The organism is Legionella sp. D16C41 (genome assembly GCF_048541585.1).
In the GTDB taxonomy this organism is placed as follows: Bacteria; Pseudomonadota; Gammaproteobacteria; order Legionellales; family Legionellaceae; genus Legionella_C.
The window spans coordinates 1305070-1362740 of record NZ_CP183303.1 but is presented as its reverse complement, the minus strand read 5'-3'; the positions used below and the strand labels follow the sequence as shown (position 1 = coordinate 1362740).

Below are 57671 nucleotides of genomic sequence, written 5' to 3'. Positions count from 1 at the left end.
CAAGCCCAAAACCAAATAAAAATAATAGAAATCTTAAGACGCTCAGTGATAAAGTAGGACTATATAAAATCATTATAATAGCTACGCAAGACAAAATAGTACTAAAAAGCATTATATCTCGTCGATTATTTAATTTATCTGATAAGAGCCCCAAAAGTGGACTACCCACTCCTAACCCGATAAATATAAACGATATCATGGAAGCTGCTTGAGTTTTACTTAAATGATAAGCTTGCTCTAAGAAAGGATTGCCCCAAAGGCCACCAAATACCGCAATAGGTGAAAATGCTAAACCACTATAGAGTGTAAGTAGCCAATTTTGTTTATTTTTCAGCGCTTTTTTAAGTTCAGCAATTGAAATTTTATTACTTAAGGCAGAACAAGCTTGTTTATCTTGTATGACCAGAAAAAATATTATTGCAAATACAATACCTACTAAACCTACTATCAGTAAACAAAATCGCCAACCAAAATTATCGACTAACCAAGCTAATGGTGCCTGACCAAAAACCGCGCCAGCCATAGCAGCAGTAGCTAATAGACCACTGACAAATGCATATTGATGCGGTTTAAACCAAGTAGCAGCCAACTTCATGTAGGCAACTGTTGCAAAGGCCACTCCTAATCCCATCAGCGCCCGTGCAAAACTCGCTATAAATAAAGTTTCGGCTTGAGAAAATAATAAAATCCCTAAAGCCGCGATAGCAATAGCGCAAGCAGTAAAATAGCGCATACTGTATTTATCGAGCAAGATACCAACAAATAGTTGCATTATCATATACGAGTAATAAAAAGTGGCGGCTAGACCACCTAAGCTTGCTCCTGTTAAATTAAATTCGCGCATGAGATCAGTGGCAATAATACTAGGAAAAACTTGCAACACATATTTATAAAAAAGAAACCCAGCAGCTAAAGTAATTACAAAAACAGGGTATGAAAAATTTTTTGTAACATTGGATTCAAAAACTAGCCTTGTCATTATTTATACTCTCTAAGATTTATAGACATTTAGAATACGATTTACTGAGCGAATGTATTTCGTTAAGAGCCCTGTCTTAACGTTTATAATCGCTCATCGTTAAGACAGGCAAATAATGTTAATAATGCTAATAATTAAAAAAGGGATAGACTTAGCAGCATGACTTAGGAAGGAGGATAGTAAATTGCTAAGCAGATTCATTAATAACTCAACTACAATTTGTTAGAAATAAAGGCACTGAGCTTTATTCTTGCATAAAGGGTTTTTATATGCAACTTACTTTTTAGAGATTAATTACAGCAATGCATAAAATGCTTTAACTGCTGCCAGTATCTTATACTCTCTATCAATATCTTAAGTAAATGCTCTTAAGTTATAAAAACTTATTGTTTTTGAATTAATTGGTAAAATAAGCCTCGTGCTTGCATAAGTTCTTGATAATTACCAGATTCTACACATTTGCCACCATCAATAACATAAATGATATCTGCATCAATAATCGTACTGAGCCGATGAGCAATAACTAGACGTGTAATCTTAAGTGAATGTAAATAGAGCTTAATTTTTGCTTGTATCTTATTATCTAAAGCACTTGTTGCTTCATCTAATAATAATAGTTTAGGCTTAGCGCTTAAGGCGCGTGCTAAACAAATGCGCTGCACCTCACCACCAGATAACATTTGAATACCATCATTAATCAACGTATCAATACCCATAGGAAGATTGCGTAAAAAATCTTCTAAGCCAACTTCATTTGCTATTGCATAAGCTTCTTCGCGCGATAGAGTAGTATTATTACCACAAATATTTTCATAGATTGTCCCGGGAATTAATTGGGTGTTTTGCATGACAACACCTAGCTGACTTCTTAATGAAGACAAATTAATATTTTGTAAATCAATGCCATTATATTTAATGAAGCCTGACTCAGGATAATCAAGTCCTAATAAAAGGCGAAAAATAGTTGATTTTCCTGCTCCTGAAGGGCCAACAAAAGCTGTAAAAGAACCCGGTATAATTTCAATAGTTAACCCACTAAAGAGTGGCTTATCATTATCAGGATAACGAAAAACCACATCATTCATCGCGATAACCCCATCTTGTAAATCAACCTTACTTTTTCCTTTTTCTTGTTCAGGAATACAGTCAAATATTGGTTTTGCCTTTTGAAATAAAGGAATAATCTCGATACTTTCACTGATTACACTAGAGAGTTCTAAAAGCACATTAAAAAATTGCACAAAAGCCGCATTAAATATAATAAAATTGCCGAAACTTAAAGTATTATCGCGCCAAATAATCAAACTATAAATAAGCAATGTACTAACGCCGATAAAGCCAGTTATAAGGATAGTAATTTTATTGATTAATTTTTTAGCGCTAAAATGTAGATAAGTTTTAGAAGCATATTTTTGTTCCCATAGCTGAAAGGCATTCTTTTCCTTATTTGCTACCCGTATTTTACTAATTGATGCCAATAAACTTAATAAAATACCACTAATTTTTGTTTGTTTAGTAATAACTTGGCGTTCTTTTTTTAACAAACGTAAATTTAATATTACAGTAAAAATAATCATAATTAAAACTAGCAACATAGCTATTGAGGCCAGATAAATATCAATAAAAAACATGAGTACTAAATAAAATATTGATAAAATTCCAGCGATTATTGTCGAAACAACTCGCTCACCTAACTCTTCTTGAATAACACTAATTACATTGACTCTAAAACTTAAATCACCAACACTAAATTTTTTGAAAAATGAAACCGGTAGCTTTAACAATCTATCCCAAATAGCTGTTTGGATACGATGTTGAGCTCTAAAACGAATACGCAATAGCAACAAAGCTTGTAAGAAATTTATTAAACTTATAATAATGCCAATTACAATTAATAAAATTGCTAACTGTGTTAATAAAGAATAATTCGAAAAAGGAATCGCTTGTTCGAAAATTATTCCAGTCAGAAGAGGTATCGTTGTTAGAAAAAGAGAAGCAAGGATTTGAAAAAACACAACTTTTCGCATTTCTTTTTTTAAAAAAGAAAAAGTGAATTTTAACACAGTAATAATGGAAGCATGTTTTTCTGGTAAAGCTGGATATAAAATATAGGCATGATAATGAATGTTTTTTGCTAATTTTTTATCTACTTTTTTACGTTTTCCAGTTTTACAATCAATTAATTCATAACCGTCTTTTTTAGGTAATAATGCACAGCAATGATGATTAAAAAAAGCAATCAGAGGGCCGGAATCATATTGCCACCACGCACTTTTTAAGCAGATCCGGCGTAAGCGTAATAAATTATAATTAGCTATTGCTTGTAAGTAGTCCGTCGATTTTCCTTGATGAACGTCAATTATAGGTTTATTTAATTTAATACTTAAATAATTGGCTACTATTTTACAAGCTGCAAAGTGTATATCGAATGAGTCTGTTAGCGATGAAGAAGTACGCTTTTGTGAGAAAAAGTTTTCATTTAAATTCTTTAGATAAAGCAATGGAATTTTTTTATAATTCATATTGCTCTTTCTCCACTAATTCTTGATATAACCCTGGCTCTTTTATTAATTTTTCATGATTACCATGCTGAATAATTTGTCCTTCATTAACGACATAAATACGATTACAACTTCGGATAGCACTTAAGCGATGAGCAATAATAAGTAAGCTGCATTTTATTTTACGTAAATTTTCATAAATTGCTGTTTCAAGAATAGGATCCATAGCCGAAGTTGCTTCATCTAAAATAAGCAACTGTGGTTTTAACAATAATGCTCTTGCTAATTCTAGACGTTGGCGCTGGCCCCCACTTAAATTGGTGCCGCCTTCCACTAATTTAAGTTTTAAGCCCCCTCTTGCCAAAATATCTCTATCTAAATGTACTTGTTCTAAAACAGTCAATAATTCAGCATCAGTAAAGCTTTTATCCCAGTAGGCCAAGTTATCACGCACACTACCTGGAAAGAGAAAAATATTTTGATCAACATAAGCAATAAATTCACTCAATAAAGTGCGATTAAGCTCTGTATAAGGGATATTTTTAAATAATATTTCACCTGTTAAGGGCGGATTTAATCCACAAATTAATTTAGCGAGACTAGATTTACCACTACCACTAGGCCCAACTATAGCAACTTGCTCACCCGGATTTATGATAAAGGAAATATCATTAAGTACTGGAGGATCTAGCGGCGAATAACTAAAAGATAATTGCTTAACTTCTAAAATAGCTGTGGCTGCCTCTTTTAAAGCTTGCCTATTAAATTCACTATTTTTAAATAAGGGATCAAGTGGCGTGTTCGCTATATCATTTAAGCGAACCATATCTCCTTTCATTTGAAATAAACTACTAAAAAACTCTATTATATTATCTAAGGGGGTTAAAAAACTAATAGTTAAAGATTGAATAGCTATAATAGATCCAATGGTAAGTCTACCTTGCATAACCAAATAAGCACCAACAAAAATAATTGCTAAATTCATCATTAGATTAAAAAAGCTGGGCACTGCAGAAAACAATGTTCTAGCAAGTAATAATTGCTGCTCTGATGCTAAAAATTTAGTATAAAAAGAAGCCCAGCGATTAAAAAAATAAGGCTCAAGTGCTGATACTTTTAGGGTTTCTATAATTTGAATTCCATTGGCTTCGATTCCTTCTAATTTACCTCTATTACCCGCATATTTACGGCCCAGATCAGTTAGCTTGCGTCGGCCAATAGTTAATACCGCAATATTTAAAAAAACTAATAGCATTAAGAGCAGCCATATTTGCCAACTTAAAACAAAGATTACTGTGCCAAAGGCAATAACTCTTAGGATATTCACGCTAAAATTTGGTAAATCTTTTGCTATAACCGTAGCTATTTTTTCATTAATTAAACTCCTTTCAGCCACATCGCCATTAGAGCGTTGTTGAAAAAAACGTATAGGGATATGCAAGAGATGCCAAAGAAATTTTACTGAATTTTCAACATCTAATTTAATTTCTAAATGATTAAGAAATTTTAACTGCAGCCACATTAGTAACAGAGTCATTATGTTGGTAAAAGCCAAACCTAATAAAACAAAACTAATCAAACTTCTCTGATTATCAACCAACAAGTAATCAATAAACGCCTTAGTAAAAATAGGTATAGCAATATTGGGAATAATTAAAAGAGTTGTTACTAAAATTATAAAAAATAATGCTGCATAATTTTGCTTTAAGCGCGTTAACAAAAATTGTCTAATAGGAAATTCTGGCTTACCACCTTTTACAAAATCAGGCCCAGGCGTTAATATCAGTGCAACACCTGTATACTCTTTAGTAAATTCATTCCATCCTAGGCTACGTGGGCCTGTGGCAGGATCGTTTAAATATACTTTTCGCTTTGAGAAGCCTTCAATTACTAAAAAATGATTAAAGCTCCAATAAACGATAAAGGGCACTTTTTTTTCTTGCAATTCTTCTATTTCAAGATTAGCACCATAAGCTTCCATGCCATATTTTCTTGCTGCTTTAATTATATTAATTGCTTTAGTACCATCACGTGATACACCACAAGCATATCTTAATTCCTCTGCAGTCACATATTTTTTATAATAAGCAAGTATAATAGCTAGAGAAGCTGCACCACATTCTGTGGCTTCCATTTGCAAAACAGTTGGCGTTTTTACTCTTTTTTGAATAGGAAATTTAGCTTCCATATTGATAATTATTAATAATGTTATTATTAATTGTAGAAGTTAACTAAAAGATTAATAGGTTTTTTAGTTTCAATGTTAATCATCGCATCAACTAAAGTACCTTGTGTTAGTCGCATATTAGGCCCTAGACGACTTGTCCATTGGAATCCACTTGGTGTGCTGGAATCTTTATTCATCAGTATTTTAACTGACATAAGAGGGCCTTGATTTAAAAAAGAAGCGACAAGCTGCTGATTTTTTAATACAGCCATCATACTTTCTTCAGTAACAGGCAAAAGAGAAATACTTTGTACTTTTCCCTTGATAGTGCCATATTCCATTTTATTAATAATGGTAGGTGTAATTTGTGCCTCCATGCCCGGCTTTAAGAGCTTACCTCTTTTTGCAGGAACAAAGACTAAAGCATATAAATTTTGATCAGTCGGAATAATACTTAAAAGCACCTCACCTGGTTTAGTATAATCACCTATTCTTACTCTAACTTCAGCAACCATACCAGTAGCGGGGCTGGTAATGAGATGCGAACTTTGTAATTTCTCTTTTAAAAGCCCTACTTGCTGTTCTGCTTTAAGCACTTCTAATGATAGCTCCCGCTCACGTTCACGCCATTTATCTTTTAATTCGACTAAATTAGCTTTCATAGAAATTAAATCAGCTTCATGTGAATTAATTTCCTGCAATAAACGATAATATTCAACACGTGTTTCAGTGACATTAGGTAAATCGATAATTCCTTTTTTCAATGCTTTTTCCTTTAAATCCAACATAATAGCTAATTGTTTTAATTTCTCTCGCGCAGCATTTAAACTATCATTAATTTTAATGACTTGATCATTTTGGTTTTTTTCTAAACTAGCAATATTTTGTTCTGAGCTTCGTTGTAATGCTTTTTGCTCAGCTTTTAATTTAGCTAAATAATTTTGGCTTGTATTTAATTCCAAAGCCACTTGATTAGTATAGGAAACAAGCAAAGTATCTTTAGTAACTTGGTCACCTGGTTTAACAAAAATATTACTAATTGTTCCTTCTACTGCAGGCGCTTGAACAGTCATGACGTCACGGTTAATACTCATTAAGACGCCTTTGCCTTCAACCCTTATAAATAACGTTCCTTTTATCAGCCAAATAAAGAAAATCGTAATAGTTAAGAAAAAAACTAGAAATAACAGCCAATATTTTGGTGTGATAAGTCGAATCACATCCTCATTTAAGGTAGGGCGATTAATTTGCTCTAAGGCTTTTTTACGAAAAACAATACCTTTCTTCTTATCCATTCTTAACTTTAAATAATTGATTTTGAGTTTGCCTTAAGCGCTGTGCAATTAAAGGCAAAAGCTGTAAAGCAATTTCAGGATAGGCTTGAAGTTGGGCTTTAAAATCCCATTCGGAAATAACTAATGCTTCAGTAGGCTCAAGGGCGACTACACTTGCTGATCTTGGTAAATTATCAATAATTGCCAATTCACCCAATATTTCACCAGGCCCCGCTTCATTAAGTTTTATCTTTTTACCATTAAGCTCATAGAAAATTTCTACTTTTCCTTTACTAATAATAAAGCAGCCGTCGCCTATGTCATTTTGTTTTATTAAATACTCGTCTGGTGCAAAAAACTGTTTTGTCGTTAAGCCTGCGATTCGCCATAAAATACTTTTGCTTAGCTTAGAAAATAGTGAAGAAGATTGCAGAATTTTTAAAGATTCTATCTCTATTTCTGATGTATTCACAAAATCACTCAACTAGTGAACTTAATTACAGTATAGATAAAAAATAACGGGTTATCCTTAACCTATTATTTTCATTAAGATTAAATTAATTACTCGCGGCCAACTGTTGGTCTGTTGAATTTATCTGCAGAATTTTTAAGGTCCTTTTTTTGTTTATCGACTCTAGCCGGCGCTCTTTCTGCTCTACCACCAACAATCTCTTTAAGAGCATCGTCTTGCAATTGGTGTTTTTGATTAGGCTTACCATTAATAGCCATAATATAACCTCCAAAAATAGTACTTTAACCTCTCAATCTAGTCCGATCTGCTTTAGTAGCTTCGGGGCGCGCTACTGCTGCACGATTTTCCCCTGTAACAGGCCTTCTTGTTGTTACATCTGCTGAGGTTTTTACTACATCTGTTCTGGCCATACCACCTGATATATTCTCTAAATCAGCATCTTCTATTTTATCATCTTTAAGATTTTGATTTTCTAAATGTTTGTCATTTTGATCATAATTCATAATACACCTCACAACTTAAAATATGCTCTTAAATTATAGAACAAAATTTAGGCAATTATTAAACAGTCATCGTTAAATTCAATGGATAATTATAAATCAGGAGCTTTTATGGATAAAAAATGAAGAAATTACAACTTTAATTTATTTCTTATTTAAAAATTATCTTTGCTAGTTAACAGCTTACTTAAAGATAAAAAAACTGCTATTCTTAAATACGCTAAATTAGGCTTCCAAAATCAGGTAGAATCGAGGACTTTTTTGGCACGGATGAATATAATCCAGCACCCTGTAATCGTTATGACAATACAATTACTGTAAAACAAACTAACCTACTGGCTTTCCTATGGCTAAGAAAACATTCCTGTTTTTAATAGTATTATTAACTGTAAAAACAAACTTTGCAGCTCCACAATTTAATCTCATGGATCCTATAGCTGACAATCGTTATGAAATTAATACTCAAGCCCTATGCGCTACAGCTAAAGAAACGCTTGCTTATCTTAATAAAGGAAATGATTATGATCCAGATGTCATTCATGCAGGTAAAGCGATTCAAATTCCTTTAGATAGAGTTAAGGCAACCTTAAAATTTGTTTGTGAACATCAAAATGAACTAAATAATCCAGAGTTTGTCCAGGCTCATTTTGATTTTATTCGTTGGTATCCGGATCAAAAGCAAGCAAAACAATTAGCAGCGACTAAGTCCTTGCTTAAGCATTTACCTTCTGACCGTATTTTAATGACTAAATACTATATTCATCTTGCCAAAGCAGCAGAGAAACCCAACGACGCTAAACCATTTGCTTTGTATGCACTACCGCAAGATGAAAAAAATCTATCTTTAGAAGAAGCGAATAACAAAAAAGATTTAATTCGTCTGCAATTTGGTAAGCAAGCAATATTAAAAGGTGCTCTAAATAAACACAATGTTCCAACGCTTGCCTATTTAAGCCGCAATGATTTAGAGGCCGCCTTAATGCAAGGAACAATTGTTGCTGATTTTGGCCGCCATAAAAAGACATTTAACGTTCACCGCAGCAATAATATTGGCTATGATGCTCATAAAAACCCCTTGGAGCAAGAGCGTTTTTGGTATTTTAAACAGGTTCAGGGTATTCAAGGTTATGGTAAAGATGCTGATTACAAAATCATTGTTAACCCCGAAGTAACCTTTGCAGGCGATTTAAAACAACTTGGCTTAGGTAAATTAATGATGGTTCAATATGCTAACAAAACCGGCCAAATCATTTCTCGAGCTGGAATCTTAGCAGATACCGGTGGCGCTTTTGTAAATAACTTATACCAAGTCGACTTTTTAACAGGCAGCTATACCAGTAAAGAAGCTTACTATCAAGCTACACGAAACATACCTGATTATGTTGCAGCTTATTTCATGGTTTTAAAAGCTAATAGTTAAATCGTTATTCTAATCATTAAAACCTAAAATAACTAAGAGGCAAGGCCCGCCAGCAATGAGATTAATTCCTGCTAATTCACAACGTTCTATAGCATAACGGCTTTCAGCTCCTGGCTGCATCCAAATGTTATTAATACCCTTTTTTAATGCTTGTTCAACTATTTTATCTGTAACATTTGGTGGAGTAATAATTGAAATGCTTTCTACTTCTGCTGGTAAATCTTCAATAGATTGTACAGTAGATAAGTTTTGAATTTTATCAGTATGAGGGTTAACTGGATAAACGGTTAGATTATGCTGCATATAACAACGTAATACTTTGTTACCATACTTCTCTCGATTACTTGAAGCGCCTACTACTCCATACGCTTTTGATTTTAAAAAAAGCTCTATATCATTACTCATAACTACTCCTTTGCTTGATTATTTCTTATATAATTTACTTTAGACTGACCCTGCTATAATAGCGCCACCCACTTTATCTTTATAATATTAAGTTTAAACTCATTATTAGTTTTTAGAATGTTCTAAATTAAAGCTATATGTCTTGCAATAAAATATATATAATCCTTAAATTTAATTGAGATTATGAATTTAATGCGCAGTAAACATTGGTCAAAAGTAGAATATTTACATGAAGTTGTTAAAAACCCAAATATTCATATCAAAGGAAATCATAGTTACTATAGTGACGCATGGACAGGTAGTTTTGAAGAAAACGTCGTTCGCTATCTTTATGGCGATGAATTTAGTTTAAAAAGTTGGCAGCCACAATGGCCTATTGATCAATTATATATTGGTGATTATGTATGTGTTGCGGCGGAAGTTATTATTATGCTAGGTGGTAATCATACACACCGTACCGATTGGTTTAGCTTATACCCTTTTCCTGAGCTTAGTAAACAAGCCTATAAAGGCAAAGGTGATACTATCATTTGTGATGGCGTTTGGCTTGGCATGCGAGCAATGATTATGCCAGGCATTACAATTGGCGAAGGCGCTATTATTGGGGCAAATGCTGTAGTAACAAAGGATGTTGAGCCTTATTGTGTTGTTGCAGGTAATCCAGCCAAAGTTATTCGTAAGCGTTTTGATGATCATACAATTGAACGCTTACTTAATTTAGCTATTTATTCATGGAGTGAGGAAAAATTTAATACGCTCAAAAGCTACCTTTGTAACCATGACATTAATGCGCTAGAAAAAGCCAGTGCGACTTATGATACTGAAATTGTCAAAAGCAAATAATGCGTAAGCATTTGCCTAACATTAAAGCAATAATTACATCTCTAATTTGAGGCATTAAATTCGCTTACAATTAATAGCTCTAGACCTTTAAGTAAAATAAATCAGTAAATTTGGTATCGAGTCACGGAATATGCTTAGAGCTTGATTAATAGTTTTATTTAAGAGCAACGCACGAAAATTATGCATAATGCTCAACGTAGCTTTCTACATGAGCATTTATAAAGGATGACTTCATCTCTTGCGCTAAAAGCAGACTCTGGGTGCAGAGAGTATGAATGCTTACTAAATTTTACAGTTAAATGATGTAATTCTAACGACAATATTTTTCAAGCCAACATTCATCTGTTATATCATCACAAACTTCTACAGTTTCGCAAATAGGATAATATTCTCTTTGAACCGGGACATTAATTACAATATTTGGGCCAGGAAACCAACCACCAAACGTAAAACCAAAAAAACTAGCATAATTATTATAATATCTATTTCCAAAATGCCAATCACCATACCAAGCGTTAGCATTTGAGCATATTAAGCAATTTAAAAGAAAAAGACTTATTATTACTTTAACAAACTTGTTCATCTTTTTTATCTCCAGCGCACTACAAAAAGAATTAGCGAGCTATTTTATATTTACTTCGTTATAAAATGCTCTAATTTTTATCATTGTCACACCAAGAGTCAATAGATCTACAAAATTAAATTAAAATTCTTGATATAAGTTTGGTAGTAATGAAGTTTAGGAGAAGCTATTAAGCAGAAAAAATTCAGCACTAGCTGCTCTTTAAGAGCAGCTAAGTTAAATCATTTCACATAAACTGGGACAGGTTGATCGAAACTATAAATTAAACCAAATGCAACTTGAGCTGTATAAGGAGTAATTTTTGAATCTTTTGTTACCGAGCCAAAGGGATCAAATGTATGACTCTTAATATGTTCATAATGAGTTTGACTATAATCCATCATTGCAATCCATTGGGGAGCAAACGCATGTCTTAAACCTAAACCAAAGCGAATCCCATTAAGATCATTATTACTACTATGGATACTTGGATCAGCACCTTCGTGAATTTTTACACGACCATTGAGATAGCCAACTCTTCCATAAAAGAGTGTATTTTCTGATAAAAAATAACCTGGAAGCAGACTTGCACCATAGCTACGCTTAACAGTAAATGTCGTTTTAAGAAAATTTCCATGCAAATATTCATCATTAACTAACTTGTATTCAAGAGAGCTTATATTAGCATTAGCCTCTAGAGCCAAGTAAAAGCGGTTAAAGGCCCAGCCATAGCCACCAAAAAGAGAACCAAACACGCCAGTACCAGCAAAATGCTCTTTATCTATAACGTTAAAGCCGCCTGTACCAAAAAAATTAGGACGTGTTACATGTGAGCGTTGGTAAAACAATGCACCTTCAGGCCCTGTGCTCGCACCAATATAAAAGCCTGCAAAGCAAGGGGTAAGCCCTAATGAAAGCAATAAACTTGTACTTATTTTCCCTAACATAAATAATCCTAAAAAAACCAAGTTAAATTTTACGAGGTCAAATTTTAATAAAGAAAATAAGTTAAAGCAATGAGAAAATTTCCATATCGATAACTAAAGTTTATTTTTTTAATGACGATGATATTAAAAAATATTTAAAGCATTTAATTATTTTAGAGGCAAGCTATGAAAACTATTCTTAAAAAACTTTTCTTAAAAAATACTACTACAAAAGAAATATTAAAGAATAAAATGCTCTATATTATTAACACTGATCGCAATAATGATAAAAAATAATTCTATATTAATAGGTAATCTGCTTTAAAAACCAACATTATCTATTAGAGAAATGAAACTTAATTAACTTTATAGTAATTAATGTCTATTACTTTGAGTAAAATCTTGCTGAGTAAAATTTGAAAGTAATGCCTTAGCAGCCATTCGCGCCATTTCTTCTTGAGGCATGAAGTCAACTGAGGCAGCAAAACCTAAGTCTTCATCTAGGCCTGTTAATAAATTTTGATCTAAGATAGGTCTTATCCTTTCAATCATAGCTTGCATAGCCATATCGTCTATAGACAAAAAATTTTTTCTTTCATGCTTTAACATTTCTAACAGCGTGGTATGAAGAGCATACTTCAAAACATAAATAGCAAAATCACCAGCGTCAGTTAAGCTATGCAATTCAATCATACGTGATTCATCATATAGATAGGAAAAATTATAATCATAAGGTGAAAAATCATCATCAATTTTATTGATATACTCAAATTTTTCATATTGACAGCGAAAAAAGTATAAAACCTTTTTCTGACTTATACTTTCTATAATTTGAAAACAACCCTGAAAAATAAATGGTTGCTCCCAAATCGCTACTAAGACAAGTGTTTCAATATTAATTTTTGCTAAATCTCTCATCTCTATTTTATAAAACTTAATGAGGCTATAACCTAATTATAAACAAAGGCTAGTTCATTTAACTAATTAATAATAAATAAGCTTATTAAATTCTAAAGTTTAGTTCTTACCTGACGAATACACTTAATACCTTCACTAAAACTTTCTTTAAAAATCTCATTGATAAGGATTGTCATGCAAGCATCAACTCAATTTAAAAATGCTTATTTTATGTTAATTACAGGTTTCGTAGATTATAGTATAAATTCTAATCAAACAAATATTTCTAAATCTGCTCAACCACTAAAATGTAAGGTTAAAAAGACTCATAATGAAAGTCATCTAGCTAAAACTGCTAACATTACTAATAGTTAATTTTGTTAATTAATAACTAGAGCTGCATTAACCTAATAAATATTTCAAAAATAATTAAACATTAAATTTTTATTAATCTCTTAAATTATAAAGGCCTCATTGAGGCCTTTGCACTTCTATATAAAATTTAATACTATTTTTCTTTAGCAAATTTTATCTATTTTATAACTATAAATAGTAAAATAGGTTGATTTTTTTACCTTTCGAAAATAATCTAGCAAACTACCCCGGTATTGAACAAATTGATAAGATGTTTTTAAATTGGAAAGTTAATCACAAGGAACGACTATGAATAAAAATGCTGTTACTGCTGTCTTAGTACTGTTATCTAGTTGTGTGTTTGCAGAATCAGTACAAAATCCTTTTGGCCCAAACGTTATTATTTTTGATAGTAGTATGCGAAGTAGTGATATTAACAATGCAATTAGCAAAATATATAACCAACAGCGTTTTAATGAATTTGGCGACGAGCGCTATGCGTTAATGTTTATGCCTGGTCAATACGGGTTAGATGAAAATATTGATGTAAAAACTGGTTATTATACCCATGTGCTAGGCTTAGGTGAAAAACCAGATAGTACTTTTATCACCGGTGCTGTACGTACGCAAGATATGCCCCCAAGTGATCCAAATCATCCTGACTATGGACCTGGGGCCTTAGTTAATTTTTGGCGAGGAGCTGAGAACCTCACCATAAAACCCACTTTAGGTTCTTTAGGTTACCCCAACGCTATACCTAAGGATCAAAATGTTTGGGCTGTATCCCAAGCAACCTTTTTAAGAAGAATTAAAATTGTACAAGGTTCATTACGTTTATTTGAAGTTGGTTATTCAAGTGGTGGATTTCTTGCAAACTCTCAAATTGAACAAGGTATAATTTCCGGTTCACAACAACAGTGGGTAACACGTAACTCAAGCTTTGGTAATTGGGACGGCTCTGTCTGGAGTATGGTCTTTGTTGGCGATACTGGTTCGATTCCTGGCGGAAATTGGCCAAACCCCTCTTATACTATCGTAGATAAGACACCTTTAATGCGTGAAAAACCTTATCTTTATTTTAACAAAACAACGAATGAATTTAATTTAAAAGTACGAACCTTAAGAAAAGACTCAATCGGTACAGACTGGAACATTACAGGTAAGTCACTTCCTATGAGTAGTTGCTTCATTGCTCAGCCTAATAATTCAGTAGCTGAGATAAATACAGCCCTACAGAGTTATCGCTGTTTAATACTTACCCCTGGCGTTTATCATTTAAAAGATTCTATTCGTATCACTTTAACTAATACTATTGTTTACGGACTTGGTATTCCAACGCTGGTAAGCGATACGGGCAAGCCTGCTATGATAGTTAATGATGTAAATGGTGTACAATTGGCTGGTCTTTTATTTGATGCAGGTCCTGTGTATTCTTCTAAATTATTACAGATAGGGGAAAAGAAAACTACTCGCTCTCATGCTAACAATCCTACTTTCCTTTATGATATTTTTTGCCGAGTAGGCGGAACTTCTCATTTAGGCCAAACGGAAAGTTGTCTAGAGGTTAACAGCAATGATGTTATAGGAGATAATTTCTGGTTGTGGCGAGCAGATCATGGTAATAATGTTGGTTGGCGAGTCAATAATAGTAATAATGGTATTACTGTTAATGGTGATAATGTAACTATGTACAATTTAATGGTTGAGCACTTTAAGAAGTATCAAACCGTTTGGAATGGGAATAACGGAAAAGTTTATCAATATCAATCTGAAATTCCTTATGATCCACCAAGCCAAGGTGAGTGGCAAAATGGCCCTATTAACGGTTATGCTTCCTATAAAATAGGAGATAATGTTGAAACTCATCAGACTTGGGGAATGGGTATTTATAACTATTTTAGAGATGCTGATAATATCTATCTTGAAAGCGCAATTGAGGCACCGCTCAAACCAACAATTAATCTACAACATATAGTCTTATTTTGGTTAAGCGGCAATTATAACACTGGAATCAGACATGTTGTAAATAATACAGGTGATGGCGTATATCCATGGAATCGACGCAGTAATTTAGTAAAATGGCCATAGATTAAGCAGAGAAAGGAAACTAAAAGGAATTTTTTGAAAACTTAAGAAATAAGTTGACAATCGGTAGCCTGATTATTTGCAAGCTTGTTAATTTTAAAAGATTTATTTGATTTACCGTACAAAGTTTAAAAATTTTTCTTTAATGTTTATTCTTTAAGCGGTAAATCAAATTTTAAGATGATAAGTTATTTACTAAACTTGCAAGAGGCTTATCAGAGATGTTTCCGTACTATCAATATAATTTATAAGTTTGAGGGAAGGATGCGAAAATTACTATTTAGTTTCTTTATTATTAACTGTTGTTATTGTTTAACCTTAAATGCTGATCCTGCTACTACTTCCCCTCCTCTGACTGCTCCACTTGAAGGAAAAGATAATGAAATACATCATTATATTTCGCGTAGTTGGGATGTATTAACCCGTGATAATAGAAATCTATTTAAGTCCTGGTTTGATAGTAAGCTTCCTGAAGAAAAATTAATTATTTATCTACCTCGAAATGAAAATATTGAAACTGTAAAGTTAAATGCTACTCAGCATCTTCCTAATGAAACAGTCAAGTCGATTGAGTTTCGCTATTTACCTAAAAATATTAATTCCATTAAAGAACATGGATTACTCTATCTACCTTTTCCCTATGTTGTCCCAGGGGGTAGATTTAATGAGATGTATGGGTGGGATAGTTATTTTATTGAGCTTGGTTTACTAGAAAATAATCGCTTACAAATGGCAAGGAACATGGTAGATAATTTGATTTATGAAATTAAACACTATGGTACTATTTTAAATGCCAATAGAACCTATTATTTAGAGCGCTCACATCCTCCCCTCTTAACTGAAATGATTCTTGCTTATTATTATAAAACGCAAGATAAAAAATGGTTAAAGGAAACTCTACCTGCTATTAATAAATTATATCGATATTGGATTTCCCCGCCACATTTAGTCGCAAAAATAGGGCTTTCTCGTTATTATGCTGGAGGGAATGGGCCTTGCCCAGAAGAGTCACCAACTTATTACTCTAAAGTGATTGATTATTTTCAAACTCATGATGTTCCAGACTATGAAAAAGCACTTTATTATAATGAACAAACTAAACAGCTAACCCCTTTATTTTACCGCGCTGATCGCACAGTCAGAGAGTCTGGTTTTGATATTACAGCTAAGTATGGCCCTTTTAGTGCAGCCATTATGGATTATATACCGGTTGATTTAAATGTTTTACTTTATAAGTTAGAGCAAGATAGTCAAGAAATTTATACTATTTTAAATCATCCCAAAACAGCCAACGTATGGAAAAAGCGAGCACAAAAAAGAGCAAAACTAATTAATCGCTATTTATGGGATGCTAAAAGTGGTTATTACTTTGATTATAATTTTAAAACCAAACGTCTACGAGACTATTCTTATGCCACAACCTTTTACCCACTTTGGGCCGGTATCGCTTCAAAAAAACAGGCACAAGCCTTAATTAACAATTTACCTAATTTTTTAGAAAAAGGTGGCCTTGTAACAAGTAAACATTACCCAGGTTTACAATGGGATGCACCATTTGGCTGGGCGCCACTGCATTACTTTACTGTATTTGGTTTAGAAAATTATGGTTATAGGCAGCTTGCTCATGAGGTTGCTAATCGCTTTATTAAAACCGTCGAGAAAGGCTACCAGCAAGCACACACTATTTTTGAAAAATATGATGTTGAAGAACGTAGTATTCAAACAGTCAACAAGATTAAGTTTAGCTATAAGACCAATGAAACAGGATTTGGCTGGACTAATGGTGTTTATTTAGTATTTATTAATTTCCTTAAAAATACGCAAATGAAAGCCTCTATGCTACCAGCAGCAACCCCACAGCCCTAACTGGATTAAAGTTAGTAAGGGCAATGAAAGGTTAGATTTAAGCGCAACGCACGAAAATCATACATAATGCGCACATTGTAGCTTTCTACATAGGCATTTCGAAGTATGATTTTCGTGTATTGCACCAAAGATAATCTTTCGATGCAAGATATGCTTACTAAAGTTAATAAATAAGCCTTAGTGGCTTATTCCTATTGTTTATCATAGTGACAATTAATAACTAATGCAGTAAATAAAATTGGTATAATTGTCTGAGAGGAGTAAATAGCCATCCCCTGGCATTAAAAGCAGTGTTTTAATAAAGTAGAAATAAAGATTAGCTCATGCTTTAGCAATGAATCATACCCTTACCCTCTAATTATTAGCCTAATAAATTTATAACTCCTAATTAAAATCAAACTAGATCTTTTTGTAAACTCAATGTGTTAAAGTATAGCGGTAGTCTCTACATTCTGGTTAGAAATTAAGTTGTTTTTACTATAACAAAAATTTAAGGAAAACAGGGAATGAATACAGAAGAACTTAAAAACAACATTGCAGCAAATGAATTAAATATCGAAGAACCTAATGTCTCTGAAGAAGAAAGTAATGACGCTGACAAAGAGGACAAACTTCAGCAAATAAATTTTACTCAAAATCAATTAAAGCAAATGAAAGAAGAATTAGATAAGATGATTGAAGCATTTGCACAAAACACAAGTCTCTTATCAAGAGCCGCGAAGTTCTGGGGACAACTTCCTTGGTGGCAAAAGGTAATAGCTGGTTCAATTGTTATTGTGCCTTTATTTGTAGTTAGTATTCTTACTCATATTGTAGCTCTTTTTATTATTAGTTTCTTCACACTTTTTACGTATGTAGCTAGTAGCCTCTTACTTGATAATCATCATAAACAAAGTCAAAATGATAAAGATAATCTTAAAAAAGGTATTTTAAATTTAGCAGATACTCTAGGCATAGTAATTGAGTCACTAGAAAAATTACGTAGTGAATTAGCCCATGAAATTAGTAAATTTAAAAAAGAAAATAAGCATCTTACAGCTCTAGTTGAACAATTAAGTCAAGAAGTTGAGCAATTACACTTACAAGTGAGCCACTTAGTTAATGTTGAAAAACAATTAACGCTAACAAAAGATGAGTTGCACAACACTTCAACCAATTTTGCAAACGCTGTTGAAGAACATACCAAGCTGTTAGCTAAAAATAAATTACAGCTCGAAAAAACTATTAAAGACTATGAAGAAAGTCAAGTACAACTATCAGCTAAAATTTTTGAATTAGATGAAGTTAAAACAAAAATGGGCCTGGAATTAGATCAAGCTAATAATGTCGCACTAACCTTACAAGGTACTATTGACAATCTTATTAATACAGTTATTCCTGAAACCGAAAATCAACGACTTATATTTCAAGAGCGTTTACAAGAATTTCTTGCTGACAGAAAAAAAGGTTTCGAGCAGATGAATGAGCATGTCACTGAAACTAATAATAAACTTCGCTTAGTTCAGGAAGAATTGCGTCGTAGTAATGAACGTTATGAGGAACTTTTAAATCGTAGTGCAAACCACATTGATAGACTAGAACGTACTTATAATGCCACTGTAAGTTCAAGCCCTACTGCTGCATTAAAAGAAATAGGCTTTTATGCTGTTGATAAACCAACTAAACAAGAGGCTCCAGAAAATTCAACCTTAATATTGCATTAAACTCATTTATTAGACCTCTTGCATAACCTGTTTATTTTGCGTGAGTGCAAGGCGCAAGGGTTTTGAGGAGCGGAGTTTACATGGCGTAAATGAGCACCGGAGAAACCCTTGCAACACAGTAATCGCGTAACCTAAGTAGGTTATGCAAGAGGTCTATTCAAAAATTAATTTTACTTCTCTATATAACCTATAATTTATGGTAGTAATCTAAATTTATAGGGAGATTTATGCAAAAATTAATTATAAGCTTTTTATTTACATCAATACTTTTTTCTCCTTTACAAGCCTCTTCTAACCTAGGTATAAATTTGCAAGAAGATAAAAATGCAGAAAAAGATTGTATTCAGAAGATTGTAAAAAAATGTATCGCTAAATGTGAACAAGTTGATAATTCTAATTGCGTTCAGTTATGTAGAGAAAATGCTAAAAATGAATGTCGTCAAGCCGGTGAATAATTACAATAAATTTATAATTTATTTCAATATATAAGCTCAATAACTTGCTTAAATTTTTTTTAAACATTTTTCATGATAAAATCCGCCGCACTGATTTTCTAGAGTAGCTTAAAATGTATGATTTTTTTCATGCAGAGCCTAAAAAGATACAAACTTTGAAAGAATTTTTAGCTCCTGATCCATTAAATATTACTACAAATTTTCTTAATGAATTTACAGCAATGCCTAGGGCGGACCAGATTCAAAAGGTAAAAAAACTACTCGGTGATGCTAATCAATTTGATTTTCTTGTAAAACTAATTATATTAAATCCTTCGTTCAAGGAAGTTTGTAATTTACCTCTTTTTCACCAAGACTGGCTCTCTTGTTGGAGTACCTATGGCTACTTAATTACTAAAAATGATAAAGCATTATATGCACAACCTTGCCCTAATTATCTGGATTTATTTTTAGGTATTTATTTTTATTACAAGGCTTGTAAAGTAGCTGAAAAGTTGCAAACTGATTTTTCGCAGATAGAATTAACTTATCTTAAACAAGCAATCGCTTTCAATTCCATTCATGCCTGTCAACGCTATTATGCTTATTTATATAAAAATACTACTGGTAAAATTATTAATATAGTTAATGAAGATATCGAGCAGTTATATTGCAATATCATAAAAAATATTAAGCAAAATTTTTTAAAATATTATGGTTCTTATGCCTATTTAATGTTAGCCGAAGCCTATTTTCATTATGGTATCTATTTAATGAATAATAAAAATTTTTCCCTTGCTAATAGAACATTTCAAGTAATTCCAAAATGCCTTGAATATGCTAGCATTTTACATGTGAATAAAGAAGATTTAGCTTTAACTCATAATGCAAGCTTAGGTGGAAGTATTACCACCCCTCTTCATATATCAGCAACTCCTGCTGAAATTCAATCGCTGGTTTCAAAATATAGGGAGATAATTAATAATCAATTAAAGGTTGCTAAACCTATATCTAGGTTAGCAAAGCAAGAAATTAAATCTTGCAATTTAGAAGTAAATTCGCGTAATCTGAATTCAGAATCAATAGATAAGCTTCACAACATTACTTTGCCCTAATTTAAGTGAAGATATTGCTAACCTAAAATTAATTTATACTTTGCAATAAGCCTTGCTCTTGTTCAGATAACAACTGGTTTGGCTTAACATTATTAAAAACAGACTTACTCATAGACTGTGCTAATAAACCCATATTTAATTCTGGTTTCTCTAATGAAGGCTCATTAGAAAATGGAATAGGCTCGGGGATATCAAATAAAGAGAAATCAAGCTCATCTTGATCTTCACTATCATGCTCGGAAATATACTCTGCAAAATTAGATAACTCGGTAAGAAAGGTTTTACGAAGATAATCTAATCTCTCAAGATCCTCTTTTAATTGATTATAATAATTTTTATCTATTTGATGAGGATGAATGAGCTCTACACCTTTTAACGGTATTAACCCTTTGTTAAATAAATCACCTAATGTTTCCTCTTTAAAGAAATCTTTGGTCTTAGCTGTTAATAATAAAGGTAAAAGATTTGTACCAGTACCGCTATCGTCTAATAATGACCTCTCGATGATTTTAGTAAAGCCTGCTAAGTTATTAAATATAATGTTACAAGGCTCTTGTTTTATTTGACATTCTTTACTTGTATCAGTGAGTACAGTAAAAAATTGCTTAAGATCAAGCCATCCGAAATGCATAGCTATTAAAATAGCCTGATTATTTAAGATACTTTTAAATTTTTCATTTTGTAAGCAATTTTCGATAACTCCTGCATAGTAAAAAATCAATTCACCAATAGGATGAAATTCTGAATAGTTTTTTAATGATTGGTTTAAAATAAATGGATATTTGTCCGCAATTTTTAAAGCCTTTATTAGTAATTCGTAAACTAAAGGATAACGGGTTTTATAGCAGATATTAGCTAGCTCTATTTCACTATAAATACTTTTATTATGTTCTAATAAAACTACAGCTTCGCCTGCCATACGATTAGCCAATAATTTAATATTTCTGTTGCGAACTTTTCCTTGATCACGATAATCAGGATAAAGTCCAACACTGACACGCTGGTCAAAAAATGCTTGAGTTAAAAGCTTACTAGGTAATACATCTGCAGTTTGCTCTCTTGCTTTAACAGTATCCACATATCTCCATAACATACTCACACTTTGTGATAACAATAAATAATCTGGAGGCAATAGATTCCAATCTATTAAAGTATGAGTAGATTGATTATTATTTTTAGTAATTTTAACTAGAAAGTTATAAATAAATTTACTATCTCGATATGTTAAGGAGAGGTGATATAACGAAAAAATAGGACAATGCACGCTATCTGCTTGATAAGTGCTATTTCCAGCAATAATAAAATGAACACCAAGTTCATTAGCAGCTTCTTGAAATGCACTGTAGAAGCCATCATGTCCGCGATAGTGATCGGCAACAAAGGCAATTGACTGACCATTTTGTATAAGAAAAAAATCTACCGCGCAATAGTGAACTGTCTCCGGTTGCCGCTGCTTAGACATACTGCGGCTGCCGACTTCAACTAGAAATTGATACTGTTTGTAGGAAAGAGGTTTTTGGTTAAAGGTAGATAAGTTGAGCTGCTTTGCCAGCTTATTTTCATCAGATAGTATTATAGTTTTAAGTGTTTGTACAAAGTTATCTTTATGCACTAAATCAATACAGCCCAAAGCGTTTTTATCTTTATAAACTCTCATCAAAAAACGAATAGCTTCTTCGCTTGCTACTACATCAGAACCAAAATAGGCTAATTCATTTAAGTCATCAGAAATTAACTCAGCTAAAGAACGTCTCATACTTATTTTTATTATTTTGTCAAACTAAACTTTCTTATATCATGATTTTCTTAAATGAGAATAAAAAATTTAATTTTTTTTTATTCTCAAGTGAATTTAGTCTTTTTCTTTAAGTTTTGCCTACTCAATTAGTCTAGTGTTTGATGAATTAGCGCTTAATTAACTTATTGTTACTTAATTAATTTTATTCTAAAAAAATAATCAAATTATTCATTTTTTTTATTATATGTAAATTTTTAGTTCAAAATATACTAATTCAACTCTATAATTAAATGGAATAATATGCAAAACAAGGAGAAAAATATGGAAATAAAGTCTATGCATTTACCTAAATTTTTAGGCACACTTGCAGTAGGCACAGTTTTAACAGTAGGTGTATTGACTTCATCAATGTCCTACGCTGCCCAAGGATGCGGATACGGCTTTCATAGATTTTATGGTAGATGCGTTCCCAACAGCCCAGGCCCTAATGCAGTTCCTGTTCGAGGCCGTCCTAATTGCTGGATTAATGGCGCAGGTCAACTACGCTGCTGGAGATAAGCCCAAATTAGCGCCAATCTTTAAGTTTGGCGCTAACTTCAAAGATTTAATTAAGAGACATAGTCATTTCAATAGATTGTTCATCTAGTAAAGAACTAGATTTAGCTCTTTCTAAAATATAATCTACTCTTTTCTTAAATGAGCTATTAGCAGCAAAATTTGTATTAGCTGTATATGCAATTAAGTTATCAAGTATATTTAAAATATCAGTCTGCTTATTATTACAAGCATCAATAAGCGCTTGTGCTTTTATTAAATGATGTCTATTAGTTAAAATGGCTTTCCAACCTGAGGTATAAGTTAATAAAATCTTTTTAATCTCTTCTTTGGTAAGAATGCTATCTTTAGTGAAAATATCATATTTTTTACCATTAAAGTGGCCTAGAAAAGTTAAATTTGTTGTCCAGTGCCCATTGTTTTTATTGTTTAAAGTAATAGTAGGGCTTTTAGAACCTCTATCAGCACCATATAAATAACGGACATTGCCATAATTAATAGTATTGAGATCGATTTTGAATATGCTAGCTAGCTCATCCAAATCCCGATGCGTTCCCCAACAGTTGTTCACTGTAATATTTTTTATAGCAGCTAAAATATAAGATGTATTTTTAAGTTTTAAAGTTGGGCTATCATTAACATATAAATCATCTTTAAAGGCCTTTAAAATAAGTCTATTAATAGGCTCGTCAAAGTGATTAAACATATATTTTCTTCTAGCCTCACTATAATCCTTGTCAGTCTTATTCTCAGGATACCATTTTGCTAGACGTTCCATTCTCTGGTTCATCAGCTTTATTTTATTTGCTATTTCTTTAGCATATTCTCGTACGCCAGTAGAGTAAATTAGACTATTATAATTAGCTTCAGCCGGTTCATCTTTAGCAAAACAGTGTACCATTTCCATAAAATCTATAAATGCTGTAGGGGGAACTTCATCAGGTGAATTCAAGCTTCTAGTAAGTAGCTCAACTTTGCGATGATTATAAATAATAAACCTTAAACAAGATTGCATTTCATTTAATAATGAATAATCCTGGTTGTTATAATCAAATTTTTTAATATCTTCTAACGTTATAGAAAATTCCTGAGAAGCAGTCCGACTTAAGTCATAAAACTTCTTAAATGTTACGCTATCGCCTCCTCTTGCTGCCTCATGCTTAATAATATCAATTATACCAATTGCAAATGCATAAAATGCGCAATTACCTCTGCCTGGATTATCTATTTCTTTTATAATCATATTAAAATAAATTGAATTGCTTTTGAGCTAACCGATTATACGCCACTTTATCATTTTATAAATCAGAATTTATTAATTATCGTTTAAGTCATACTGCCCCTATTGCCAGGGAAATTGAAAGTATTTATCGCTTTGTTTATGACCTTCGCTACAGAAGGTTTAAAAAATCGATTAGAAAAAGCTAGTGGCGATGATTGATTAAGCAAACTTCCTGTACGCTCTTCATTAAGTAGAGAATTAATCTTTTTAGCATCCTCATTTTTACCTATACAAACTACTAATTCTCCTTTTATCTTCTGATTCAAAATAGTTAAATAACTATTTGAACAAAGTTCTTTTACCTCCTGTAAAAAAAATTTCACTAATGACAAAAAACCGTTCTTTACTACATAGGCTAAACACGTATCACCATCACAAGTACGCTTCATAAAAAGTAGTTTAATATCTTTTTCTTTCAGATAACCTTGCGCCAATCCTTCTTTTAGCCCTAAAAAATATTCTTTAATAAATTCTATATTTTGACTAAATAGAGCAAGATAAAGTGGTGTAGTACCTCTATTACTTGCTTGTACAAATAATTTGCAATAATCGTTAGCTGTTAGCCAATGGACTTTAGTTGCCTGTTGAATAAAATTTATAAAAGGCGCAATTAATTCAGCTTTGCCGGTTTTAATAGCACTTGCAAAAGCAGTAAGTCCTGTTTGATTACGTATTAAAATTAAAGTTTGCAACGTTTTTTTAGGAAGCAAATCTTCATTAAGACATTCATTTAAAAAATTAAATAATTCTTGCAGAAGTTCTAAGCTACCATCAAATATAGCTAAATGAATAACTGAAAAGCCGCGTACAGAAGTAGTTAATAATAATTTACTTAAATCAGCAGAACTAATCCATTGATTTTGAACTGATTTTTTTAATTCTTTTAAAAAGAGCTGTAAAATCGTTAAATTATTATTAGTTATAATATGTTGCAGTAAAGTAAGATTATTACTGTCAATTTTGCTTATAAAATCATAAAATTGATTGGTAGGTAAATAATGTTGCGTGATTAAATAATTAAACTCTTCAAATAGTAAATTAAAATTTGCTGAATTAATTAGATTAGCATAATGCAATATTGTGGAATGTGGTGCCTCTGCGCTTAAAATAAAATTGATATAATCTTTAACATCTAATATACCGTTATCAATACTATTGTGTATTTCATTAAAATAAGCTTTAAAATTTTCTTGTTTCTCACTATGTAAAAAAGTATTTAATATACTTTTATCGTATTTATTTACAAAAAATAGTAAATCTTTGTAATCCTGAGGCGTTAAGTATTTAGCCTGGATAAAATCATGTATTACAGCAAAAAAAGCTTTAAAATTCTTTAAACTACCATCTTTTAGCAGCGAATTAAGGGGTGTGAAGCCACGATGGCAAGGCGTTTTTAGCAGAAAAAGAAGAGCATCTTTGCCTAATTCTTGAGCTTTTTTTAAAATGATTTTAATTAAGAAATTAATCTTTTCATCAACGTCTTTTTCGGCAAGAACCAAACTTAAGTGAATGGCATCTAGAAGATGACTATGTCCATTAATACTTGTTTCAGTTAAGGTAGCAAAATCAAGTCTATTAATCTTTGCCGTAACAACTTCTTTATTTAAAACACCTTTAATATACCTAATTATAGCTTCGTGAGCGGCCTGCGCTTTTTCTGTTCTATATGTCATAATTAAAATTTTGAATATAAATATAGCTCAATAAAAATCAAGTTTTTTAAAAAATATTGCTAGAATTTTTTAATTTAAAAATAACATATAAGTGAGGTTAAAAAAATAAAAAAGACCATTTATAAATCAAATTACTTTTTATTAACTATTAAGCTTATTAAAAACTATTTTTACAGATACGTTAAAAATATTGGTAAGCGTATTTGGAATCGGAATAAGTGTTGGGCGCTATTCCTTGGCTTAATTATGTTGCCCAATCATAATAATTCCAATCCAACTTTAACAACATTAGCAAATTAGATGATAAAAAATACTCTAACAGAATTAATTTAATAAATATTGAAAATATTTTTTTCATAACTTTATGAAATTGTAAATTAACTTTTCATAAAATACACAAAACCATTGACTCCTTTAGTAAAGAAAACGAAGATGGTGTTTTCTTTAAACGGCAAAGGAAGTAAACAATGAAATCAAAATTAAAAAATTTGGCCAAAAATAATTACAGTTTCCAATTAAAATGTTTAGCCGCATTAGCAACAACTGCAGTTGTTGCTATAGGGATTGCAGCAGCAATTAGTATGAAATCAGCAGCTGTTGCGGCTCCTACGGCGTTATTAGCAACTACCGCAGCTGCATCTGCAGCACCAGCTCTCTTCTTTGCTCTTCCTTTTCTTTTAATAGCAGCTGGAACTTTTTGTCTACTACCTCTTCTTTTCAGAGGTTGCTGTGGACCTTCCAGTAGGGTGTACACCAATGATTATTATACGCCATCTTTTGGCTCTAGTTTTTTTGCTTCAAGGCCTTCTGTTAGAGTAGATACACCTTACTATCCCTCCTCAAATTATTTTTCTAGCAATCATCATGGGCATGAAAGTTCAGGCAGTGCAAGCTATCCTAGCTCTGGCGGTATTTTTGGCAGTAGTCGGCACGGGCATAGCGGCTCAATAGCTAGTACTAATCATCACGGCCATGGTGGCAGCTACGGCAGTAGTTCTAATCATCATAGACATAGGTAATTAGTTATTTTATTGAATTTATAAAATATTAACTTGATGAAATGAAATGCATCATGCTATCTCGCTGATGCATTTCATTTGTGCTACTAAAAATAGTACTTTAAAAATCTTACACAGCTAATGATATACAAGTATAACGATTTTCCTTTTTAGCCAACCAAGCATGATTAACTAGGTCTAGACAAAAATTGCTAGTATTTTTATGTTGACCACGATGAGGTGCAATTAAGGCATCTTTATCATCACTGACTATCTTCTCGTAAGCTGCTACAGCATTTATCTCATCTTTTTCAAATTGTTGAATTGTTTTAAAGATCTTATCAACGCAATGTGGTACGCGTTGGTCATTATTAATAACACCGCCTTTAAATAATCCAAATCCAGCTACTTTCCATTTAGTTTCTTTTATATAATTTTTTAGTTCATATAAAATATTACTTATTGCAAAAGCCAACTTATCTTCATCCTCTTGCTTATATTCATCTAACCATTGTGGTACTTCTACGCAAAGTAATAAATTTAATTTAATGTTTAGATTGTTACATTTCTCTTTATCCGTATTAGATAAATTTTTTATAATTTCTAATAATTTTTTATTCATTGGCCAACCTTTGCCTAGAAAGGCGATCAGCATAATTAATGATTAATTAAAGAGCAAATTGATAGGATTTCTTTAAATAATCTTTAAAAACGCTAAAGAGATGACTTTTGCCAAGCAAAAGTATATAATATATTCATATTGATTAATTTTGAGACTAAATTGGTAGTTTTAACACCATGCGAACAAGCCTCTATTCGCTACCTAATTATTAAAGATTCTAATATTACTATTTATTTTACTAAATACGATGACTTGTTAATTCTCATGAATGTAGGAGATAAGCTTGAAAATTCGCCTGAATCTTCTTTGACATATGTAATAGACCATTCTACCGAAGATAGCTCTATTTATCATGCAGGGATTGATAAAAGTTATGATGAGGACGGCCATTATCATTTTAGAAGAAAAGATAACGACCCGCTTACCCAAGAAGATACCTGTTTATTATTAAAAACTTTAGATGAATATCAACTTCTTACCCCAATTGAGTCTTTGGTTCTAACAAGTCGAATACAAGAGATTTGGGAGAGTAAAAATAATAGTCCCCCTCAGGCAACTATATCTAATTTAACAACTGTATCTAATTTAAATAGATTCAGTATTTTAAGTAGTCATGCCATTTATAATAAGAGAAAAGGAGTGGTGGATGATTGTATTCAAGAAACTCAAGAGAATAAAAGATATCGATAGCTCATCGCCTTATTAAGAGAGCTAAGAGATTAGCATGATGTCTTTAGCTATATAAGCTACAAATTTCTTCGCAAATATTTTTTCCATCATTCCGTTAAAATCAACATTTATGACTTTAAAATTTATAGCTGATAGACCTTTTTATTAATAATAGCTGTGATACTAACTAAGACCTTTGCCTGGACCCTCATATTTCAAATCACATTTATAGAAAATAACCATTGGTTAATATAAGAATCAATATGATCATTTATAAATTAATTAGCTATAATAATATACAGCTAGGTAATTAGGAGAACTTATGCTCCGTTTCTTTAATAGTGAACAAAATCTTGAGGAAGTAAATTTTTCTAAAATTGCAGAAAAACTAGCGAATAAAAAAGACGGCTTACATGAATTAGAGGAGCCAAAAAGGACTATTTTTAAAAACGGCGATAACTATTATGTTGTAGTACGAAATTTGAGCTCAGGCTCTTTTGGGAAAATTGACCTACTTGAAGATTATGTAAAGAAACAGTTTGTCCTAAAAACCATGGAAGTGACAACAGCAGATTCTTCTCATAAAAAAACCTTAAAATCACTTTCCGAAAGTGATGTATTTAAAAAAATTAAGACAGAAACGCTTGAAGGCTCAAGAAGTGCGCCTATAAGTAGGAAGGTTAATACCTTTCAATTTACGTCAAAGGAGATCAGAGAAAAAGCTGAGCGTGAGCTTAAAGCTTTGCAACATCTTAACCGTACACCAATGGGAAAAATTATTATTGAAGAGAATCTGAGTGCCAATCATGAACTCATGCATTTTTATATTCTAATGGATTATTGTGGCACACCTGTTTTCGATATCATTAAAGATAAGCAGAAGCGGGAAGAATATACTTTAGAAAATTATCTTGATATCGCAATTTCTCTTAGTGAAGACTTACAAGCTTTACACCAGCCTAGTAAATATTCCTTGGGTTATTATCATGGTGATTTACAACCGAAAAATATCCTCATCTCAGAATTAGCTGATAGCCATCTTAAAGCGTCCTTGGTCGACTTTGGTAATGCAGCACAAATTGTTCAACAAGAAGTAGTTACCTCAACAGCAATTTGGAAAGACAATAAGACTGGAAAAATTCTTGATGAAGAAAATTATGAAGAGTTTTTTAATCCACAATATGAACTAGTCTCAGAAACAAAAAAAACCGTTAGTTTAAAACTTCAAGCAGAACATCCGCGCGCTGGAACACCAGGTTATTGCGATCCTAATTATGTGGCACGATCAACAGCAGCTTCAGAAATTTATGAATTAGGAATAAATTTAGCTGAATTATTTGACTTTGGCCAAGTAGAAACCAGTGAGGAGCATAATATTCCTATTTTTAAATTAAATGATCGAACCCCAACCAATGAAGAAAAAGATATTTATGATTTAATAATCTCGATGATTTCAGAGGATGAAACCAAAAGACCTGATTTATCGGTAGTTATAGGAACATTAAACCAGCACAAAGGTAACTTGCAAAGCGTCAATATAGAACCTGGATCTGATCTATCGCCGATACTTTCTTAAAAAATTTAATTTAACAAATACTAAAACTAACTAAAACAAGCTAGCTGAGCGCGTAGGAGCTTTTTCTAAGCTAACTATTAATGACAGATTAATTTTAAAGTATGTTGGCTTAAGCCAACATACTTAGAAGAAGTTAGAGCGATTTTAAGAATTCAATTAAAGCATTACGTAAATCCGGAGATAGATTTTGATAAGCGCTGCGACTAGCTGCTCCTTCACCGCCATGCCATAAAATAGCTTCATTTAAAGTACGGGCCCGACCATCATGTAAATAACCTTCACCGCCACTTACTCCCGCAGTCAAGCCAATATTCCAAAGCGGAGCCGTTCGCCATTCCGCACCACTAGCCGATTCCTCGCCTAAAGTGTCAGCTAATTCAGGGCCCATATTGTGAATAAGTAAGTCTGTATAAGGATGGATAACTTGGTTTCGTAATTCAGCTTTTGGATGATACGGTGAAGTAGTAAAGGTAGGTATGTGACACGCTGCACAACCGATTTGATTAAAAGCAGCTTTCCCCTTTTGCACCACTGGATCCTGTGACTTGCGCTGAGCTCGAACGCCTAAGAGTTGAATGTAGGTAGTTAATTGATCAAGGTATTGATCAGCTAACACAGCTCCACTTGGTCCACAATTAGTTTGCTCAAGGCCACAATCTGGTGAGGGATAGACAGAAGTAGTCACGGCCATATCATTGTGTAGCGCTGCGGCAAGCTGCTCTCTTACAGTTGCCTTTCCAGCTTTCCAACCAAAGCGGCCAACCCGGGGTAAATTAGTTGGCTGCTCGGTTACAATATTAATACGTCCAGCGACCCCATTTCCTTTATTCGGATTATTAGCTATTTCTACAATAGCGCTTTCTGGAATAGCTTCAAGAAGGCCCATGCCCACTAATTGTGGTGTAATTCGGGCTGTAAAGTGCTCAGGTACCACACTGAATTGAAAATTAGGACGGCGCAAGCCATTAATTTCCGTCCAATTTTTAATTCTTACATCACCTTCAGGCGCTCCAAATCGTGCAAAAGGTTGTAATATCCACCCTAATTTAGGATGAGGACCGTTACCTGCCGCATTAGACACGGCAACCAGATAATTACTTAATGTTGTATTAACCGCTGGTGGAAGGCCGCGACCATTGTTGACATGACAACCAACACAAGAACGATTGATGTAGTTAACCCCTACTTTATTAGCTAACTCAGGAAAGTTAGGATTACCTGCTTCAGAATGATTACCCGTTATCATATCTGTATGATGAATACGCCGCCCTAGCATAAAAGTCTGGCCATTTATATTAGAGGTATTAGTGGCCATTTGTTTAAAAAGCTCTTGCGGTTCAGCAGAATATTGATGATGAATCGTTGTTTTTCCACCTAGCCAAGCTTCTTGGGCAATAGGATAAGAATCTTCTCGCTCAGTATTAGGATTACCAAACACACCACGTGCTTCCCAAGGTACAATGCCTTGTCCAACTATGTATAAAAAGACAGTGCCATAGTAGTTACTGCGGCCACGAGGAGGATTATCTAAAAATTCACTAATTTCTATTTCCATGCGATCGCCAATTCGCAATGGACGATTTTCTTTAGGATTAAAATTAATAGTTGTTGAGTAATTTAAACGATCACCTGAAGTAACTGCCATTTTAACATTATGATGATATTCAGCAACTGTATTAATACCTCGATAAAATGCACGAAACTCAGGTGCACTTAAAGGCCATAAGGTTTTTACATTAGCAATAATCCGATTACCGCCCTTAGCGACTTCATCTACTAGCTCCACTTGAATGGTACGATATTCAAAGTAAAACGGTAAATAATGCTCATAGGCATGAAATTCATCTTCACGAGCATGTCTATCACGAGCGCGATCAGCAAAGCGTGTAATTAAAGACGTTGGTGTTTCAATTACTGTGCTAGGTTCAAGTGGTGTACTGCTTGAGTATAAAGGTACAAAATCACCATTAGGTGGAGGAGGATTATCATTATCACCATATACTTTTAATTCCCAAATAGAATAGCCCCACTGGTTACCAACACTTCGTTTGGTACCATAAATACGCACATAACGATAAGTACCTGCAATATTAACTGTATCAGTACGATTGCCAAAGAGGCCACCGGTTCTTTTAGCTAATGCTGTCCAATTATTAGCATCATTGGAACCTTGTACTTCATAAATTTCAGCATTAGCAGCTTCCCAATCAATAACAACTCTAGTTAATTTATAAGCTTTACCTAAATCAACGGCAAGCCAGGAAGGATCAATACCTATAATGGAGCCCCAGCGGGTGTTAGGATTCCCATCAACTGCATTTTTAGCTGGTAAACCTTCTGTACTAGCCCAAGCACGAGCGTTTAACGCGAGATTTGTATCATCTAGGGCATAGAGGTTAAAGGTTAGGAAGAAGAGTAAAATAAATGTAATTGACCTAAAGCTATGAAAGGTTAACATAAGTGATTTCCCTATCTTCTATAGAATAAACTATTAGTACAACAAACGAATAATATATTGTCTATAAATAAACTCTAAAAATTTAAGAATCCGATTACTTTAAAACCCACATGTTTTTTTATTAGGCAAGATCTGCAATAACCTATTGTAATAGATTAATCTATTGGGATATTTCTTTATTAAATAACCCTTGGGTAATTAGCAATCACGCTAGTTTATAGTGTCTTAAATTACTCAAGTAAGCTCATTAAAAATTTTAAATTACTTTGCTTAATTATCTTCTCTAAATAAAAAAACTTTATATAAATTTATCTTTATTTAAAAATAGTTTATCGCTTAAGGGTTAACTTACAAAAAAGCAGGCTATAATTTTTAATATTCCTGAATTTGATAACTATCTTTGATCCTATAGATAAAAGCTTACCTTAAAATAAGTAGGACTAACTATTAATGGATGATGATGAATTAATATATGGAGTCAATGATAAGCCCCCTTTTGTAAAATTATTTTTACTTGCTATACAACATGTTATTTTAATGACCGTGTATTTGGTACTAATTATAATTGTTGTAAGAGCGGCTCATCTCTCCAGTGATATTGCATTAGATTCTGTACGAATGGGGATGATTGCTTTAGCTATCGCTACTAGCCTGCAAGCACTTAAACCACCTCTTGGTTCAGGTTATCTAGCAGCTCCTGTAGTTTCGGCTATTTATCTTAAATCTTCTTTGATCGCTGCAGCAGTTGGTGGCCTACCCTTAGTGTTGGGAATGACTATTTTTGCTGGCTTACTGGAAATCATTTTTTCACGATTTGTTTATCAATTACGAGCTATTTTTCCACCTGGTATCTCAGGCTTTATTATTTCAGTTGTAGGTATTGACTTAGGTTTAGAAGGTTTAAGCCAATTTCTAGAAGCAGGCGCCGGACCCTATCATATGTCACCGGCTAAACACATTATAGTTGGCCTTCTTACTTTAGGGACTATGATAAGCTTTAGTATCTGGTGGCGCGGTATTATCAAACTTATCTGCTCCTTTATTGGCATTGTGATAGGTTTTTTAGCTGCCTACTTACTAGGTGCAATTGACCCTGCAGAAATAACTAAGCTTCAGGCAATTCCTTTTTTTGCCTGGCCAAATATTAATTTTATTTCTTATAAATTTTCACTTTCCTTAGTTTTTCCTTTCTTAATATCTAGTATTGCCGCTGCTTTACGGACAGTTGGTGTGATTACTACTTGTCAAAAAATAAATGATCCTTCTTGGAAAACACCCAACATTAAATCAATAAAAGGCGGCGTACTGGCTGATGGTTTAGGTGCCATTACAGCAGGGATTTGTGGCATTCCAGGTATCAGTACTGGGCCAAGTTTAGTTGGCGTTTCTAAGGCAACTGGGGCTACAAGTCGATATATTGCTTTTACAACCAGTATTCTTTTAATTATTTTAGCTTTATTTCCCCAAGTTACTTCGTTATTACTTATTATGCCAATGTCTGTCATTGGACCAGCTTTAATGTTTACTGGAAGTTTTATGATTGTTGGCGGAATTAGCGTTATGTCTTCAAGAAATATTGATACACGAATGACCTATGTTATAGGGTTAGCATTATTATTTGGTTTAAGCCGAAAAATATATGAACCCTTCTATTCATCGTTACCAGCTATTTTTCAAACGGTTACCTCTACTTCTTTATCTTTATCAGTTGTTATTGCTCTAGCCCTACATTTACTTTTTCGTCTAGGCATACGTAAACAAGCTGTATTTAATCTAAAAGAAAATATGTCTAAAAGCGAATTAACTATGTTTATCTTAGAACAAAGCAGGCGATGGAAAATTAATGAGGCAATTATAAAACGAATTAACTTAACCACTGCAGCTATTATACAACATCTGCAAAACATGGATTTAGCTACTAATAGCATTGAAGTTGTTTTAACTTATAACGAAGTTGATGTCATTGTCGAATTTCAATATGCTGGCGACTTACTTGTTCTACCTTTTGTCAATCAAAAGAAAAGTGTTTTTGTAGAAGAGGAATCTTTTTCCTATGGTCTTAGTGATTTTTTAATTGGTGTCTATCCAGATAAATTTGAACGATTCATGGTTAACAATATAGCCCATTTGAAACTTTATTTTATCGTTTAATGGCAGTTAAAAATTAGCTATTTTATTATAACCTTTCTGGCTTTATCGTTTGCGAGCAATGTTATCTATAGATATAGTTTCACTTAACGTGATACGTTATTATTAGAAACAAAAAGCTATAAATTAAATTTAGGAAAATAAATGCGTATATTAATTGTTGGCGGCACAGGGACTTTAGGGCGAGCTGTAGTTAATGAATTAGATCAGCATGAAATTATTATTGCCAGTATAAATAATGGCGATATTCAAGTTGATATTAGCGATTTAGAATCAATAAAAAAAATGTATGAAGAAGTAGGCAGGATTGATGCTGTTATTTCTACAACAGGTCAAGTTCATTTTGGCCCTTTAAGAGAGTTTACCTCTGAGAACTGGGCACTAGGATTAAATAATAAATTAATGGGGCAGGTAAATTTAGTTACTTGTGGTATAGATTATATTAACGATGGTGGCTCATTTACTTTAACAAGTGGTATTATCAGTCGCGATCCTATTAAGTTTGGCGTAGCAGCTGCATTAGTAAATGGTGCTATTGATAGCTTTGTGAAAGCTGCCGCTATTGAACTTCCTAAAGGCTTACGTATTAATGTTGTAAGTCCTACTGTTTTAGCTGAATCAATGGATAGTTATGGTAACTTTTTTAAAGGCTTTATCCCAGTGCCTGCAGCAACTGTTGCAAAAGCATTTGCAAAAAGTGTTGAAGGAGCACAAACAGGTCAAGTATATGAAGTAGGATAAATTAAAAATTCAACCTACCCTATAATTAGCTTAACTTAGATATCTTTACATATGCTGTAACAAGTTATAATAGTTACAGCAATTTATCTTCTTTATAATTACTTAACGTGCTTTTTAATTTAATTTTAAATTTTGATTGCTTTAATTCACAATAAATTAAAATTTAAGTACCCTCGAAAGATTCATTAGACCTCTTTTATCTATACCCAATGTAAGACATTATGAATAATGCTCCAACGCGGTTCATTAGAAGGCCTGGGTTTTCCGAGTAACCAATATTCGTACTCTTGATGTCTAAAGCCGTCTGTTTCTTTTATTTTTAACCAATAATCTAAAAACCATAAAAAATCTTGCTCATCTTTTCTTAAAATATAAGCCATGAGTAATGGAGCATTATTTTTTAAACCATAGGAAGTCACTGAAGCATAACCAGGATGAACAGAGGCCCAAGCTTGCGCATGTTCTTGCGTCCATAATGACCCATCAACATCAGGATACTCTGGTAGTGTATCCATATTGGGTATGATAACAAGTTTAGCATTAGGAAAATTTTCTTTTGCAAGCGGTATCATCACTGGATCATTAAAAACTGCAATTTTTAAATTTTTAATTTGTGCAATTGAATCTACATCTTTGAAGTCTTTAACTCTATTTTTTTTAACAATAAAAGCTGGCTGGTCATGAAAATAAGGCTGCGAATAAGCTGCACTTAATAAACGACTTGATATTACATAGATTGACCCAATAGCAATGTCAAACTTATCAGCAGCGATATCATTAATTAAGTTAGGAAAATCAAAATGAATAAAGGTTAACTCAACTCCCAAAGTTCGAGCTAAGTCATACATAAAAGCAACATCAAAACCTACTAATTCATGATATTCATTAAAATACACAAAAGGAATCATGTGTTCATTATATCCTACTCGTAAAACGCCTGTTTCCTGTATACGCCTCAACCTACTCGCTGTTGGCGATGAAATATTAGTTAAAAAAGCAGGATCAAATGAGACTTTGGTGCTGGAAATAAGGTTTGGCGATAACCTAAAAGTTAAAAAAGAATTTCTAGATATGGCATGAAAGAAGTTGGATTTTAAATCCATTAAAAATAAAGCGCTTAAGATTATAGCGGTTGATAACATACACAAAACAAGCGACCGCCAACGTACTCGTAATAAATTAAAATAAGCAAACGTACCAACTATACTAATAAATGCCATACCCATCACTGAAGTTAATACCTGGCCATAACGGGTAATTGGTAACAACTCAACATAAAGACTGGTGGTTTGCTTAGGCAGGAATGTCCAATTTGCTAAGAAACTAACGGCATCTATAGTTGAACTGGGTGAGCCAAGTGAAGAAAAATAAGTTAATATGATTAAAAAAATCTTACCTACATTTTCTAAAATAATAGGATGCTGAAAATAAAGTGAAGCAAAAATAATAAATAGATATAAAAATAAATTTCCAATTTGGCCAAAAGGGTAGCTCATAGTAGTAATTGTTTCGGTAACCTTTCCCATTTCCCCAGTTAACTGCTTTTGCCTTTCTACCAGTAAAGATTTAGTACTAGCTTCAATATAAGGTAGCGCTGCAACTGATAAACTTGTTGCTAAAGCAATTAATAATGCTTCACGCAGTAAAACCATTGTTTCTTTATAAGTTAAGGGTATAAAGCTAATTATTAACAAAGGAATAAACCAAAAAGTTAAAATAAAACAACCTAGAAAAAATAAAATCAAATAGGCTGTGATGTCCTCAAAGGTAGTAAAAGAAATAGTTCCCGTTGTATAAGCAACTAAGGCAAATGCGGCATAAGGTGAAGTTAAAATAATCCAATTCCAAATCTTTAATGAGGCGCTCTTAACAGCATTTAACATTTCAAGTACAGATTCTTTTTCTTTGAAATGTTGTAGCGCAAAGCCAAAAAAAAGACAAAAAACAATAATAGCTGGCATATAGTTCTTAACTAGTGCTGAAAATAAATTATTCGGTATTAAACGCTCTAAAAATCCTTGCACGGAATTTGAACTAGTTGCATTTAAGCCAATTATAGAAGAATTACTTTCAGGCAGCGCAAGCGACAAAAACCAGATAATAAAAAAGCTTAGAACTATAAGAAACCAATAAAAAAACCAATTTTTTTTAAAGATTTTAGTAGCAATTCGTGGTGTAACGGAGCCAAGCCCGTGAATAAGTGAGGCAAAAATATAAGGATAAACAACAGACTCCATTAACATCACATAGATTTCGCCTATGGGGCGCAATATTTTAGTATAAGGCCCAAAAAAAAGACCTACTACAATACCTAATAAGCTTCCAACTAAAACTTGCAAGGTTAAATTTAAGTTGCTGGAAGATAATTTTTTTTTCATTACTTTTTAGGTAATCACTAATATATAAAATCCTATATTTTTATATCCTTTGTAGCAATAGAATTTTCTTGTTATTAGGCTGTAGTGTTTGGCTTATGAAATAAATCGATATTAAAATAGTTCTTGTAATGATAATTTATGACCTTTAAAGTGATTTATAAATAACCATTACTTTAAATTAATCCTCATATCATTGATGAAAATCTTAATTTTAGGCGGCACTAATTTAATGGATCCCTTTTTAATTAACTTACTACTTAAGAATGGGCATGAACTAACTCTTTTTAATCGAAATAAATTTAACACTCACCTATTTCCCTCATTAAAACGAATTACAGGTGATAGGCGTCATTTAATTTAATACAAAAAAACACTACAAGCATTAAAACCGGATGTAGTTATAGATATGCTTGCTATGACTGAATCTGATGCTTTGCAATTGTTAGAGGTTTTCTCACCGGTCACTAATAAAATTATTGTGATTAGTAGTGCTTCGGCTGCTGGATATTTAGAAGATTGCAAGGTGTGATTTTAGTAGGTGTTTTTTAAAAGTACTTTTTCTCTAAACTTACATTTCTTAAAGGTAGTGGTAATTTCACCTACCCCTTTTGTAAAAGGAGCAGGTAAATAAGTAAATTCGAAACAAATTTTAGTGACCAGCCTTTTTGTATTAATGAACCCTTTCATTTCGCTAGTCATTGCTACCATACATTTATTCCCAAGGGTTACGTGTTCTATATACTGGCGGTATAGATGATTGATCATTATTGTTTTGAGTCGGCTGACTGTAGAATGATAACCAAGTTTGACCTAAATTAGATTGATTATTTACTGGCACAGTAGACTGATTTCTTTCACTGCCAGGGCCAGGATTAGATTGATTGTTTACTGGCACAATAGACTGATTTCTTTCACTGCCAGGGCCAGGATTATTACTAAAAAGAGGTGAATTTGATCGACCCCGGTTAAATCTTGACATAGGGCTTGTCACACTTGGCGTTTGTCTTAGGTTTGTACTTTCCTCTTGAGTTATTCCCTCTGGAAATGGAAATTTATCTGGCTCATTGCTAAGGCTTTTAACTATATTTAAAAACTCGTTCTCCTCAATGTCTTCTTTTGGAGGATAAATTTCTACAATATTAACTTGCGATGATGTTGAGTTGTTAGGCGCGCTATTTGTAGGTATTATAGATTGAGTACTAGAAACATTATTTTGCGGGTAACTTTGAGCCACAGGCTGAATTACTGATAAATGTCCGGTTAGCTCCTGCCAAACTCGCTCTCTCTCAAGCTCCATTACAGCGTCATAAGCTTTTCCTACGAACATTTTAAAATCCGTATCAGACTTTATAACGGGTAACTCATTAGGATTATTTAATTGACTTAAATAATCTACTATAAAACTTAAATGAGCATTATACTTTATAGATTCTGCATATTCTTTGTGAGCTAATAAACACGTTAAAAAGTTTAAATGACGCACTTTATTAGGTTGAGAAGCTAAACTTGCAATTTTTATCGCGGCATTTCTCTCACCGAACATACTGCGGTAAGTCTTAATAAAATCACAAGACACAGGATTTGCTAGTAAATTTATCATACAATTTAGTTTTGCCGCACCTTGCTGATCACTTAATAAAATTTTATCAGTATTTTCGCAACCGAATTCTTGGGCTAAATTTAAAATCAGTACTCCAGCACTTTCCCTACCAAATATACTTTGATGTTGTTGAATAAGATTAGAAACTTGAGGCTTGGAAAGTAAATTTAATACCTTATCTAAAGTTTCGATACCTGGTGGCCCAAAGGATAAAATTTTAACTATAGAATTGACTGTAAAATCTACAGATTTTAAAATAATAATAGGACTAGGAGAAATTAAGGCGCCATCACGCGTTAATTTTAATGTTAAGTAATTATATATTTTTTTGCTTAGCTCCTCCTTATGGTCAAAAAATCTAAAAATATAAATTAGCTCTACGTCGCTTAGACCACTATGTTGAAAGAAGCCTGCTTCACTGAACGGTCTGCCATACGCATCAACAATAACATTTCCATTGACTCTCATTGTGTTAGATCTTAGACTTTGTAAAAAATAAATTTCCTGAGGGCTTAAAGGGTTTTCAACTGGGGCTCTCATACTCTTTTCCAAAACGATAAGCATTACTTATTGTACAATTAATGAAAAATTAAGTCAATATTTGTACAATTTTAAAAATTGCTATGTTAAAATCAATTCAATCAATTTTCTGTTAATCAAGCGTATAAACTAATTAATTTTAAAGCTAAATTTATATGCTTTGCCTTGAAAATTTAGGTTAATTAAAATAAATTCATTCTTATGAATATTGTCTTAAAGCCACTTTCCAAACCTAATCTGCCACTTTTGTTAAAGTGGCTGCAAGCCCCTCATGTTAAAGCTTGGTGGGATAGTGATATTGACTGGAATTTAGCCCTTATCTGGGAAAAATATGGTACCTACCTAGAAGGCTATAAATACGTTAATCAACAAAAAAAACCCCTTAAGGCTTATATTATAAAAGCAGATAATCAGCCTGTAGGTTACTTGCAATTTTATAATGTACGTGATTTTAATGATGATATTTATTTAAATCGCCTACCACCTAAACTTGCAGCTATTGATATGTATATTGGTGAGCCTTCTCAACTTAATCAAGGTATAGGCTCAAAAGCATTACAAATACTAATTAAACAGTTTATTGCTCTAGAATTTGATAATGTTCTAGTTACACCTGATTTAAATAATTATCAGGCCATTGCCTGTTATCGTAAAGCGGGATTTAAACCAATTTACCGCCATTTAAAAAACCATGAGCTATGGCTATTAAGAAATTGTATTTAATCTTGAGAGGTATAAATGGATTATGAAATCGTTTCTATTCAAAAAGAACATATCGAGGGGTTTTGGTTAGCAGTTGATAGTGTAGCTCGTGAACATAAGTATCTAGCCTTTTTAGAAGCACCATCCATTCATACAACTAGAGCTTATGTTTTAGAAAATATTCGTAATAATTGGCCACATGTGGTTGCTATAGCCCAGGGTAAAGTTGTTGGCTGGTGTGACATTACGGGCTTAGATCGCCCTATTTTTGCTCACCGAGGTGTCTTAGGAATCGGTATTTTAGCACCTTACCGAGGTATAGGTATTGGTAGCCATTTAATGCGCGAAGCTTTAGATAGAGCAAAGGAAAAAGGATTAACACGTATTGAGCTAACCGCCCGCGAACATAATTTACCAGCCATTACCCTTTATAAAAAATTTGGCTTTGTAACTGAAGGCATTCATAAAAATGGTGTTTATATAAATGGTGTCTACGAAGATTTAATTTTTATGGCACTTCTTTATAAGTAAATTAATTCTTTAGACCAGATAAAATTTACGAGCCTTATATGGCTGTAGGCATTTATCTTCTTAATCTTTTAAGGTTTTCGTCAACCAAAGAATTAAATCATCATCAAGGCAATAATCTTCGCCTGGTAATGTAGCTTTATAATTATAAGTAACACCTCGCCCATCTGGAAGATAACCACGCTTGATATACAAATATTGTGCTGGACCATAATCAGCATAAAGGCCTACACCAATGCCTACTCGCTTACTTCTTAATACACATTCCTGCTCTGCCTTATCTAAAAGTAAAGAGCCAATACCTATATTTCTAAATTTAGGTAATACATTTAAGTCCATAATTTCAGGAATTTTATCTTGGTAGAATGGTGGATAATACGATTCCCACTTCAAGGTTATGTAGCCTGCAAAATAGTTACCACAATAGGCTAACCAAATAAGACGCTGTTGTTGTTGCTGCTCTAAAAGATAGTGCTCAAACAAAGTTGCCGATTTTATAGTCCAATTAGACTTCTTAAAAGCGGCCACTACACTTGGGATTTTATCTTCAGTTAATGCTGTTATTGTTATAGTGTTAGCGCTTAACCATTTCTCCATTTTATAGTTAGTTAATTCAGCACCACGAATAAGTACTTTTTGCTGTTTAGAAACACTAAAACCGCAGCGCTCAAAAAAAGGTTTTGCGGTAATACTAACTTCAGCATATAAGCGTGGAATTTGCTCATTTTGAGCGCGACCTTCAATAGCTTTTATTAATGCCCAACCTGCTCCTTGCCCTTGATATTGATGGTGAATGTAAAAGCAATCTATGTGTCCATTGGACTCAAATTCGGCAAAACCAATAATTTCTCCTTCATCAATAGCTACCAATGGTAATAATTTTTGCCATTTCGCTTTCCAGACATCAGGCTGCAATGAAGAGGCTGGCGCCCAAGCATTAATTTGTTCAACTGAATAATGCTGGCTATTTATTTGATGTATAGTGTGGTAATAAATAGCTGCTAATGCAGTGGCATCACTTTCCTGATAAGACCTAACAACAATTTTATTATTCATACTTTAGGCTAATTTATATTAATATTTATGCATGCTGTCGCAATAAGACTTAGCTTATTACAGGAAACTTAAAAGGACGTCAATTAATAATAGTTTTTGCTAACTTGCTATAATTAAAAGCAAACGTCATTTTCAAGAACAATTATGCGAATTGCTGTCTCCGGATCACATTCATTAGGTAAAAGTACCTTTGTTGCTGATTTTGTTAAACAGCATCCAGAATATCAGCTAGAAGAAGAACCCTACCGTGCTCTACGTGCTAATTATGATATCAAATTTGGTAAGGATTCCACACGCTTTTGCAACGGTATTCAATTTTATTATAATTTAAGTCGCCTTAAACAATATCAAGATGCCAGCTGTAATGTAATTTTTGATCGCAGCCCAATAGATTATATTGCGTATTCTTTGTATACCGAAACTTACAAGCAAACCGATTTAGATATAAAATTTATTGAAAGCCTAATTGCACCTACTAAAGAAGCACTACAATTTATTGATCTATTAATTTTTATCTCTATTAATGAAAATCACTTAGTTGCTATTGAAGATGATGGTATTCGTCCTATAGATAAATCTTACCGTGCAGAAGTCGATGCTTTTTTTAAAGATATCTATTTTAAGGATAGATATCAGATACTGTCGTTAGAACAAGCGCCTCAATTTATTGAGCTTTGGGGTACGCGTGAAGAAAGAGTTAAGCGAATTAGTCAGATGTTATAGCAAAGCGTTTAATCTTTTATATTCACATCCCTCTCTTCCAACCTTCAAAAGTTCGTATCCAGTACTATTATCAAGCATGGGTAATTCCTCAAAAAATGATTATTATAATCTTGTTTAAATTAATTAAATTCTTAACTCCCGTATCGCTCATGCCTAATTATATTTTATATTCTTTACGTTTTTAACCATTGTCTTCATTTAGTGTAAATCTATTCTCAACACTCAGCGTGCCTAGGCAGTAATAGGTTCCCGCCTACGCGGGAATGACAGAGAAAAAATTTAGCTTCTGTAGTTATTCTCTTTAAGTAACCCTTTCCAAGAACCTCTCCATTCCAAAAATTTTGTCCATTCCAAAACTTTTGTTCTTTCCAAAAATCTTGTCATTTCCGCGTAGGCGGAAATCTATTTTCATGCTTGTATTTTGCCTAGGCAGTAATAGATTCCTGTCTACACGAGAATGAAGAATAAAATCTTTATTAACAGTTACATTCGCCTAGTTAGCAATAAATTCCTATCTGTGCGGGAATGAAAAAATAATTTCGGTTCAAAGCTAACTACACCGATCAATTTAAAAAACAAATTATTTTCGATTATTTACATATTTTCGAAAATAATTATAATGAGTACTTAAATAATTTAAGAAAATACTAATGAGCACCCATAAACAAACAAAATCTACTCAAGTATTAGAAAAAATGCGCTCAGATATATTACAGGGGCTTTTTAGGCCAAAAGAAAAATTATCAATGGCGCTCTTAAAAGAGAAATATCAGGTAGGATACAGTCCGCTAAGAGAAGCACTTGCTAATTTAGCCGCAATCGGTCTTGTAATATTTAAAGATCAATGTGGCTTTTATGTTGCCCCTCTCTCCCTAGACGAAATGCAAGATTTATATCAAACAAGAATCTTGATAGAAACTCAAGCATTATCACTTGCCATCGAGCATGGTGACGACACTTGGGAAGCCAATATTTTGGCTTGTTGGCATCGCTATACTAAGTTTCTTCGCCAAGTTGAACTAAAACCGCTAGCCCTTACCTCATGGGATACCTTTGAGAAAGAGTTTAGTAATACGCTTCTTAGTGCGTGTCAATCAACCTGGCTACTTCGATTGCAAAATATTCTTTATGATAACACCGCTCGTTATCGCTATCTTTGCATGAACAATAATCTAAACGATCAAACTGTAATCTTTAATTATATTCAGCAAAATGATGAATTAGTAAAGGCTACTTTAAATCGCAACTTAATACAGGCAATCACCCTATTTCGGGATAGTTTTCAATCTTCGTTAGAGATTATGACTGAAAAATTAACAACAATGTGGGTTATAGCTTAATTAACCTTTTTTATCTGCTGACAATCAAGGAAGTTTTAATGTTTACTAAAAAAGACTATCTAATAATACCCTCTGTGCCGACACCAAACGGCAGATTACATCTAGGTCATGTGGGCGGACCTTATTTACGTGCCGATATTTTAAAACGTTATTTACAAATGCAAGGCCATTCGGTGCTTATGATGTGTGGTAGTGATAGTTTTGAATCTTATGTAACTCTTCAAGCAGATAAAGAAGGCAAATATCCAGAAAATGTTTGTAACTATTATCACCCCCTTATAGCCAGTGATCTCAACGCTATGGATATTAGTCTTGATTATTTTATTAACCCCTTAAGTGATTATTGGTTACCTACTTATACAAAATGGCATAATGATATTCTTAAAAGGTTAATAGCAACAGATAATATCAAACAGGTTAGTGAGTTATTTGCTTGGGATAACCAAAATAATCGCTATTTAGTGGGTTGTTGGCTTTCAGGTTATTGCCCTATGTGCAAAATAGAAACTGAAAGTTATTTTTGTGAGGATTGTGGGGCGCATTATAAACCTGAAGAAGCTTACAATAATTTAAAATATACAAAGTATAATGTTAAAAATTTATTCCTTAAACTTCCTAAAACAGTCAACTTAGAGCATTTAGGAATTAATGATGAGCATAAAGATAAATTTAACGCTTATTTAAAACAACAACATAATTTATTTCGCTTAACAACGCATAGTAGTTGGGGGCTTTCTTTTAATGACTCATCTACGCTATTTAGTTATGGTTTTATTTTTAGCTATTTTTTACTCTTTGGTGACTTAGCAGGTCAGTTACTAGGGCTTGGCAAAAATGCCTTTGCTATTGATTCTAATGTTACTACTGTAGCAAGTTTTGGCCATGATAATTTCTTACCTTTTATAAGTAGTATTTTGGGTATTAGTAATGGCTGCTCAGAATATAAGCCCATCGATTATTATTTGATAAATTATTTCTACCATCTTGATGGCAATAAATTTTCAACTAGCCGCCGCCATGCTATTTGGGTTGAAGAAGCTATTACAAAACATAAATTTTCAAGTGATATTGTTCGTGCTTATCTTGCATCCATTGATGTTCAAAATTCAACCGGTCAATTTAATTTCATTGAGTTTAATAACTATTATTCTTGGACCTTAAGCTGGATTGAAAAATACATTTATCAAGTATGGAAACCATTCTCCTTAAATAAAATAACAAAAGAATGTTGTGCTGATTTAAAAGAAAAGATTATTATTTTTTTATCATTTCAAGAGAAAAACTTAAGTCTTAAGCATTTTTCTCCTCATTTAGCTATAAATTTACTTGATGATTGGCTAGAGTTAGGTCAAACATTAAATCCCCAACAGCCTAATTATTTTTGGTGGTTACAAACTCTTGCGCTTTTTCTTTATCCTTTTATGCCTAAATTTGCAAAAAATCTTTGGCAAAGCTTAGGATACCCCAATTTTCCCGCTAAAAAGTATCTATTTATTCCGCCCCCATTTTCTATTCAAAATAAATTCAATAATTCATTATCTATACACCAAACTGATTTAGTTTATTAGGAATAAATTATGTTATATAAAAAGGCAGAAGAAATTTTTGATCTAATTGGCGTAGGCATAGGTCCTTTTAACTTAAGCTTGGCTGCTTTATTATCACCATTAAAAAACATCAAAAGTAGTTTTTATGATCAAAATAAATCGTTTCTTTGGCATCCAGGTATGCTGCTACCGGAAGCAGAACTACAGGTAAATTTTTTATATGATTTAGTTACTTTAGTAGATCACACCAATCCCTATTCTTTTATTGGTTTTTTAGCTAAACATAAACGATTATATCATTTTCTGAATGCCCAATTTAAGCGTCTACCACGTGCTGAATTTAGTAACTACTTGCAATGGGTAAGTCAAAGTCTTCCTAATTTATTTTTTGCTGAAAAAATAGAAGAAGTTTCTTTTAAAAAATCTCTATTTAAGGTTTTAACTCAACAAAGAATTATATATACAAAAAACATTGTACTAGGCAATGGCCTAATAGCAAAAATTCCCACGTTTGCAAAAAACTATTTAAACGAAAATGTTTTTCACAGTAAAGACTTTCTTTTTAAATTAAAGAATTGGCATAATAAAAAAATAGCCATTATTGGTAGCGGCCAAAGTAGTGCTGAAATCGTTTACCATTTGCTGTCAGAAACATCGATGGTGCCAAAACAACTAGTTTGGCTTAGTAAACGTGAACAATTAATGCCTCTCGATGATACAACCTTTACCAATGAACTTTTTACGCCACAATACAGTGATTACTTTTTTAAGTTAGCAAAAGAAAAACAAGTAAAGCTTTTAAACCAACAAGCCTCAGCAAGTGATGGTATCTCTCTGCACTTATTAAATAAAATTTATCAACAACTTTATAAACTAGAGTTTCTAGAGCAAAAAGAGAATTTCTTTAAGCTGATAATGAATCATCGCTTAAGCCAACTACATTGCACTAACAATTATTATCAATTAGTTCTTACAGAATGTGGAGGCACTAATCAACAATTTATTAATGCTGACATTATTATTTTTTGTACTGGCTACCAGTGGGAATTCCCTGAGTATCTCTCCTTATTAACAGATAGAATACCTCTTAAAGAAGGCCAATTTTGCTTTAATAATGATTTTTCCATCCAATGGGATGGGCCAAAACAAAATCATATTTATGCCCATAATGCTGCACGACATCAATATGGCGTAGCCGAGCCAAGCCTGCCATTAATGGCATGGCGTAGCGCTAAAATTATTAATAGTTTATGTCAGGCCCCCATTTATGAATTAGATTCTGAAGCAAACCTTTTTACCAATTTTAGTAATAGACCTCTTGCCTAACCTATTTATTTTGTGTGAGTGCAAGGCGCAAGGATTTTGAGGGGCGGAGTTTACAGGGCGTAAATGAGCACCAGAGAAACCCTTGCAACGCAGCAATCGCGTAAAATAAGTAGGTTATGCAAGAGGTCTAATGAAATAAGATGGAGCAATGCTACCTAATGTCGAATACGATTAAGTTAAATTTAGGGAAAAAAGAAATGCTGGCAAAAGGCGTTTTTTTAAATGAGATTTGCCTTGATAAAAGTATACCATTTAACGCTAGTTATTTTGAAGTTCAACCAGGTTGTCAGACTCCACTGGATTACCATGAAGAACAAGAAATCTGGATTATTTTACGCGGGCATGGAACACTGCATTACAACCAAATTATTTCTCCTTTGAAAGAAAATGATATTATCTATTTTGATTCCTATGTTAACCATCAGGTCTTTAATCAAAGTTCTGAAATTTTAATGATCTATTCTTTTTACTGGCTAAATAAACGCTGAATCCAAAAATTATTGTGATTGGATCTTATATTATGGATGCTCTCTACTAGAAAAAGAATCTATTGTTGCACAACAGGATAATATTGAGAAAATTATCTGAGGCCACTATTTTTAAATTCATTAATTAAATCGTTAAAGGAAATAAAATTATTATCGTTATCAACGCCAGTATGTTTTTTTGCTTCCTCAACATCTTTAGGTTTTCTATTCTCAGTTGGTGATTGGCTTAAACTCTGTGGTTTATATTCAGTACTTTTTGTAGATTTAGGTCGATCATTATTGACTGGTTGAAAAAAGTTCCTACTTAGGTTTTCTCTATTTCTAGTTTCAAGACTAGATTTTTCATTTAATCTCTGAACTTTTGTACCTTTAATCTCGTCTATTTCTCCAGCGGCACGTTTCTTAGATACTGTTAGATTTCTATCTTCCTTGCCAGTCAAATCAATATCTTCTTTATTATTTAAATTCTTTACCACATTTTGCTCAGATGCTACCTCCCAGGAGGTTTGTTGAACAATTTTATCTTCTAAAAAAAATGGCGGTAAACTTAGAGGTTCTGATGAAACAACGTCTATACTATCGCTTTGTTCTTTGTTAGAGCTCATACCATCTTCTTGTTCTAATGTAGAACTGGAATTAAAGTTTACAGCTTGCTCTTTATCTATTTTTTCCTTAAGTTGTTTTTTTTCCTCAATCGCTGTAAATAAGGTAATTATTTTATTAATTATATTTTGTTTAGTGAGAGCATCCTGGCTATTATTTAAAGCGCTCGATACACTTTCAATTATAATATCACGAAGTGCTACAGTATCTTGCGCCTGTAAAATTTTAATAACTTTATCTTTATTACTTTCAATTAAATAAAATAAACTTACCTTAACGGCATTATATTCTAATAAATTTTTAATAAAATCTAAGCTGTTATTAACTAATAAACTCTTTTCTTCAGACGTTAAGTTAAAATTACCTTGAATATTAAAAATTTTTAACCTATCCTCTTCGGAAAATTTTTCTAAAAACTCAGTTAATTCTATAAAATCCAAATCGGGATTTAAAACACAATATGCCATTAAGAAATCGTCAATAGTATCATGCACCAAAGCCATAACTTTACCTAAAAATAATATATTAATTCTAATTATTATACTAATTGATTAATATTTAATCAAAATTTTATTTAGATTATATAGTAGAAATTGACGTTATAAGCTTAGAAAATTTTTTTTAAATATAGGTCAATCACAGCAAGATAGTCGAACTTAAAAGTAGTCAACCGTTACTAACGCTTTTTACTTAATTAAAATTCAGCCACATTTTTGTTTTTTTAGGCTCAATATTAAATTAGTTAAAAAAACAAGGGTTTTTAGGGTAAGTAGTTATTGCAGAAGCAAGGCATTTATTACTTGCTTTATAATTACCGCAACCATCGCTGTAGGAGCTAATGATTTATTAGCAAAAGCAAAGTTACTTTATCGTTAAATCAACTAACTTGATATTGTTTCAAAGAGGCTATAGCCCAGTTTTTGTAGTTAATAAAACCGTCCTTATCTTGATAGTCAGTGTATCTTTTATCTCGATTCAATTCAGAATCTGATTTAATCGTTAAGGCTTCGTCTGGGTTATAAAATAAAGCATATGTATATCGTTCTATGCCTGCAGGTGCCTTTTGAACCATATGTTTTGTTGCTTTCAAACGATCATGCGAAATTAGCTGAGCAAACTCGCCAACTTGAAATAACAAAACTGCCTTATTAGGTAATCTTACTTTTTCAAAAGACAGTGCATTAGTTGGCATAATATATAATCCTGCACTTTCTGGCTCATCAATTTCTTTGCCATTTTTAAAGTAGGCAGCGGGCACTAAACCGGTAAATAAGCCATGATCGTAATGAGCACCACACCAATCATTATGGCTTTGAACACTACTTTGCGCTTTTTGATAGTGAAGCATTCGCCCGTAGCCTTGAAGTAACTCATGATTTATATTATTACTTTCATCTAAACCGATTTTAGTTAATAGTTTTTTTCCTGTTGTAAAGATAAGCTCACCTAATTTTAGATAAGCTGTTTTTAAGTCTAGTTCAGTTGGCCATTTGTTTAAGGAGTTATCAGGTACATAAGCATAGTAAGAAGCTTTTTGCTCATCAATTTGCCATTCACCTTCTGAATTTTTAAACCACTCAGCACCAATTTCATAACCTTCGGTTAATCCAGCTTCTAAGTCTGGCGCGTATTGTTTCTTAATTGCTTCCCTGAGTAGAGAAAATTTTCTAGCTACTTGAATATATTCTCTATAAATTGATTGAAAATTGGGGACATGACTGATTCCTATAATACCTTTTTTTAATAAAGGCTCTTCCAAGTTAGCTGCCAAAAAAGTAGGATCTATTAATTGTTCATAAGATATGATATCGATTTCCAAATCAGCTCTCCTTGATAAAGGCCAATTTCAAGCTTAAGTTTTAAGCTTAATTCTCATTAAAATTAAATTTATTAATGGCTATGAAATGAAGCTTGTTTTTTTGTCAGTTAATAATTTAATTAACTTACGCATCAGTTATAACTTTGGTAGGCAATGCTAAGGCAAAAGGCTCTTCATTGCTGCCATCAATTCTTTTATCATTTAAACTAACTTTGACTATAATTTCTTTAGGTTTTGTTTGAAAGCATTGAATTAAATTGGCTGCATTACATAGTGACACCTGATGAACATTATCAATAGCACTATCATCTTTAGCAAGCTGTTTACCAGATTTCATATCTAAAATCTCTAACTTTAGCTGACTTAAATGCCATAGCTGGCCATTTTTATTAAAGCCAACCCGACGCTCATGAACCAAAGTAATTTTATCTTGTGGGCGAATTTTTAAGTGATAAATAAGTACAGGTTTTTTAAGGGTTAATTTACTTTCGATAATAAAGTGTCTTTGGTAAAAGGCTGTTTGTAAGTTCATATAGCCCCAACCATAGGTAGGATTCCATTGTGACCCTGCTATAGGATGATGTCCCCCTCTATACGCATAAGTAGGATCGTCAGGGCCAGGCTTATTACTATCAGTCCAAGTATCAGCACTATTTATTAATAATGCTTTAATTGCGATAGGATTGACAATGCCTGCATCATTTAGCAACAAAACTGCTCCGCCTACATGGGGTGCCGCTGAGCTTGTTCCACCCATTAAGCGATAGCCATTTTTATATTGCATAGCGCTTGGATAATGTAATTGATATTTTTTAGGATCAGGTGCGCAGGTTAAAGTATCATTACCTGGCGCTGCAATATCGGGTTTTTTTCTACCAATTAGCGTTGGCCCTCGGCTGCTAGAAAAATAAATAGCATGACTTTGGCGATTAAATTTACGCGCTGTAGCTTTTGCATTAGTATACATATTCATATTAGCTACTGTTAAAGCATTATAACTTTCGGCAGGTACAGTTAAGGTAGAAACGAATGGTGCGCTTTTGCGTTGCTTGATATAGCCATTATTGCCTGCTGAAGTCACCCATAATATTTTCTTTTGATTAACAATATAATCTACAATTTTTCCCATGCCACTCCAATCAGGACAAAAAGGACAAGTCACATCACCATTACCAAAACTATAATTTATAACTGTTGGCTGATAGGAAGAAGATAACAACCAATTTAAACTAGAATAAGTAAGCCAAAAATGATGTTGATGTGCTGTGCCTTCACCAGCTAAGGTGGATAAAATTATCGGCGTTTTGTAAGCCACTCCTCTAACATGCTGATTTTTATCTCGGGGAAACCCAGCATAAATACAGGCAACTCCTGTACCATGTGCTGTACGAACACCAAAAGGATAATCAATATAATGTGAATCACTCGTTTTATTTATAATTACTTTTTTCCCTGCTAACGCTGGATGCTCAGGAGAAATTCCTGAATCGATTAAACCTAACACACCTTGGTATCCCTTAAATCCATGTTGCCACCATAAATCAATGCCTGGATAGCGAAAAGGCACTCTTGGATGAGTTGAATGAGAGCTTAATTCTACTTTCTCATTAGCAGGTTTATTTAGAGCAATATAAAGAATATCTGCAGATTGCGTAATTTTTTTATAAATTTTCGCAGTAGGTATAAAAGTAACTATCGCTACTGGCATAAAATTTAAAGACATAACCGAAAGATTAGGATTGGTTTTTATAACGTCAATAAAAGCATTTCTCTTCTCGTTAGAATTAAAAAACAAAAATAGTGATTGAAAAACGCCTTGCTGTCCTAAATAACTTAATTGCATTGCCTGCCTTACATCTTTATCAATAAAAGGCTTACCATTTACAACAAAACTAAAGAAACAAAGAAAGCAGACAATTACTTTTCTAACCACGAAGCCAGTTTCCTTTTATTAAAATAGAATTTAAAAGTTACCTATTATGCCACGCAGTAAAGCTATTAACCTTAAAATTTTAAATTTTTAATCATCAATATAGGTCTCTTTAATAAAATAAAGAAGTAAAATGGAGAATAATACAAAAAAAGGTAGTAGCCACAGATAGGTAAAAAATTCTTTAGAAATAGAAGTTAAAAATAAATAGGGAATAAACAGCATAAACGTATTAAATAAAAATACACAAGTATCAATAAAGCTTATTGCAACTCCACGAATATTATCTGAAGCAATTTCATTAATCATGGTATAAAAAAGCATTGATCCCGAAAGTAGGAAACCTGTTAAAAAAGAAACTATTTTAATAATAATTAAAGTATTTATATTATAATGAGGCAAATAAATAACCAAAATAAGCGCCATTGTTCCCAATACTAAGGACAAATGCAAAATTAATTTTCTCGATTTAACTAAATTAGATATCCAACCTATAAAAGGCGTACCAATTCCTATACCTAAAAAAATCATCCCACTAATAAAAACGGCCTCAAGATTACCTACAGAATAATAAGATTGTACTTTCATATACCAAAAACTAGCATAAGCCAGTAAGATGCCAAAAGACGTTGCAGCTGCTAACGAACAAAGAATGATTTGCCGATTTCTTAAAATAGAGAACAATGATTCTTTTAAAGAGATAATATTATCTCGCTGGTAATTAGGTGGCGTTTTTACAATTAACAAAGATAGGATTAATAAAATGAAGCCAACCAAAGAAAGTATGCCATATAAGCTATTCCATGTGTAAGTTTCTAAAGCTTGTGTAAAAACATAATGAATTATTCCTGCTAAAATACACGCAATTGCCTGAGTAAGACCAAATAAAATAGGAAATGCCTGGGCTGAAAACCATTGTGATATTAAAATTGCTGCGGCAACAAAAGCAAAAGCAGCTCCTAAACCTTGTAAAAAATTAGCCAAACTAAACCATACTAAACTAGAAGACAATGAAATAAGTAAGTTCCCTAAGGCAAGCAAAAATACCCCAACGCTTACAACATATCGTGCATTATATTTATCTAATAAATATCCTGCAGGAATCTGCATTATTGCAAAACCTAAAATAAAAGCACTTGTTGCCATAGAGGCACTTAAATCTGTTAAATTTAAAGATACTTTAATAGCTTGTGAAAATACAGCTGCTGCTGTACTTAAGCAGAAAGAGTAAACAACAAATAATGTTATGATAAACCAAATAATAAAACCATAAATAAGCTTCATTGTTTCCCTACATTGAGTTATTGAGTAGCTATTTATGCAGCACTTTAATAGCAACTAACTACTATATTAGTATAAAAAGCAAAGTTCATTAGGGAAGCTTGCGAAAAAATTTTTTGGCCTTTCTGTAAGCGAAAACCTAGCTTAGACTTTTGTCCCTTTTAAATATTAGCCCTATTCCATATCATTTAATCCTATCTCATTGAAATTAAAACTATTTAAATTTAATATATTTCCTTGCTTTAAATTTCATTTAAGGACTATGACTATGGCAAGGATGTCTACTGGTGCAGTACTATTTCTATTTTTTCCTAGCTTATTTGCAGCTGAACAGCCAACCGGTAAAATAATTCAAACTGTTACAAAAGAACTAAAATCTTTTCCATTAAGTAATCAATTCCAGCTGAGCTCTAATCACTATCGCATTGTTGAAATGGATATTAATCATTTATACGCTGAATTAGAGCATGTACAAAATCGAGATGATCTTACAAAAACGCCACCTCTTTTAATTAAATTGCCACAACCTGATGGAACTACTCACACATATGAGGTGAGAACAAATAGCACTATGCATCCAAAGTTAGCGGCTCAATTTCCTGAAATTAAAACTTTTGATGGTTATAGCATTGATGATTCAGGCGAGCTAGTTAAGTTTGATATAACACCACATGGTTTTCATGCCATGATTTTATCACCTGATAAAAATTCCGTTTTTATTGACCCTGTTGAAAAAGGGAATACACAAACTTATATTGTTTATAATAAAAAAGATTTTATTACTAAAAGAAACCTTAAATGTAATGTTTCAGGTCAGCAAATAGTACCTCTCAACAAATCTAAAAATTTTATCAATTTTGCAAGTTGTGAACTTCGAAGATATCGCCTAGCTTTAGCAGCAACTGCTCAATATACAGCTTATTTTGGTGGTACTGTGCCAATGGCCTTAGCAGCTGAAGTAACGACGATGAATCGAGTTAATGGTATTTATGAGCGTGATATTGCAGTAACCATGCAAATTATACCTAATAATACTAGTATTATTTATACCAATCCGGCCGCTCAGCCTTACACCTCAGGAAACACTGAATTATTATTACCCGAAAATCAAGTTAACCTAGACACGGTCATTGGTTCAGGCAACTATGATATTGGACATGTTGTTGACGCATCTAATGGAAATAATGGCTTGGCAGCGCTGGCTAGTGTTTGTAACCCAAGTGAAAAAGCTGAAGGCGCTACAACCTTTAATAATCCTATTGGTGATCCCTTTGATGTCGATTATGTAGCTCATGAGATGGGACATCAATTTGGTGCTAATCATACTCAAAATAATAACTGTAATAGATATGATCCTACCGCTGTAGAACCTGGTAGTGGTAGTACTATTATGGGGTATGCAGGCATTTGTGCTCCTAATGTTCAGAAATATTCTAATAGCTATTTCAATGGAATTAGTTTACAAGAAATTGGTAACTTTATTTCTAGCCCTACGCACACTTGCGCTGTTAAAATACCAATCCCTGCTGCGCCAGTTATTAAGCTATTAACTGAACTTGTTATTCCAGCAAACACGCCATTTTTATTAACTGCAATAGCAAATAATGGTACTAATAGTAGGCATTTAACTTATACTTGGGAACAAATGGATAACGAGGTTTCACCTCAACCGCCATCAAGTGAAGCCACCGGTGGGCCTAATTTTAGAAGCTTTTCACCAAGCTTAAATCTTACACGTTTTTTTCCAAGACTAACTGCCTTAGCTAATGGTGGTCCTTTTACTTGGGAAGTGTTACCAGCTGTATCAAGGACTATGAACTTTCGTGTATCAGTTCGAACTAACAGGCTAGGTGGTTCTTGCAATGCATACCGTAACGCCCGAGTAATCGTTGATGCTAATGCAGGGCCTTTCGTAGTCACAGCGCCTGCAACTGGTACACAATGGGCTGGAAATACATGGCAAGTCGTGACATGGCAAGTAGCTAATACTAACCTACCACCCATTAATGCAAGCTTGGTTAATATGTTATTATCTGTTGATGGTGGTAATACTTATCCGTATGTAGTGGCAAAGAACTTGCCAAATACAGGTATTGGAAGTGTTTTTATTCCTAATATTGCTACTCCAACAGCACGCTTAATGGTTATTGGTGCTAACGGAGTATCTGTCAAGATAGTTCCTAATAGCTCATTTTTTAATATCTCTGGTAACTTTAGCATTTTGCCATCAGCTATTAAGTTGACGAAGGCAAATCGAAACACTAGGAAATCTAAAAATGTAACCACTGTTCCTAATATTTTATAGATTAAGAACTAAACTAGTATGAATTTATCAGTTTACTCACTATAAAATTGTTACTTAAACCAATTAGAGCATCTTTCGATGCTCTAACCAAATCTTGCAAGCCTAACATGCGCTTATTGATGTTAGGTTTGAGATTAAATTTCTTAAATAGAATAAGACTTACTAATAAATCACAGATAATTACTATTAAATAGATTCTTACTTTCTAGAATTTCTCTAAACAGTATGAAATCATGCAGGGTTATAAGTTGACTCTCATATCTATTTGTAAATTACTGCAATTTTATGACCTTAAAAGAAAGCTTATATCTTTTAAGGCCATAAATTATAATTATCTATGCATCATTCCTTTAAGTGCAAGATATGCAACCATACCAAAGAACATAGATTGTAGAGGATGATCTTGTACATAATCAAGCCAATCGTGACCTGATTTTTTTAATTCTTGTGTTCCTCTATCAAGCATTTCATTAACATTTCTATTTCCTTCACTTGTATAATTTCTCATAATTTTTCCTTGTTAATAGTTAATTATATCCCTCATTAAACTTGGCAAATTTATTCCTAATTGTCAAATTAAAGAAAATAAAGTATAAAATAAGAATAATTTGGCAAATTAACTTTTCTTACAAGGAGTTATTTAAATTTTTACTATATTTTAGTTGGTTTTCTACTATTAATAATTTACTTCATTTCAACTTACATACCAGTTATTGCTGTTGCTTCATTACCTCTATTATTAGTCTAGAGCTGTTGTATGAGTTTTATTTTAATAGTTTTTACCCATTTTCCTATTTCCAATCATCATTTTCTGCTCTCATTTAGAGTAAATCAATTAAATAAGCTTTGAATTTGACTAATTTATTTACAAACATCCTGATGTCTTTTATTATCACCCTCTAATAAATGGCAATATTTTAAGCAGTCTTTCTCAATGAACTATCTAACTTTAAGTCGTACGGTAAATTATCTATTCATAGTTATGCTACTTACTAGCTGTACTCAAGCAAGCCTATATCGCGCCTTACCAAATCAATTAGAAAATGAAGCACAAGTATTAGGCTTTAAAGATATTAGAGCCTGGGGTGATAGGCAAAGCCTTGCTATGGAAAAAAGTGCCCAAGAAGCCGTAAAACAAGAATTAAAAGTTTATGGTAATCGTTTGCCTACTTCTATCAATGCTTTAGCCTTATCAGGTGGGGGGGCAGATGGCGCTTTCGGTGCTGGCCTATTATATGGGTGGTCTAAAAATGGTACAAGGCCTGAATTTAAATTAGTTAGTGGTATCAGCACGGGCGCACTCATAGCTCCTTTTGCTTTCTTAGGGCCTAAATATGATGAAAAACTAAAAGAGCTATATACCACCTTAGCTGATGAAGATGTTTATGAACTTAAAAATCCTCTTGCAATCGCCTTTACATATATTAAACCTGTTTTATCGCCTTCAGCAGCTACCAATCAACCTTTAGCACGCCTTATTAAAAAGATAGTTAACCAAAAAATGTTAAATGAAATTGCACGTGAACATCTAAAAGGAAGGCGCTTATTAATAGGAACGACACAACTTAATGCACAACGTCTAGTGATTTGGGATATAGGAGCTATTGCGGTAAGTGGTAATCCTAATAGCTTAGAACTCCTTCATAAAATTTTATTAGCTTCTTCGGCTTTGCCAGGATTTTTTCCGCCACAATATTTTAAAATGGAGTATAAAGGTAAAATCTATAAAGAAATGCATGTTGATGGCGGCGTAGAAACACAAGTCATGCTATTTGAAAATGCTATCACACCTTTTGCAAGAGTCTCTCATGACTCACAAAAAAATATTAAACGTCATTTATATATTATTCGTAATTTAAAGGTATTTCCTGAATGGGAAAATGTAAGTCCTCAACTCCATAATATAGCGAGTCGAGTAATTGCCACTTTAACTAAAACTCAAGGTGTAGGTGATTTATATCGTATTTATGTCTACTGTCAAAGAGATAATATTGACTATAACTTAGCTTTTATTCCTAGCAGTTTTGTAGAAAAACCAAAGTCACTATTTGATCATCGTTATATGCGCAAACTTTTTAATGAAGGTTATATTTTAGGAAAAAAAGGTTATAGCTGGAATAAATATCCGCCCAATTTTACTGAAAATAAGTAATTTTATTTAGTATGCTTTTTTAATTATGAAAAGCCGTTGTATACTCTGCCATGATATTAATAAAAAACCTAAGTAAATTTACATTTATCAACAGGGGAATTATGAAAAGTTTTAAGAAGTTTACCATTTGCATTGCTACATTCAGCTTATTTTTTTTGGCTAGTTGTCAACAAGGGCCCGCAGAAAAAAAAGGCAAGCAACTTGATAACAAAGTAGCAAGTATCAAAGATAAAATTCAGAATAAAGGGCCTGCACAAAAAGCTGGTGAAAAAATTGATGATATAACTGGTAACTAGAGTTAGGATAACTGGACTAGAGCTAGGTCGAGCTTAAAGCCCGACCTAGAAACTAAATATTTTAAAAGCTTATTTAGTATAAACAGGTGGAGGA

The 57671-nt window shown here is 32.8% G+C and carries 49 protein-coding genes (1 of these 49 running past the window's edge); 25 read left to right on the top strand and 24 right to left on the bottom strand.

Going from position 1 to position 57671, the window contains the following annotated elements; genetic code table 11:
- The 7 genes from ACNVED_RS05995 to ACNVED_RS05965 form a co-directional block, all read right to left on the bottom strand.
- A protein-coding gene (locus ACNVED_RS05995) for an MFS transporter (protein WP_419420847.1) crosses the window boundary here: on the bottom strand, nt 1–979 show its 5' portion. 299 nt of this gene lie to the left of the window's left edge; only the first 979 of its 1278 coding nucleotides appear in the window; it begins with the start codon at nt 977–979; the stop codon falls past the left edge of the window.
- 383 nt (nt 980–1362) lie between these two features.
- The gene (locus ACNVED_RS05990; RefSeq protein ID WP_419420846.1) at nt 1363–3501 is read right to left on the bottom strand and encodes an ATP-binding cassette domain-containing protein; all 2139 of its coding nucleotides are present in this window, start codon (nt 3499–3501) and stop codon (nt 1363–1365) included.
- Nucleotides 3491–5668 (bottom strand): cysteine peptidase family C39 domain-containing protein, encoded by a 2178-nt coding sequence (locus ACNVED_RS05985; RefSeq protein WP_419420845.1) that lies wholly within the window; start codon nt 5666–5668, stop codon nt 3491–3493. Before ACNVED_RS05985 ends, ACNVED_RS05990 begins: the two co-directional genes overlap by 11 nt.
- 26 nt (nt 5669–5694) lie before the next feature.
- The gene (locus ACNVED_RS05980; RefSeq protein WP_419420844.1) at nt 5695–6942 is read right to left on the bottom strand and encodes an NHLP bacteriocin system secretion protein; all 1248 of its coding nucleotides are present in this window, start codon (nt 6940–6942) and stop codon (nt 5695–5697) included.
- The gene (locus tag ACNVED_RS05975; RefSeq protein WP_419420843.1) at nt 6935–7393 is read right to left on the bottom strand and encodes a cyclic nucleotide-binding domain-containing protein; all 459 of its coding nucleotides are present in this window, start codon (nt 7391–7393) and stop codon (nt 6935–6937) included. Before ACNVED_RS05975 ends, ACNVED_RS05980 begins: the two co-directional genes overlap by 8 nt.
- Nucleotides 7394–7482: 89 nt before the next feature.
- Entirely contained in the window at nt 7483–7650 is a 168-nt protein-coding gene (locus ACNVED_RS05970) for a hypothetical protein (RefSeq protein ID WP_419420842.1), read from the bottom strand.
- A 24-nt stretch (nt 7651–7674) separates the two neighbouring features.
- Nucleotides 7675–7896 (bottom strand): hypothetical protein, encoded by a 222-nt coding sequence (locus ACNVED_RS05965; RefSeq protein WP_419420841.1) that lies wholly within the window; start codon nt 7894–7896, stop codon nt 7675–7677.
- 343 nt (nt 7897–8239) lie between these two features.
- Here ACNVED_RS05965 and ACNVED_RS05960 point away from each other — a divergent pair, with 343 nt between their 5' ends.
- Entirely contained in the window at nt 8240–9313 is a 1074-nt protein-coding gene (locus tag ACNVED_RS05960) for a hypothetical protein (RefSeq protein WP_419420840.1), read from the top strand.
- A 9-nt stretch (nt 9314–9322) separates the two neighbouring features.
- Here the strand turns inward: ACNVED_RS05960 and ACNVED_RS05955 are convergent, their stop codons facing one another.
- On the bottom strand, nt 9323–9718 hold the full coding sequence (locus tag ACNVED_RS05955; RefSeq protein WP_419420839.1) for a CoA-binding protein: 396 nt from the start codon (nt 9716–9718) through the stop codon (nt 9323–9325).
- Between the two features lie 192 nt (nt 9719–9910).
- Here ACNVED_RS05955 and ACNVED_RS05950 point away from each other — a divergent pair, with 192 nt between their 5' ends.
- A complete protein-coding gene (locus ACNVED_RS05950) occupies nt 9911–10561 on the top strand; it encodes a CatB-related O-acetyltransferase (protein ID WP_419420838.1) in 651 nt (216 codons plus the stop codon).
- A 310-nt stretch (nt 10562–10871) separates the two neighbouring features.
- Here the strand turns inward: ACNVED_RS05950 and ACNVED_RS05945 are convergent, their stop codons facing one another.
- The 3 genes from ACNVED_RS05945 to ACNVED_RS05935 all read right to left on the bottom strand — a co-directional run bounded on the left by ACNVED_RS05945 (nt 10872) and on the right by ACNVED_RS05935 (nt 12967).
- A complete protein-coding gene (locus ACNVED_RS05945; RefSeq protein ID WP_419420837.1) occupies nt 10872–11144 on the bottom strand; it encodes a hypothetical protein in 273 nt (90 codons plus the stop codon).
- A gap of 221 nt (nt 11145–11365) precedes the next feature.
- The gene (locus tag ACNVED_RS05940) at nt 11366–12070 is read right to left on the bottom strand and encodes an outer membrane protein (protein ID WP_419420836.1); all 705 of its coding nucleotides are present in this window, start codon (nt 12068–12070) and stop codon (nt 11366–11368) included.
- 354 nt (nt 12071–12424) lie between these two features.
- Nucleotides 12425–12967 carry a hypothetical protein gene (locus ACNVED_RS05935; protein WP_419420835.1) on the bottom strand — a complete coding sequence of 181 codons (543 nt, stop codon included), beginning with the start codon at nt 12965–12967 and terminating at the stop codon, nt 12425–12427.
- A gap of 174 nt (nt 12968–13141) precedes the next feature.
- Between ACNVED_RS05935 and ACNVED_RS05930 the strand changes: the two genes are divergently transcribed.
- The 6 genes from ACNVED_RS05930 to ACNVED_RS05905 all read left to right on the top strand — a co-directional run bounded on the left by ACNVED_RS05930 (nt 13142) and on the right by ACNVED_RS05905 (nt 20503).
- A complete protein-coding gene (locus ACNVED_RS05930) occupies nt 13142–13321 on the top strand; it encodes a hypothetical protein (protein ID WP_419420834.1) in 180 nt (59 codons plus the stop codon).
- A gap of 288 nt (nt 13322–13609) precedes the next feature.
- The gene (locus ACNVED_RS05925) at nt 13610–15388 is read left to right on the top strand and encodes a hypothetical protein (protein WP_419420833.1); all 1779 of its coding nucleotides are present in this window, start codon (nt 13610–13612) and stop codon (nt 15386–15388) included.
- Nucleotides 15389–15649: 261 nt separating this feature from the next.
- On the top strand, nt 15650–17251 hold the full coding sequence (locus tag ACNVED_RS05920) for a trehalase family glycosidase (RefSeq protein WP_419420832.1): 1602 nt from the start codon (nt 15650–15652) through the stop codon (nt 17249–17251).
- A gap of 506 nt (nt 17252–17757) precedes the next feature.
- Nucleotides 17758–18954 carry a LegC2/C7 family Dot/Icm T4SS effector gene (locus ACNVED_RS05915; protein WP_419420831.1) on the top strand — a complete coding sequence of 399 codons (1197 nt, stop codon included), beginning with the start codon at nt 17758–17760 and terminating at the stop codon, nt 18952–18954.
- Between the two features lie 227 nt (nt 18955–19181).
- Entirely contained in the window at nt 19182–19409 is a 228-nt protein-coding gene (locus tag ACNVED_RS05910) for a hypothetical protein (RefSeq protein ID WP_419420830.1), read from the top strand.
- A gap of 113 nt (nt 19410–19522) precedes the next feature.
- Nucleotides 19523–20503 (top strand): DUF5630 domain-containing protein, encoded by a 981-nt coding sequence (locus ACNVED_RS05905; protein WP_419420829.1) that lies wholly within the window; start codon nt 19523–19525, stop codon nt 20501–20503.
- Nucleotides 20504–20531: 28 nt separating this feature from the next.
- On the opposite strand, the gene ACNVED_RS05900 is transcribed toward ACNVED_RS05905, so the two are convergent.
- Nucleotides 20532–22259, bottom strand: a complete 1728-nt coding sequence (locus tag ACNVED_RS05900) for a hypothetical protein (protein WP_419420828.1) — start codon at nt 22257–22259, stop codon at nt 20532–20534.
- A 303-nt stretch (nt 22260–22562) separates the two neighbouring features.
- Here ACNVED_RS05900 and ACNVED_RS05895 point away from each other — a divergent pair, with 303 nt between their 5' ends.
- On the top strand, nt 22563–22799 hold the full coding sequence (locus tag ACNVED_RS05895) for a GCG_CRPN prefix-to-repeats domain-containing protein (RefSeq protein ID WP_419420827.1): 237 nt from the start codon (nt 22563–22565) through the stop codon (nt 22797–22799).
- A gap of 46 nt (nt 22800–22845) precedes the next feature.
- Here the strand turns inward: ACNVED_RS05895 and ACNVED_RS05890 are convergent, their stop codons facing one another.
- Entirely contained in the window at nt 22846–24039 is a 1194-nt protein-coding gene (locus ACNVED_RS05890; RefSeq protein ID WP_419420826.1) for a hypothetical protein, read from the bottom strand.
- An 83-nt stretch (nt 24040–24122) separates the two neighbouring features.
- Entirely contained in the window at nt 24123–25751 is a 1629-nt protein-coding gene (locus ACNVED_RS05885; protein WP_419420825.1) for a hypothetical protein, read from the bottom strand.
- 467 nt (nt 25752–26218) lie between these two features.
- Between ACNVED_RS05885 and ACNVED_RS05880 the strand changes: the two genes are divergently transcribed.
- A complete protein-coding gene (locus tag ACNVED_RS05880; protein WP_419420824.1) occupies nt 26219–26770 on the top strand; it encodes a hypothetical protein in 552 nt (183 codons plus the stop codon).
- A 109-nt stretch (nt 26771–26879) separates the two neighbouring features.
- Here the strand turns inward: ACNVED_RS05880 and ACNVED_RS05875 are convergent, their stop codons facing one another.
- Nucleotides 26880–27371, bottom strand: coding sequence for a hypothetical protein (locus ACNVED_RS05875; RefSeq protein WP_419420823.1), 492 nt, complete (start codon nt 27369–27371; stop codon nt 26880–26882).
- Nucleotides 27372–27530: 159 nt separating this feature from the next.
- On the opposite strand from ACNVED_RS05875, the gene ACNVED_RS05870 reads away from it, so the two are divergent.
- Together ACNVED_RS05870 and ACNVED_RS05865 are read left to right on the top strand one after the other, a co-directional pair.
- The gene (locus ACNVED_RS05870; RefSeq protein WP_419420822.1) at nt 27531–28061 is read left to right on the top strand and encodes a hypothetical protein; all 531 of its coding nucleotides are present in this window, start codon (nt 27531–27533) and stop codon (nt 28059–28061) included.
- Nucleotides 28062–28362: 301 nt separating this feature from the next.
- Nucleotides 28363–29616 (top strand): protein kinase domain-containing protein, encoded by a 1254-nt coding sequence (locus tag ACNVED_RS05865; RefSeq protein ID WP_419420821.1) that lies wholly within the window; start codon nt 28363–28365, stop codon nt 29614–29616.
- A 133-nt stretch (nt 29617–29749) separates the two neighbouring features.
- On the opposite strand, the gene ACNVED_RS05860 is transcribed toward ACNVED_RS05865, so the two are convergent.
- Nucleotides 29750–32074, bottom strand: coding sequence for a di-heme oxidoredictase family protein (locus tag ACNVED_RS05860; protein WP_419420820.1), 2325 nt, complete (start codon nt 32072–32074; stop codon nt 29750–29752).
- Nucleotides 32075–32524: 450 nt separating this feature from the next.
- Between ACNVED_RS05860 and ACNVED_RS05855 the strand changes: the two genes are divergently transcribed.
- A complete protein-coding gene (locus ACNVED_RS05855; RefSeq protein ID WP_419420819.1) occupies nt 32525–34225 on the top strand; it encodes a uracil-xanthine permease family protein in 1701 nt (566 codons plus the stop codon).
- Nucleotides 34226–34366: 141 nt separating this feature from the next.
- The gene (locus ACNVED_RS05850; protein ID WP_419420818.1) at nt 34367–34963 is read left to right on the top strand and encodes a short chain dehydrogenase; all 597 of its coding nucleotides are present in this window, start codon (nt 34367–34369) and stop codon (nt 34961–34963) included.
- 200 nt (nt 34964–35163) lie between these two features.
- On the opposite strand, the gene ACNVED_RS05845 is transcribed toward ACNVED_RS05850, so the two are convergent.
- Nucleotides 35164–37341, bottom strand: a complete 2178-nt coding sequence (locus tag ACNVED_RS05845) for a cation:dicarboxylate symporter family transporter (RefSeq protein ID WP_419420817.1) — start codon at nt 37339–37341, stop codon at nt 35164–35166.
- A 406-nt stretch (nt 37342–37747) separates the two neighbouring features.
- Here ACNVED_RS05845 and ACNVED_RS05840 point away from each other — a divergent pair, with 406 nt between their 5' ends.
- Nucleotides 37748–37870, top strand: coding sequence for a hypothetical protein (locus tag ACNVED_RS05840; RefSeq protein WP_419420816.1), 123 nt, complete (start codon nt 37748–37750; stop codon nt 37868–37870).
- Between the two features lie 183 nt (nt 37871–38053).
- Here the strand turns inward: ACNVED_RS05840 and ACNVED_RS05835 are convergent, their stop codons facing one another.
- The gene (locus tag ACNVED_RS05835) at nt 38054–39481 is read right to left on the bottom strand and encodes a hypothetical protein (protein ID WP_419420815.1); all 1428 of its coding nucleotides are present in this window, start codon (nt 39479–39481) and stop codon (nt 38054–38056) included.
- Between the two features lie 201 nt (nt 39482–39682).
- Between ACNVED_RS05835 and ACNVED_RS05830 the strand changes: the two genes are divergently transcribed.
- Entirely contained in the window at nt 39683–40204 is a 522-nt protein-coding gene (locus ACNVED_RS05830) for a GNAT family N-acetyltransferase (protein ID WP_419420814.1), read from the top strand.
- Nucleotides 40205–40219: 15 nt separating this feature from the next.
- Complete coding sequence (locus ACNVED_RS05825; RefSeq protein WP_419420813.1) at nt 40220–40714, top strand: N-acetyltransferase family protein; 495 nt, start codon at nt 40220–40222, stop codon at nt 40712–40714.
- 60 nt (nt 40715–40774) lie between these two features.
- On the opposite strand, the gene ACNVED_RS05820 is transcribed toward ACNVED_RS05825, so the two are convergent.
- Entirely contained in the window at nt 40775–41767 is a 993-nt protein-coding gene (locus ACNVED_RS05820) for a GNAT family N-acetyltransferase (RefSeq protein WP_419420812.1), read from the bottom strand.
- Nucleotides 41768–41911: 144 nt separating this feature from the next.
- Here ACNVED_RS05820 and ACNVED_RS05815 point away from each other — a divergent pair, with 144 nt between their 5' ends.
- From ACNVED_RS05815 to ACNVED_RS05795, 5 genes are all read left to right on the top strand, one after another.
- Nucleotides 41912–42490 carry an AAA family ATPase gene (locus ACNVED_RS05815; protein WP_419420811.1) on the top strand — a complete coding sequence of 193 codons (579 nt, stop codon included), beginning with the start codon at nt 41912–41914 and terminating at the stop codon, nt 42488–42490.
- A 650-nt stretch (nt 42491–43140) separates the two neighbouring features.
- Complete coding sequence (locus ACNVED_RS05810) at nt 43141–43830, top strand: GntR family transcriptional regulator (RefSeq protein ID WP_419420810.1); 690 nt, start codon at nt 43141–43143, stop codon at nt 43828–43830.
- A 38-nt stretch (nt 43831–43868) separates the two neighbouring features.
- Nucleotides 43869–45398: a class I tRNA ligase family protein gene (locus ACNVED_RS05805; RefSeq protein ID WP_419420809.1), complete on the top strand. Its 1530-nt coding sequence runs from the start codon at nt 43869–43871 to the stop codon at nt 45396–45398.
- Between the two features lie 9 nt (nt 45399–45407).
- Nucleotides 45408–46703, top strand: coding sequence for a lysine N(6)-hydroxylase/L-ornithine N(5)-oxygenase family protein (locus tag ACNVED_RS05800; protein ID WP_419420808.1), 1296 nt, complete (start codon nt 45408–45410; stop codon nt 46701–46703).
- Nucleotides 46704–46861: 158 nt separating this feature from the next.
- Nucleotides 46862–47191 carry a cupin domain-containing protein gene (locus ACNVED_RS05795; protein ID WP_419420807.1) on the top strand — a complete coding sequence of 110 codons (330 nt, stop codon included), beginning with the start codon at nt 46862–46864 and terminating at the stop codon, nt 47189–47191.
- 92 nt (nt 47192–47283) lie between these two features.
- On the opposite strand, the gene ACNVED_RS05790 is transcribed toward ACNVED_RS05795, so the two are convergent.
- The 4 genes from ACNVED_RS05790 to ACNVED_RS05775 all read right to left on the bottom strand — a co-directional run bounded on the left by ACNVED_RS05790 (nt 47284) and on the right by ACNVED_RS05775 (nt 52827).
- Nucleotides 47284–48297 carry a hypothetical protein gene (locus tag ACNVED_RS05790; RefSeq protein ID WP_419420806.1) on the bottom strand — a complete coding sequence of 338 codons (1014 nt, stop codon included), beginning with the start codon at nt 48295–48297 and terminating at the stop codon, nt 47284–47286.
- Between the two features lie 374 nt (nt 48298–48671).
- Nucleotides 48672–49613 carry a 2OG-Fe(II) oxygenase family protein gene (locus ACNVED_RS05785; RefSeq protein ID WP_419420805.1) on the bottom strand — a complete coding sequence of 314 codons (942 nt, stop codon included), beginning with the start codon at nt 49611–49613 and terminating at the stop codon, nt 48672–48674.
- A 124-nt stretch (nt 49614–49737) separates the two neighbouring features.
- Nucleotides 49738–51546, bottom strand: a complete 1809-nt coding sequence (locus ACNVED_RS05780) for a S8 family serine peptidase (RefSeq protein ID WP_419420804.1) — start codon at nt 51544–51546, stop codon at nt 49738–49740.
- Nucleotides 51547–51633: 87 nt separating this feature from the next.
- Nucleotides 51634–52827, bottom strand: coding sequence for an MFS transporter (locus ACNVED_RS05775; protein WP_419420803.1), 1194 nt, complete (start codon nt 52825–52827; stop codon nt 51634–51636).
- 265 nt (nt 52828–53092) lie between these two features.
- Between ACNVED_RS05775 and ACNVED_RS05770 the strand changes: the two genes are divergently transcribed.
- Nucleotides 53093–55129 (top strand): reprolysin-like metallopeptidase, encoded by a 2037-nt coding sequence (locus ACNVED_RS05770; protein ID WP_419420802.1) that lies wholly within the window; start codon nt 53093–53095, stop codon nt 55127–55129.
- Nucleotides 55130–55460: 331 nt separating this feature from the next.
- On the opposite strand, the gene ACNVED_RS05765 is transcribed toward ACNVED_RS05770, so the two are convergent.
- Nucleotides 55461–55637, bottom strand: a complete 177-nt coding sequence (locus ACNVED_RS05765) for a hypothetical protein (protein ID WP_419420801.1) — start codon at nt 55635–55637, stop codon at nt 55461–55463.
- A 426-nt stretch (nt 55638–56063) separates the two neighbouring features.
- Between ACNVED_RS05765 and ACNVED_RS05760 the strand changes: the two genes are divergently transcribed.
- Entirely contained in the window at nt 56064–57281 is a 1218-nt protein-coding gene (locus ACNVED_RS05760; RefSeq protein ID WP_419420800.1) for a patatin-like phospholipase family protein, read from the top strand.
- 101 nt (nt 57282–57382) lie between these two features.
- Nucleotides 57383–57577: a hypothetical protein gene (locus ACNVED_RS05755; RefSeq protein ID WP_419420799.1), complete on the top strand. Its 195-nt coding sequence runs from the start codon at nt 57383–57385 to the stop codon at nt 57575–57577.
- Nucleotides 57578–57671 lie beyond the last annotated feature (94 nt).

Excerpts from the sequence above, each read along its gene's own strand:
- ACNVED_RS05990 (WP_419420846.1), bottom strand. The coding sequence starts at position 3,501 with ATGAATTATAAAAAAATTCCATTGCTTTATCTAAAGAATTTAAATGAA.
- ACNVED_RS05985 (WP_419420845.1), bottom strand. The coding sequence starts at position 5,668 with ATGGAAGCTAAATTTCCTATTCAAAAAAGAGTAAAAACGCCAACTGTT.
- ACNVED_RS05980 (WP_419420844.1), bottom strand. The coding sequence starts at position 6,942 with ATGGATAAGAAGAAAGGTATTGTTTTTCGTAAAAAAGCCTTAGAGCAA.
- ACNVED_RS05970 (WP_419420842.1), bottom strand. The coding sequence starts at position 7,650 with ATGGCTATTAATGGTAAGCCTAATCAAAAACACCAATTGCAAGACGAT.
- ACNVED_RS05965 (WP_419420841.1), bottom strand. The coding sequence starts at position 7,896 with ATGAATTATGATCAAAATGACAAACATTTAGAAAATCAAAATCTTAAA.
- ACNVED_RS05960 (WP_419420840.1), top strand. The coding sequence starts at position 8,240 with ATGGCTAAGAAAACATTCCTGTTTTTAATAGTATTATTAACTGTAAAA.
- ACNVED_RS05955 (WP_419420839.1), bottom strand. The coding sequence starts at position 9,718 with ATGAGTAATGATATAGAGCTTTTTTTAAAATCAAAAGCGTATGGAGTA.
- ACNVED_RS05950 (WP_419420838.1), top strand. The coding sequence starts at position 9,911 with ATGCGCAGTAAACATTGGTCAAAAGTAGAATATTTACATGAAGTTGTT.
- ACNVED_RS05945 (WP_419420837.1), bottom strand. The coding sequence starts at position 11,144 with ATGAACAAGTTTGTTAAAGTAATAATAAGTCTTTTTCTTTTAAATTGC.
- ACNVED_RS05940 (WP_419420836.1), bottom strand. The coding sequence starts at position 12,070 with ATGTTAGGGAAAATAAGTACAAGTTTATTGCTTTCATTAGGGCTTACC.
- ACNVED_RS05935 (WP_419420835.1), bottom strand. The coding sequence starts at position 12,967 with ATGAGAGATTTAGCAAAAATTAATATTGAAACACTTGTCTTAGTAGCG.
- ACNVED_RS05930 (WP_419420834.1), top strand. The coding sequence starts at position 13,142 with ATGCAAGCATCAACTCAATTTAAAAATGCTTATTTTATGTTAATTACA.
- ACNVED_RS05925 (WP_419420833.1), top strand. The coding sequence starts at position 13,610 with ATGAATAAAAATGCTGTTACTGCTGTCTTAGTACTGTTATCTAGTTGT.
- ACNVED_RS05920 (WP_419420832.1), top strand. The coding sequence starts at position 15,650 with ATGCGAAAATTACTATTTAGTTTCTTTATTATTAACTGTTGTTATTGT.
- ACNVED_RS05915 (WP_419420831.1), top strand. The coding sequence starts at position 17,758 with ATGAATACAGAAGAACTTAAAAACAACATTGCAGCAAATGAATTAAAT.
- ACNVED_RS05910 (WP_419420830.1), top strand. The coding sequence starts at position 19,182 with ATGCAAAAATTAATTATAAGCTTTTTATTTACATCAATACTTTTTTCT.
- ACNVED_RS05905 (WP_419420829.1), top strand. The coding sequence starts at position 19,523 with ATGTATGATTTTTTTCATGCAGAGCCTAAAAAGATACAAACTTTGAAA.
- ACNVED_RS05900 (WP_419420828.1), bottom strand. The coding sequence starts at position 22,259 with ATGAGACGTTCTTTAGCTGAGTTAATTTCTGATGACTTAAATGAATTA.
- ACNVED_RS05895 (WP_419420827.1), top strand. The coding sequence starts at position 22,563 with ATGGAAATAAAGTCTATGCATTTACCTAAATTTTTAGGCACACTTGCA.
- ACNVED_RS05890 (WP_419420826.1), bottom strand. The coding sequence starts at position 24,039 with ATGATTATAAAAGAAATAGATAATCCAGGCAGAGGTAATTGCGCATTT.
- ACNVED_RS05885 (WP_419420825.1), bottom strand. The coding sequence starts at position 25,751 with ATGACATATAGAACAGAAAAAGCGCAGGCCGCTCACGAAGCTATAATT.
- ACNVED_RS05880 (WP_419420824.1), top strand. The coding sequence starts at position 26,219 with ATGAAATCAAAATTAAAAAATTTGGCCAAAAATAATTACAGTTTCCAA.
- ACNVED_RS05875 (WP_419420823.1), bottom strand. The coding sequence starts at position 27,371 with ATGAATAAAAAATTATTAGAAATTATAAAAAATTTATCTAATACGGAT.
- ACNVED_RS05865 (WP_419420821.1), top strand. The coding sequence starts at position 28,363 with ATGCTCCGTTTCTTTAATAGTGAACAAAATCTTGAGGAAGTAAATTTT.
- ACNVED_RS05860 (WP_419420820.1), bottom strand. The coding sequence starts at position 32,074 with ATGTTAACCTTTCATAGCTTTAGGTCAATTACATTTATTTTACTCTTC.
- ACNVED_RS05855 (WP_419420819.1), top strand. The coding sequence starts at position 32,525 with ATGGATGATGATGAATTAATATATGGAGTCAATGATAAGCCCCCTTTT.
- ACNVED_RS05850 (WP_419420818.1), top strand. The coding sequence starts at position 34,367 with ATGCGTATATTAATTGTTGGCGGCACAGGGACTTTAGGGCGAGCTGTA.
- ACNVED_RS05845 (WP_419420817.1), bottom strand. The coding sequence starts at position 37,341 with ATGAAAAAAAAATTATCTTCCAGCAACTTAAATTTAACCTTGCAAGTT.
- ACNVED_RS05840 (WP_419420816.1), top strand. The coding sequence starts at position 37,748 with ATGCTTGCTATGACTGAATCTGATGCTTTGCAATTGTTAGAGGTTTTC.
- ACNVED_RS05835 (WP_419420815.1), bottom strand. The coding sequence starts at position 39,481 with ATGAGAGCCCCAGTTGAAAACCCTTTAAGCCCTCAGGAAATTTATTTT.
- ACNVED_RS05830 (WP_419420814.1), top strand. The coding sequence starts at position 39,683 with ATGAATATTGTCTTAAAGCCACTTTCCAAACCTAATCTGCCACTTTTG.
- ACNVED_RS05825 (WP_419420813.1), top strand. The coding sequence starts at position 40,220 with ATGGATTATGAAATCGTTTCTATTCAAAAAGAACATATCGAGGGGTTT.
- ACNVED_RS05820 (WP_419420812.1), bottom strand. The coding sequence starts at position 41,767 with ATGAATAATAAAATTGTTGTTAGGTCTTATCAGGAAAGTGATGCCACT.
- ACNVED_RS05815 (WP_419420811.1), top strand. The coding sequence starts at position 41,912 with ATGCGAATTGCTGTCTCCGGATCACATTCATTAGGTAAAAGTACCTTT.
- ACNVED_RS05810 (WP_419420810.1), top strand. The coding sequence starts at position 43,141 with ATGAGCACCCATAAACAAACAAAATCTACTCAAGTATTAGAAAAAATG.
- ACNVED_RS05805 (WP_419420809.1), top strand. The coding sequence starts at position 43,869 with ATGTTTACTAAAAAAGACTATCTAATAATACCCTCTGTGCCGACACCA.
- ACNVED_RS05800 (WP_419420808.1), top strand. The coding sequence starts at position 45,408 with ATGTTATATAAAAAGGCAGAAGAAATTTTTGATCTAATTGGCGTAGGC.
- ACNVED_RS05795 (WP_419420807.1), top strand. The coding sequence starts at position 46,862 with ATGTCGAATACGATTAAGTTAAATTTAGGGAAAAAAGAAATGCTGGCA.
- ACNVED_RS05790 (WP_419420806.1), bottom strand. The coding sequence starts at position 48,297 with ATGGCTTTGGTGCATGATACTATTGACGATTTCTTAATGGCATATTGT.
- ACNVED_RS05775 (WP_419420803.1), bottom strand. The coding sequence starts at position 52,827 with ATGAAGCTTATTTATGGTTTTATTATTTGGTTTATCATAACATTATTT.
- ACNVED_RS05770 (WP_419420802.1), top strand. The coding sequence starts at position 53,093 with ATGGCAAGGATGTCTACTGGTGCAGTACTATTTCTATTTTTTCCTAGC.
- ACNVED_RS05765 (WP_419420801.1), bottom strand. The coding sequence starts at position 55,637 with ATGAGAAATTATACAAGTGAAGGAAATAGAAATGTTAATGAAATGCTT.
- ACNVED_RS05760 (WP_419420800.1), top strand. The coding sequence starts at position 56,064 with ATGAACTATCTAACTTTAAGTCGTACGGTAAATTATCTATTCATAGTT.
- ACNVED_RS05755 (WP_419420799.1), top strand. The coding sequence starts at position 57,383 with ATGAAAAGTTTTAAGAAGTTTACCATTTGCATTGCTACATTCAGCTTA.